Source organism: Parablautia sp. Marseille-Q6255 (assembly GCF_951230155.1).
Lineage (GTDB): Bacteria > Bacillota > Clostridia > Lachnospirales > Lachnospiraceae > Choladousia.
In genome coordinates, this window is sequence record NZ_CATNVD010000009.1 from 115,343 (window position 1) to 167,419 (window position 52,077).

General features: G+C 49.6%; 47 protein-coding genes and 2 tRNA genes (1 of these 49 running past the window's edge). 44 read left to right on the plus strand and 5 right to left on the minus strand.

Annotation, left to right across the window (positions count from 1 at the left end; translation table 11 throughout):
* The 27 genes from QOX44_RS08335 to QOX44_RS08465 all read left to right on the plus strand — a co-directional run.
* Positions 1-1,535 carry the 3' portion of a response regulator transcription factor gene (locus QOX44_RS08335; RefSeq protein ID WP_283682596.1) on the plus strand. Its footprint begins 61 nt before the window's first position, so only the last 1,535 of its 1,596 coding nucleotides appear in the window; the start codon falls outside the window, past its left edge; its stop codon occupies positions 1,533-1,535.
* Positions 1,532-3,352 (plus strand): sensor histidine kinase, encoded by a 1,821-nt coding sequence (locus tag QOX44_RS08340; RefSeq protein WP_283682597.1) that lies wholly within the window; start codon positions 1,532-1,534, stop codon positions 3,350-3,352. The genes QOX44_RS08335 and QOX44_RS08340 overlap by 4 nt, the downstream gene beginning before the upstream one ends.
* Positions 3,349-4,875 carry an ABC transporter substrate-binding protein gene (locus tag QOX44_RS08345; RefSeq protein WP_283682598.1) on the plus strand — a complete coding sequence of 509 codons (1,527 nt, stop codon included), beginning with the start codon at positions 3,349-3,351 and terminating at the stop codon, positions 4,873-4,875. Before QOX44_RS08340 ends, QOX44_RS08345 begins: the two co-directional genes overlap by 4 nt.
* A 170-nt stretch (positions 4,876-5,045) precedes the next feature.
* Entirely contained in the window at positions 5,046-6,110 is a 1,065-nt protein-coding gene (locus tag QOX44_RS08350) for a substrate-binding domain-containing protein (protein WP_283682599.1), read from the plus strand.
* 86 nt (positions 6,111-6,196) lie between these two features.
* Positions 6,197-7,714, plus strand: coding sequence for a sugar ABC transporter ATP-binding protein (locus QOX44_RS08355; RefSeq protein WP_283682601.1), 1,518 nt, complete (start codon positions 6,197-6,199; stop codon positions 7,712-7,714).
* Complete coding sequence (locus QOX44_RS08360) at positions 7,707-8,672, plus strand: ABC transporter permease (RefSeq protein ID WP_283682602.1); 966 nt, start codon at positions 7,707-7,709, stop codon at positions 8,670-8,672. The genes QOX44_RS08355 and QOX44_RS08360 overlap by 8 nt, the downstream gene beginning before the upstream one ends.
* A 79-nt stretch (positions 8,673-8,751) precedes the next feature.
* A complete protein-coding gene (locus QOX44_RS08365) occupies positions 8,752-9,897 on the plus strand; it encodes a Gfo/Idh/MocA family protein (protein WP_283682603.1) in 1,146 nt (381 codons plus the stop codon).
* A gap of 23 nt (positions 9,898-9,920) precedes the next feature.
* Positions 9,921-10,913, plus strand: coding sequence for a sugar phosphate isomerase/epimerase family protein (locus tag QOX44_RS08370; protein ID WP_283682604.1), 993 nt, complete (start codon positions 9,921-9,923; stop codon positions 10,911-10,913).
* A gap of 322 nt (positions 10,914-11,235) precedes the next feature.
* Positions 11,236-12,168 carry an amidohydrolase family protein gene (locus tag QOX44_RS08375; protein ID WP_283682606.1) on the plus strand — a complete coding sequence of 311 codons (933 nt, stop codon included), beginning with the start codon at positions 11,236-11,238 and terminating at the stop codon, positions 12,166-12,168.
* Between the two features lie 179 nt (positions 12,169-12,347).
* The gene (locus QOX44_RS08380; protein ID WP_283682607.1) at positions 12,348-13,739 is read left to right on the plus strand and encodes an MATE family efflux transporter; all 1,392 of its coding nucleotides are present in this window, start codon (positions 12,348-12,350) and stop codon (positions 13,737-13,739) included.
* 225 nt (positions 13,740-13,964) lie between these two features.
* Positions 13,965-15,521 carry an SH3 domain-containing protein gene (locus QOX44_RS08385; protein ID WP_283682608.1) on the plus strand — a complete coding sequence of 519 codons (1,557 nt, stop codon included), beginning with the start codon at positions 13,965-13,967 and terminating at the stop codon, positions 15,519-15,521.
* Positions 15,522-15,687: 166 nt separating this feature from the next.
* Positions 15,688-16,359, plus strand: coding sequence for an HAD family hydrolase (locus QOX44_RS08390; protein ID WP_283682609.1), 672 nt, complete (start codon positions 15,688-15,690; stop codon positions 16,357-16,359).
* A complete protein-coding gene (locus tag QOX44_RS08395) occupies positions 16,356-17,069 on the plus strand; it encodes a lysophospholipid acyltransferase family protein (RefSeq protein WP_283682610.1) in 714 nt (237 codons plus the stop codon). Before QOX44_RS08390 ends, QOX44_RS08395 begins: the two co-directional genes overlap by 4 nt.
* Positions 17,070-17,279: 210 nt before the next feature.
* Positions 17,280-18,296: a stage V sporulation protein AD gene (gene spoVAD / locus QOX44_RS08400; RefSeq protein ID WP_283682611.1), complete on the plus strand. Its 1,017-nt coding sequence runs from the start codon at positions 17,280-17,282 to the stop codon at positions 18,294-18,296.
* Positions 18,297-18,341: 45 nt separating this feature from the next.
* Positions 18,342-18,701 carry a SpoVA/SpoVAEb family sporulation membrane protein gene (locus tag QOX44_RS08405; protein WP_283682657.1) on the plus strand — a complete coding sequence of 120 codons (360 nt, stop codon included), beginning with the start codon at positions 18,342-18,344 and terminating at the stop codon, positions 18,699-18,701.
* A 106-nt stretch (positions 18,702-18,807) separates the two neighbouring features.
* Positions 18,808-20,205 (plus strand): aldehyde dehydrogenase, encoded by a 1,398-nt coding sequence (locus tag QOX44_RS08410; RefSeq protein WP_283682613.1) that lies wholly within the window; start codon positions 18,808-18,810, stop codon positions 20,203-20,205.
* A gap of 97 nt (positions 20,206-20,302) precedes the next feature.
* Positions 20,303-21,625, plus strand: coding sequence for an aspartate kinase (locus tag QOX44_RS08415; protein ID WP_283682614.1), 1,323 nt, complete (start codon positions 20,303-20,305; stop codon positions 21,623-21,625).
* 42 nt (positions 21,626-21,667) lie between these two features.
* Positions 21,668-22,132, plus strand: a complete 465-nt coding sequence (locus QOX44_RS08420; RefSeq protein ID WP_283682616.1) for a Na+/H+ antiporter subunit E — start codon at positions 21,668-21,670, stop codon at positions 22,130-22,132.
* A complete protein-coding gene (locus QOX44_RS08425; protein ID WP_283682617.1) occupies positions 22,129-22,461 on the plus strand; it encodes a monovalent cation/H+ antiporter complex subunit F in 333 nt (110 codons plus the stop codon). Before QOX44_RS08420 ends, QOX44_RS08425 begins: the two co-directional genes overlap by 4 nt.
* Positions 22,448-22,870, plus strand: coding sequence for a cation:proton antiporter (locus tag QOX44_RS08430; protein WP_283682618.1), 423 nt, complete (start codon positions 22,448-22,450; stop codon positions 22,868-22,870). The genes QOX44_RS08425 and QOX44_RS08430 overlap by 14 nt, the downstream gene beginning before the upstream one ends.
* A gap of 1 nt (position 22,871) precedes the next feature.
* Positions 22,872-23,180, plus strand: a complete 309-nt coding sequence (locus QOX44_RS08435) for a hydrogenase subunit MbhD domain-containing protein (protein WP_283682619.1) — start codon at positions 22,872-22,874, stop codon at positions 23,178-23,180.
* Positions 23,149-24,120: a hydrogen gas-evolving membrane-bound hydrogenase subunit E gene (mbhE, locus tag QOX44_RS08440; RefSeq protein ID WP_283682620.1), complete on the plus strand. Its 972-nt coding sequence runs from the start codon at positions 23,149-23,151 to the stop codon at positions 24,118-24,120. The genes QOX44_RS08435 and mbhE overlap by 32 nt, the downstream gene beginning before the upstream one ends.
* Position 24,121: 1 nt before the next feature.
* Complete coding sequence (locus QOX44_RS08445; RefSeq protein ID WP_283682622.1) at positions 24,122-24,499, plus strand: sodium:proton antiporter; 378 nt, start codon at positions 24,122-24,124, stop codon at positions 24,497-24,499.
* The gene (locus QOX44_RS08450) at positions 24,499-26,007 is read left to right on the plus strand and encodes a complex I subunit 5 family protein (RefSeq protein ID WP_283682623.1); all 1,509 of its coding nucleotides are present in this window, start codon (positions 24,499-24,501) and stop codon (positions 26,005-26,007) included. The genes QOX44_RS08445 and QOX44_RS08450 overlap by 1 nt, the downstream gene beginning before the upstream one ends.
* 11 nt (positions 26,008-26,018) lie before the next feature.
* Positions 26,019-27,575, plus strand: coding sequence for a complex I subunit 5 family protein (locus QOX44_RS08455; RefSeq protein ID WP_283682624.1), 1,557 nt, complete (start codon positions 26,019-26,021; stop codon positions 27,573-27,575).
* A 13-nt stretch (positions 27,576-27,588) separates the two neighbouring features.
* Positions 27,589-29,061, plus strand: a complete 1,473-nt coding sequence (locus QOX44_RS08460; RefSeq protein ID WP_283682626.1) for a complex I subunit 5 family protein — start codon at positions 27,589-27,591, stop codon at positions 29,059-29,061.
* Positions 29,062-29,078: 17 nt separating this feature from the next.
* Positions 29,079-31,244: a complex I subunit 5 family protein gene (locus QOX44_RS08465; RefSeq protein WP_283682627.1), complete on the plus strand. Its 2,166-nt coding sequence runs from the start codon at positions 29,079-29,081 to the stop codon at positions 31,242-31,244.
* Between the two features lie 85 nt (positions 31,245-31,329).
* Here QOX44_RS08465 and QOX44_RS08470 read toward each other — a convergent pair whose 3' ends face one another.
* Positions 31,330-32,235: a LysR family transcriptional regulator gene (locus QOX44_RS08470; RefSeq protein ID WP_283682628.1), complete on the minus strand. Its 906-nt coding sequence runs from the start codon at positions 32,233-32,235 to the stop codon at positions 31,330-31,332.
* A gap of 189 nt (positions 32,236-32,424) precedes the next feature.
* Here QOX44_RS08470 and QOX44_RS08475 point away from each other — a divergent pair, with 189 nt between their 5' ends.
* The 6 genes from QOX44_RS08475 to holA all read left to right on the plus strand — a co-directional run bounded on the left by QOX44_RS08475 (position 32,425) and on the right by holA (position 37,267).
* A complete protein-coding gene (locus tag QOX44_RS08475; protein ID WP_283682630.1) occupies positions 32,425-33,693 on the plus strand; it encodes a prolyl oligopeptidase family serine peptidase in 1,269 nt (422 codons plus the stop codon).
* A gap of 251 nt (positions 33,694-33,944) precedes the next feature.
* Positions 33,945-34,280 carry a PadR family transcriptional regulator gene (locus QOX44_RS08480; protein WP_283682631.1) on the plus strand — a complete coding sequence of 112 codons (336 nt, stop codon included), beginning with the start codon at positions 33,945-33,947 and terminating at the stop codon, positions 34,278-34,280.
* On the plus strand, positions 34,277-35,089 hold the full coding sequence (locus QOX44_RS08485; protein ID WP_283682632.1) for an HAAS signaling domain-containing protein: 813 nt from the start codon (positions 34,277-34,279) through the stop codon (positions 35,087-35,089). The genes QOX44_RS08480 and QOX44_RS08485 overlap by 4 nt, the downstream gene beginning before the upstream one ends.
* Positions 35,086-35,916, plus strand: coding sequence for a DUF4097 family beta strand repeat-containing protein (locus tag QOX44_RS08490; protein WP_283682633.1), 831 nt, complete (start codon positions 35,086-35,088; stop codon positions 35,914-35,916). Before QOX44_RS08485 ends, QOX44_RS08490 begins: the two co-directional genes overlap by 4 nt.
* 182 nt (positions 35,917-36,098) lie before the next feature.
* Positions 36,099-36,293 (plus strand): small, acid-soluble spore protein, alpha/beta type, encoded by a 195-nt coding sequence (locus QOX44_RS08495; protein WP_283682635.1) that lies wholly within the window; start codon positions 36,099-36,101, stop codon positions 36,291-36,293.
* Positions 36,290-37,267 carry a DNA polymerase III subunit delta gene (holA, locus tag QOX44_RS08500; protein ID WP_283682636.1) on the plus strand — a complete coding sequence of 326 codons (978 nt, stop codon included), beginning with the start codon at positions 36,290-36,292 and terminating at the stop codon, positions 37,265-37,267. The genes QOX44_RS08495 and holA overlap by 4 nt, the downstream gene beginning before the upstream one ends.
* Before the next feature lie 54 nt (positions 37,268-37,321).
* Here the strand turns inward: holA and trhA are convergent, their stop codons facing one another.
* Positions 37,322-37,972 (minus strand): PAQR family membrane homeostasis protein TrhA, encoded by a 651-nt coding sequence (trhA, locus tag QOX44_RS08505; protein WP_283682637.1) that lies wholly within the window; start codon positions 37,970-37,972, stop codon positions 37,322-37,324.
* Positions 37,973-38,315: 343 nt separating this feature from the next.
* Here trhA and QOX44_RS08510 point away from each other — a divergent pair, with 343 nt between their 5' ends.
* From QOX44_RS08510 to QOX44_RS08550, 9 genes are all read left to right on the plus strand, one after another.
* A complete protein-coding gene (locus tag QOX44_RS08510; protein ID WP_283682638.1) occupies positions 38,316-39,266 on the plus strand; it encodes a hypothetical protein in 951 nt (316 codons plus the stop codon).
* Positions 39,267-39,447: 181 nt separating this feature from the next.
* Positions 39,448-40,632, plus strand: a complete 1,185-nt coding sequence (locus tag QOX44_RS08515) for a BMP family ABC transporter substrate-binding protein (RefSeq protein ID WP_283682639.1) — start codon at positions 39,448-39,450, stop codon at positions 40,630-40,632.
* 142 nt (positions 40,633-40,774) lie between these two features.
* Positions 40,775-42,313, plus strand: coding sequence for an ABC transporter ATP-binding protein (locus QOX44_RS08520; RefSeq protein WP_283682641.1), 1,539 nt, complete (start codon positions 40,775-40,777; stop codon positions 42,311-42,313).
* A 16-nt stretch (positions 42,314-42,329) separates the two neighbouring features.
* Positions 42,330-43,382 (plus strand): ABC transporter permease, encoded by a 1,053-nt coding sequence (locus QOX44_RS08525; RefSeq protein ID WP_283682658.1) that lies wholly within the window; start codon positions 42,330-42,332, stop codon positions 43,380-43,382.
* 12 nt (positions 43,383-43,394) lie between these two features.
* Complete coding sequence (locus tag QOX44_RS08530) at positions 43,395-44,375, plus strand: ABC transporter permease (protein ID WP_283682642.1); 981 nt, start codon at positions 43,395-43,397, stop codon at positions 44,373-44,375.
* Between the two features lie 2 nt (positions 44,376-44,377).
* On the plus strand, positions 44,378-44,794 hold the full coding sequence (locus QOX44_RS08535) for a hypothetical protein (protein WP_283682643.1): 417 nt from the start codon (positions 44,378-44,380) through the stop codon (positions 44,792-44,794).
* 120 nt (positions 44,795-44,914) lie between these two features.
* Positions 44,915-44,987: transfer RNA gene (locus tag QOX44_RS08540), tRNA-Thr, on the plus strand.
* A 181-nt stretch (positions 44,988-45,168) separates the two neighbouring features.
* Positions 45,169-45,393: a helix-turn-helix domain-containing protein gene (locus tag QOX44_RS18215; protein WP_283682645.1), complete on the plus strand. Its 225-nt coding sequence runs from the start codon at positions 45,169-45,171 to the stop codon at positions 45,391-45,393.
* 136 nt (positions 45,394-45,529) lie between these two features.
* Positions 45,530-46,072 (plus strand): Uma2 family endonuclease, encoded by a 543-nt coding sequence (locus tag QOX44_RS08550; protein WP_283682646.1) that lies wholly within the window; start codon positions 45,530-45,532, stop codon positions 46,070-46,072.
* A gap of 210 nt (positions 46,073-46,282) precedes the next feature.
* On the opposite strand, the gene pepF is transcribed toward QOX44_RS08550, so the two are convergent.
* On the minus strand, positions 46,283-48,058 hold the full coding sequence (pepF, locus tag QOX44_RS08555; RefSeq protein ID WP_283682647.1) for an oligoendopeptidase F: 1,776 nt from the start codon (positions 48,056-48,058) through the stop codon (positions 46,283-46,285).
* Between the two features lie 224 nt (positions 48,059-48,282).
* Here pepF and QOX44_RS08560 point away from each other — a divergent pair, with 224 nt between their 5' ends.
* The gene (locus QOX44_RS08560; RefSeq protein ID WP_283682648.1) at positions 48,283-48,978 is read left to right on the plus strand and encodes a trimeric intracellular cation channel family protein; all 696 of its coding nucleotides are present in this window, start codon (positions 48,283-48,285) and stop codon (positions 48,976-48,978) included.
* A 96-nt stretch (positions 48,979-49,074) separates the two neighbouring features.
* On the opposite strand, the gene spoVT is transcribed toward QOX44_RS08560, so the two are convergent.
* Both spoVT and QOX44_RS08570 read right to left on the minus strand, forming a co-directional pair.
* Positions 49,075-49,623, minus strand: coding sequence for a stage V sporulation protein T (gene spoVT, locus QOX44_RS08565; protein WP_283682649.1), 549 nt, complete (start codon positions 49,621-49,623; stop codon positions 49,075-49,077).
* A gap of 165 nt (positions 49,624-49,788) precedes the next feature.
* Positions 49,789-49,860 (minus strand) — tRNA-Gln (locus QOX44_RS08570).
* Between the two features lie 215 nt (positions 49,861-50,075).
* On the opposite strand from QOX44_RS08570, the gene QOX44_RS08575 reads away from it, so the two are divergent.
* The gene (locus QOX44_RS08575) at positions 50,076-51,803 is read left to right on the plus strand and encodes an IS1634 family transposase (protein ID WP_283681748.1); all 1,728 of its coding nucleotides are present in this window, start codon (positions 50,076-50,078) and stop codon (positions 51,801-51,803) included.
* Positions 51,804-52,077: the final 274 nt, after the last annotated feature.

Sequence of the window (52,077 nt, forward strand, 5' to 3'; positions counted from 1 at the left end):
TTGACTGGGAATCAATGGGATTTACGGTGGCGGCCGATTTTGAGGATGGGAAGGAGACCATAGAGTATCTGAAAGAGCATCCGGTGGACGTCGTGCTCACAGATATCGAGATGGCGGAGGTATCCGGGCTTGAGCTGGCGAAATATATAAAAGAAAGTCAGCTTCCGTGCAGGGTGATCATCCTGAGCGGATACAGAGAATTTGAGTATGCCAGAAAAGCGATCGAGTATGATGTGGAGCACTATATCCTCAAGCCGATCCGGATGGATGAGCTGCAGAGTGTGTTTGCAAATGTAAAAGAAAAGCTGGATGAGTCCAGACGGATGCGCGAGCAGCGGATAGGGAAGGAAAAGGAGTTCCAGGAGATCCTGCCGGAGCTTCAGGAGCAGTTCTGGGTCAGTATTCTTGTGGGAGGTCTGCGCGGCAGAGACAGCATCCTGCGCAAGAAGGAGCTTCTGTCTCTTGACTTCAGTATGGATGCGCCGTGCGCGATCGTCAATGTGACGCTGGAGATGAGCCCGGATACGAATGAGCTGTATTACCAGCAGAGGGATAACCGATATAATCTGATGAATAATATTTTTGGGGTGCATAATGAGGGGCTGTCCTATTATCCGGTATATCTTTCTGCAGATATTTTAAAGGTGATCGTCACAGCCCGCAGAGAATGTACGGTGGAGGCTTTTGATGAAAAGCTGCTCGCACAGCTTGCGCGTAAAAAGGAGGCGATCCAGACGCTGCTGACCCTTAATATGGAAGCGACCGTGGAGGCGCGCTTTTCGACGATCACAGATCTGGCGGAGAATAAATATTCGCTTCAGATGCATGCGCAGGAGAGCGGGCACAGCCGTACAGGCAATACCAGAAGCATCCGGCTTGTGCAGGAGGACTACGACAGGCTGCAGCAGAAATACAGACTGCTCATGGAGATGATCAGTGACGGGGATTTTGAAGGTCTGGAAGAGCTGGTGGAGAATCTGATCTATGAATTCCGCAGCTTTCCGCTGGAGCAGGTCAAGCAGTTTATGGTAGATATGTTCTCTATGCTTACCAGTCGGATGATGAAAATGGGCGGGAGCTTCTGGCAGGATGTAAAGGAGATCATGGATTATCAAAGAGTCATGGAGGCAAAGGACAAAAAGCGGATGAAGGAGGTCTGCCTGGAACTGCTCAAACAAGTGATCGCAGTAATGGAAAACAGGCAGAGCGAGGTGTCCAGAAATATCATTGACCGGGCAGCCGAATATATGAGACAGAATTTTGCAGGCTCGATATCGCTGGAATCTCTGGCGGACCAGTATTACCTGAACCCGACCTACTTTAGCAGGATGTTCCGCCAGCATATGGGAGTTACATTTACCGATTATCTAATCGAGCTGCGGATGGAGCGGGCAAAGGAGCTGCTGCGCCAGGGCAGGTATAAGGTCTACGAGGTCAGCAGCAGGGTCGGATATACGAGTGACAAGTATTTCTGCCGCGTGTTTAAACAGTATACGGGACAGTCACCGACAGAATACAGCAGGAGCAGAGCATGAAAGAGAAAAAGACAAATATATTGCTGCGGCTGCTGGGAGATTATCGGTTTAACAGTATTCTGGTAAAAAATTTTTTCAGTATCCTGCTGGTGCTTTTATGCACCTTTGCCGTAGTGATCTGGCAGGTATCCAGAAAGATTGACGATGTGATCGAGTCTGAGGTAAAGACAATGAGCCGCAATGCCTTAAATCAGACAAAGGAGCGGATAGACACTCTGATGAACGAGGTGGTGCAGATTTCAGGACAGATGTCTTTGGATGAGGATATTTTGAGATTCCTGCTTCCGGAGGCAGACGGCAGCCGAAATAAGGAAGCTACACTGGCGGCGAAGGAACAGATCCGGATGTATGCCGGTATTTTTGATTACATTGATTCTATTTATGTATATGCCAATAAGACGCAGTACGTGGTTACGAGTGACGGCGGCGGACCGCTGGAGGAGTTTGACGATCTGACCTGGTACAGCAATCTCACAGAGCGCGTCTATGAGCCGGGCAGGATGATCAGCCGCCAGAAAAAGCCCGGGTTCCCGTATCTGCTGTCGTATATCCAGCCGATCCGGCTGACCCAGATGCAGTTTCTTGGCGGGATCATTGTCAACATCGACGCAGACCGGATGGATGAGCAGATGGCGGTCGACGAGACAGAGGCTCTGTTTGTGGTAGATGACAGAGATAACGTGATCTTCAGCAATCAGCAGGACGATCTGATGAAGAAATGGAACGAGCTGCCTTTTTATCCTCTGCTGGATAAGGAGCTTGCGGTAGGTACGCAGGTCGTAGAGACCCAGGAGGGGGAGCAGATATTTACGGTGCTGCATTCCTCTGATTTTAAGTGGAGATACGTTTCGGTTGTGCCGATGGATAAGTACAAGGAGTATGAGGGAGACTTCCGGCATTTTTATCTGCTGATCACGATGCTGATCCTCGCGCTGTCCGTAGTTGCAGCGGTGCTGATCTCGATCTACAGCTATACGCCGGTTAAAAATATTCTGAACCTTCTGAAAAATCCGGACAGATATGAGCCTCTTGTTGATACGGGACCGGGCTTCCGCCAGGATGAGATCCAGGAGATCACAGGAAATATCGTAAGGAATTTTTATTCAAACAAGCAGATGCAAAAGGAGCTGGAGACGTATCTGAATGTGGTGAATAAGGCGCAGCTTGCGGCGCTTCAGGCGCAGATCAGCCCGCATTTCCTTTTTAATACGCTGGAAAATTTAAGATGGAGAGCGATCGCGATCTGCAAGGGAGACAATGAGGTGTCGCAGATCATCTTAAACCTTTCGGAGATGCTTCGGATCAGTCTGGATAACAGCCGGCAGATCGTGTCTATAGAGGAGGAGATCAAAAATGCGCGGCTGTATATAGAGATCCTGCAGCTTCGCTATGCAGACAAGATCCGCGTGGAATGGGATGTTGCGAAGGAGCTGACGAACTGTCAGATCGTGAAGGTCAGTCTCCAGCCGCTGATCGAAAATGCCGTGTATCACGGGATCAAGCCGATGCGCGGGCAGGGGATCATTTCTATCCGGGTATATCAGGAGGGCAGCCGTGTGAAGATACAGGTCAGTGACAACGGAGTGGGAATGTCACAGGAGGAATGCAGGCTGCTGAATGAGGATCTGAAGGGCGGCTATGAGCTCAAGGAGGGGCATATCGGAGTCAGGAATGTAGCGCAGCGGCTGAAACTGATCCTCGGAGAGGACGCTCAGATGTCTTTGCGCAGCAGTCCCGGGGAGGGAACGACAGTTACGATCGGACTTTCGCTGCGCTTTGTTGACAATCATGTGGAAAAGCAAGGAGAAAACAGATGAAGCGGTGGATAATTGCGGGCATATTGTGTCTTCTGGCAGGAGCGGGGATCTGGAGCCTTTGCGTAAATGGGCGCAGAGTCCGCGAGGAGGATGAGGTACAAGAAGAGGTCACGCTGAAGTGGATGATCTATGGAGAAAAACACAAAGAGACGGACCGGGTGTTTGCCCTGTTTAATAAGGAGCTGCAGAACTACCTCCCCGGTGTGTCTGTGGAATTTGAGCTCGTAGAGAAGGATGACTACAAAGAAAAGTGGGACATGAAGATGGCGACGAACGAGCGCCTTGATCTGGCCTGGTTTGGAAATGAGGTCCTGAACTATACAGAAGAGGTAAAAAAAGGCTCGCTGATGGCGCTTGATTATCTGCTGGAGGCAAATGGAGCCGCGCTTTGGCAGCAGATCCCGCAAGCTCTGTGGCAGCGCGAGAGGCGTGACGGAAATATTTACGGGATACCTGTGCCGGGGCCCCTGTACCGGCAGAATTACGTTGTGGTGGCAAATAAAATGCTGATGGAGCGGTTTGGGGATATGGATGAGATCGTGCGCGTCAATCAGGAAAACCGCCATACGAACCGGGAGTGCTTTGCTGTGTTTGAGGATTTTCTGCGGCAGGCGAAGGAAAATAATGCCATAGGGACGGGAGTTTCTTATGAGAGTATGTGCAGGCTGGCGGATAAGGGCTATGAGGGGATCTATGGTGCGGATTCTCCGTTTGTGATCTCTGTTTTTGATAAAAATCTGACGGTATGTAATAAATATGCGCTGGATTCCTGGCGATCCTGCTTTGAGACGATGGCGCAGTGGTACAGGCTTGGCTATATCCGGGAGGATGTTATGAATCTTCTGGACCCGGACAGCGAGGACGGAAAGCTCAAGGGAAGCATTCTTTTTCTGGATACGTGTGAAGAGAGCGGAACGCAGGCAGATCAGACCCACACAGAGTATGAGGCAGTGCGGGGAGAGCTGGACGGGTATCGCTATATTTCATATGACGGATGCAGAAATTCGCTTGTGATCCCGAAAAGCGCGCTGTATCCGCAGCAGGCAATGGAGCTGGTCAGCCTGCTGAGCACACAGGAAGGGCAGGAGCTGTACCGTCTGCTGGCCAATGGAGTGGAAAAGCAGCACTACATCAAAATAGAGGACTCTGTTATTGCGCGGATGTCGGACAATGATCAATCCTATCTGTACGAGGTGGCTCCGGGGGCGATCGGAAATGTATTTCAAAATTATGAGACGCACAGCGGCGAGTTTGAGGAGATACGCAGATACAATGAGGAAGCGATCCTTTCTCCGCTTGACGGTTTTAATCTGGATACGCGTATGATCGCGCTGGAGCTTGCGAAGGTGGACCTTGTCGTAAAGAAATACAGGGAAGAGCTGTGCCGCGGGACGAGCGGGGACTGGGAGGCCCTGTATGAGGACTTTCTGGACGAGATGAAAGAGGCAGGCTCAGATAAGATCATCGAGGAGATCCAGGAGCAGGTCGACAGCTTTCGCCGGGAAAAAGAAGAGCAGGGATAAAAAAGGATACGAAAAGATACGAAAGTAAAAATCAGATACCTTCTGTGTGCTGCGCAGTTGTCATGAGACAGTACGATAATCATGAAGATATACCTCCGTTTTCAAAAAACAGTGTTATAGTAGAAGTACGAAGAACGTGTGAAACAATAACACAAAAAGGAGGAATTCATATGAAATTTAAGAAGGCTACGACGACGTTACTGGCAGCATCCATGCTCGCTACTTCCCTGATGGCAGGTACGCTTACGGTGCAGGCGGATAACGCGAAGGAGATCGCAGTCATGGTCCCAAGTGCTGACCACGGCTGGACCGGCGCGGTTCTTACATACGCACAGGAGAAGGTCGATGAGATCAATGAGGAAGGAACATATACGGCAAAGGTTTATGCAGCGACGGATGTAGAGAACCAGATCCAGCAGGTCGATGACCTTCTCTCCAACACCGACAGCCTGGCAGGTATTGTTATTCTTCCATATGACAATGGCCTTCAGTCCACATTGGAAAAGATCGCAGCGGCAGATGTACCGTTTGTTCAGTTTGACCGCGTGATCAACAGTGAAGTGATCGATGCGAAGGTTGTTGCAAATGTAAAGGGCGACAATGAGGGAATCGGCTATGAGACGGCAAAACGGTTTATTGAGGATGGCCTGACAAAGGATGATTACGTATATGAGATGATCGGTGACAACTCTTCTGTACCGGAGCTTCGCTCCAAGGGCTTCCGCACCTATCTGCAGGAGCAGGGATGGTCAGACGAGGAAATCGATGCAGTCGTAGTAAAATCAGCAGCAACAGGCTGGAGCCGTGATACAGGTAAGGAGCTCTTTGAGTCCTGGTTTGGTTCTGCACAGTGTGATCCGTCCAAGAATACATGGATCTTCACACATGATGATGAGATCGCAATGGGCGTTCTGGAGTCTCTCAACGGTTCTGCTCTTGATGCAGGAAAGAAAGAGGAGTTCCTTAAGACCTTCAAGAGTTTAAGTGCATCCTCCGGTCTGGCAGAGATCTACGCAGTCCTCAAAGATAAGCATCAGACGATCGCACTTCCGGAGACGTATGATCTGTTCTCTGTAACGTATGATCCGGCTATGATCAAAGAGGCAGTTGACGTTATGATCAAGCATCTCAATGGCGACACAGACATCGAGCAGGATTATGTGATCCCGGTATCTGTAGTGGATTCTGAAAATGTAGAAGAATACCAGCCGTTTGGAACATACGAAGAGAAGTAATTTCCATGAAAAATGAGGAGCTGTTGTAAACAGTATCCTGACGGATACGGCTGCAACAGCTCCGTTGAGATTAAAGGAGAAGCACAGTGGAATTATTGAGAATGGAGCATATACAGAAATCTTTCTTTGGCGTATCGGTGCTAAATGATGTCTCCTTTTGTGTGGAAGCGGGCGAGATCCATGCGCTGCTTGGAGAAAATGGCGCAGGAAAGTCTACTTTGATGAATATTCTTGCGGGAGTATACACAAAGGACTCCGGGAAAGTGGTTTTTGACGGAAAAGAGCTGGCGGATGGTTCCATCTCGGAAGCGGAGCACGCGGGAATTGCTTTTGTGCATCAGGAACTGAACATTTTTAATAATCTGAAGGTATACGAAAATCTTTTCCTGGGAAAGGAAAAGACGAATACGCTTGGAAAGCTGAAAAAGAAGGAAATGATCCAGGAGGCAGCGGCGCTTCTGGAGGAGATGGGGGTGGACATCAGCCCGGTAGCTTTGGCAGGCGGCCTGGATACGGGGAAAAAGCAGCTTTTGGAGATCGCAAAGGCGCTTCACTCCAATGCAAGGCTCATTATTCTTGATGAGCCGACAACAGCGCTGAACAATGCGGAAATTGAGCATCTGTTTGATATTGTGCGAGGGTTAAAGGAAAAAGGGACTTCTTTTATCTTTATTTCCCACAAGATGCCGGAGATCTTCCGGCTTGCGGACCGCTATACGGTCCTGCGCAACAGCCGCTTTATTCACAGCGGAAGGATTTCTGATGTGACGGCGGAGGAAGTCACCAGATATATGGTGGGTGAAAGCTATGTAAATAAAGACATGTATGAGGAGCGTCCGCTTGGTGAGGTCGTATTTGAGGCGAAGGGGATTTGTGGAAACGGTTTCCGGGATGTTGACTTTACGATGAAAAAAGGCGAGATCATAGGCTTCACGGGGCTGGCAGGAGCCGGTGCGTCGGAGGTCATGCAGGCGATTTTCGGAGCAGTACCGCTCGAGTCAGGCAGTATCCGCGTATTCGGAAAGGAGCTTCGCGGCGGCAGCATCCATGAGGCGATGAAGCATAAGGTGGCAATGCTGGCAGCTAACCGGAAGGAAAATTCTGTGCTTGCGGATATGACACTGATGGAGAATACCTACATATCGAGACACACCATAGATGGAAAAAATCCTCATATATATAAGAAGAAAGAGATTGAAAAATTTGAGGCTTACAGGAAATCCCTGAATATAAAGGCAAATTCCTATAAGGATCTTATCACCAGCTTATCCGGCGGGAATCAGCAGAAGGTGATCCTGGCAAGATGGCTGAATACAGAAGCGGAGATACTTCTTTTTGACAATCCGACGCAGGGTATTGATGTCGGGGCAAAGGCAGAGATCTACAGGCTGATCTTAAAACTGGCGCAGGCGGGGAAGACGATCATTGTGAATACGCTGGAGATCCCGGAGATTCAGAAGATCGCAGACCGGTGTATTGTTTTTTATCATGGGGAGATCGCAGCACGCCTTTCCAGAACAGAGATCACAGAAGAAAAGGTAATGCTGTATGCAACGAATGCAGTATATCAAAAGGAAGGAAAGATGGAGGAAGCAAATGGCTAAACGGTTAAAAAATTTCTGGCATAATTATAATTATATTATTGTATTCCTTGGGATTTTTCTCGCGTTTCTGATCATCAACGGTTCTCAGACAACGTGGATGAGTGTGACGAACATCCTTTTGCACAGTGCGATCCTCGGAACGATCGCGCTTGGTATGGGGCTTGTCGTCCTGACTGGAGACATTGACCTGTCTGTCGGCTCCTCTTTTGTATTTGTGGGAGGTCTGACGATCCTGTTTTATAATAAGACGGGTTCCATCCTGCTGACAATCCTTTGCGGCGTGATCCTCGGAGCGCTGTGCGGCTTTGTAAACGGTGTTCTGGTAGGAAAGGTCAAGATGCCTTCGTTTATCGTGACACTGGCAACTATGCTGATCTTCCGCTCAGTATCACAGTATATGATGAATGAGATGGGAGAGACGAGATACCGCATTGACGCAACGAAGGAGAGCTATCAGGCGCTGTTTAATTTCGGAAACGGCTCGTTTTTGACGATCGCCTATATTGTCCTTGTATTTCTGGCAATGGCGGCGCTTATGGTGTATATCACGACATCTACCAAATTTGGAAAGCGCGTGTATGCGATCGGAAGCAATGAACAGGCAGCGAAGCTGGCTGGCGTCAACGTAGTGTGGACACGTATTTCTGTTTTCGTGACCTGCGGAGCGCTCACAGGGCTGGCAGCGTTTTTGAAGATTGCAAAGGATACGTCCTTTGACCCGGCAACCTCCGGAAAGAACTTTGAGCTTTACTCGATCGCGGCAGTCGTGATCGGCGGGATCAGTATGTCAGGCGGAAAAGGAAATCTGACGGGGATTATTTTCGGAACCATGTCCTTTACGCTGATCGACAAGATCATCACAGCGCTTGGTATGAACGCGCTTCTGAACGATACGGTAAAGGGTCTGATCCTGCTGGTGGCAGTAGGAATGCAGATGATACGGAAGCGTTCTGACTGATCGAAGGATAAAAAATCACCGCAGGATCCGAAAAAGGATCCGGGCGGTCAGGAAAATATAAGAAAGGAAGGAAATAGCTATGAGCAGAGAATTGAGATATGGTATGGTAGGCGGCGGGCCGAATGCTTTTATCGGTGACGCGCACAGAAGGTCGATCGCGCTGGACAGCTCCGCGCGCCTTGTGGCAGGCTGCTTCTCCCGGTCGTATGAAAATACGTGTGAGACGGGAAGACAGCTCCATATCGCGCAGGACCGTCTGTACCATACCTATGAGGAGATGGCACAGAAAGAGAGCGAGAGAGAAGACGGGATCGATTTTGTGTGCATCGTAACGCCAAACAATGCGCACTACGAGGCATGCAAGGCATTTCTGGAGGCTGGTATCCATGTATCCTGCGACAAACCGCTTACTACGACTTTAGAGGAAGCGCGTGAGCTGGAGGCGCTTGCACGTGAAAAAGGACTTTTGTTTATGGTGACATACGGGTACTCCGGACACGTTGCCTGCAAGCATATCCGTCAGATGATCGACCGGGGGGATATCGGTGAGATCCGTATGATTGCCGGAGAATATATTCAGGGCTGGCTGGCAGGAGATGATATCACAGGCAACAAGCAGGGCGAATGGCGTACAGATCCGAAGCGATCCGGAAAGAGCAACTGTCTCGGAGATATCGGAACACATATTGAAAATACAGTAGCGCGTATGACGGGGCTGAAGATCAAAAAAGTACTTGCAAATATGGAGATCAAGGTGCCGACAAGAGTACTCGATGACAATGATATGGTCATGGTACAGTATGATAATGGAGCTTCCGGCATGTACTGGTCCTCCCAGATCGCAATTGGCTGTGACAACGGTCTGCGTGTACGCATCTGCGGCAGCAAAGGATCGATCTTCTGGTTCCAGGAAGAACCGGAAAAGATCAAAATCGCAAACGTAAATGGCACGGTAACAGAGATCCACAGAGGACATGACTGTATTTATGAAGAGGCCGCCAGATATGCACGCCTTCCGTCAGGACATCCGGAGGGGTGGTTTGAGGCAATGGGCAACCTGTACCGCAGCTTTACTCAGTGCATTCTCGCAAAGGAAGAAAACCGGTTTACAGAAGATATGATTGATTATCCGACCGTTGCAGACGGAGTAGAGGGGCTGGCATTTGTAGAGGCCTGTCTGGCAAGCTCCGATGCGGGCAACGTATGGACAGAAATGGAAGCATAATCAGAAAGAAAAGGAGGATACTTATGGGACGTTTGGTGACATTGACAACCTGCCAGTGGGCAGATATGGAATTTGAGACACTGTGTAAAACCGCAAAGGAAATGGGATATGACGGCGTGGAGCTTGCGTGCTGGGGCGCGCACCTTGATCCGGTAAAGGCTGCGAATGACGATGAATACTGCAAATATATTCTCGATACACTTGACAAGTACGGGCTGAAAATGGAAGCTCTGGCGGCACATATCATCGGACAGTGTGTTGGTGATTACGATGATCCGCGTCTGGATAACTTTGCACCGTCTGCTCTGGCCGGCAAAAAGGATGAGATCCGCGCATGGGGAATTGAGACTATGAAGGCATGCGCAGTGGCAGCCAGAAAGCTTGGCTGTAAGGTAGTAACCGGATTTACCGGATCTCCGATCTGGAAATATCTCTATTCTTTCCCGCAGACAACAGAGGAAATGGTAGAGGCTGGTTTCCAGCAGATCTATGATCTGTGGTGCCCGATCCTCGATGTATTTAAGGAAAATGGTATTCTGTTTGCGCTTGAGGTACATCCGGGTGAGATCGCCTTTGATTATTATTCAACGAAACGCCTTCTGGAGAAGTTCGCTGACCGTCCGGAATTCGGACTCAACTTTGACCCGAGCCACCTGATCTGGCAGGGGATCACACCGCATCTCTTCCTTCAGGACTTCATGGACAGAGTGTACCACGTACATATGAAGGACGCGGCAGTGACGCTCGACGGCAGAAGCGGTCTGCTCGGATCCCATATTGATTTCGGCGATCTGCGCAGAGGTTGGAATTTCCGCTCCCTTGGACACGGCGATGTAGATTTTGAGAATATTATCCGCGTGCTCAATGCAGCAGATTATCAGGGACCGCTCTCTGTAGAGTGGGAGGACAGCGGCATGGATCGTATTTACGGTGCGACAGAAGCTGCCGAGTTTGTAAGAAGCGTAGACTTCCCGCCATCAGACGTCAAATTTGACGATGCGATCAAGAGCGACTGATGTATGATAAGAAAAAGAGAGTGAAAGTAACCAGGCGCAGAGCTGCGCAGGAAAACAGAAGATAGTGAGACGATAATGAATAGGCCGGCATGCGGGAGAGATCCTGTATGCCGGTTTGACGTATATGGAGATCATACGCGGTAAAACGGGACGTCAGGAATATTGGTTCTCACAAAAAATATGGCAGACAGGTAAAAGATCATTGTAATTTCTGTGAAATCAGACTATACTATGCGTGCTTCGATGTCTGATCACAGGGTGGAGAATGGTATGATATCGTTTGGCAGAGGATAAAACGGAGATAAGGAAAGAAGGCGCTTTTATGTTTGGCGAATGTCATATGCACATATTTATGAATGGAGTAAATTACCGCGAAGCGGTGCAGCTTCACAAAAACGGCGTGCAGGAGTCGGATATCCGGAAAAAGCTGGAGCAGTACCAGGCATGCGGGATTACGTTTCTGCGTGATGGAGGAGACGGACTCGGTGTGTCGGCGCGGGCATCTCGGATCGCGCCGGAGTATGGGATCACGTACCGGACGCCGCTGTTTGCAATTCATAAAAAGGGACATTACGGGGGGATCGTCGGGCAGGAGTTTGAAGACTGGAGGGAGTATCATCGCCTTGTAAAGCAGGTGCGCGAAGAAGGCGGCGATTTTATCAAGGTCATGTTTTCGGGGATCATGGATTTTGCCCGGGAGGGGGCGCTGACGGAGCCCTCGCTCTCGCCGGAGGAGATTCGTGAGATGATACATATCGCTCATGAGGAAGGCTTTGCGGTGATGGCGCACGTAAATGGCGCAGATGCAGTGCGTGCAGCTGTCTGTGCGGGGGTAGATTCGGTTGAGCATGGTAATTTTATGGATGAAGACGCTCTGCAGGCGCTTGCAGACAGCGATGCCGTTTGGGTGCCGACGTATGTGACGATCACAAATCTGATCGGGAGCGGCCGTTTTGATGATGCGGCATTGTACCGGCTGCGCGCACGCCAGGGAGAGATGATCCGAAGGGGCTTTGCGCTTGGGTTGAAGATCGCGCTTGGCAGCGATGCGGGGGCATACCGTGTGATGCACGGCCAGGGGCTTTTGGATGAGTATGAGGAGATGCGCAGGCTGACAGGAGTGCGTCCGTGCGCAGAAGCCGGAATGGCGGCAGACAAAGAGGAATACGCACCACTGTTTTCCGCGCAGGAGCTGGATATGCGTCTTGCACAGGCAGAGGAGGAGATCCGCAGGAAGTTTGTCAGGAGAAAATAATACGGACGGTTTAAAAAGGACGGTATTTTTACCGTATGCTTTTGAGGGACAAGTATGCACCGGCGGAAAAAAGGCATATACTGGATAGGGAGGGGCCTGCAGTATAAAAGCGGAAGAAATACGACGTTTGGAAATAAAAAAATACAGAGAAAAAGTGAAAGAAGAAAGAGGTTGTGATTATGGGATACAAAGAAGAGGGACGGCTGACGGAAGGACCGATCCTTAAGGTACTGACGAGACTGGCGCTGCCGATCATGGCGTCGTCTTTTCTGTCGACTGCCTACAGTATTACAGACATGGCGTGGATCGGCACGCTCGGCGCGAAGGCAGTCGCGGGAGTCGGCGTGGGAGGTATGTATGTCTGGCTTTCTCAGGGGCTTGCTTCCCTGGCAAGGATGGGCGGACAGGTGCATGTGGCGCAGGCGCTCGGCAGAGGAGACCGGGAGCAGGCAAAGAAATATTCAGCGGCTGCGATCCAGCTTGTTATTTTTTTCGGGGTGCTCTTTGGCGCTGTCTGCCTTTTGCTCCCGGATCTGCTGATCGCGTTTTTTGGGATGAAAGATGAAGTGACACTGGCGTATGCAAAAGGGTATCTGATGATCACCTGCGGCCTGATCGTATTTTCCTATGTGAATTTTACACTTACGGGGCTGTTTACCGCGCAGGGAGATGCGACTACACCGTTCCAGGCAAACTTTGTCGGTCTGATCATCAATATGATCCTTGATCCGGTGCTGATCCTTGGGATCGGAATGTTCCCGCGCATGGAAGCAGCCGGGGCAGCGATAGCAACGGTCGCTGCGCAGATGGTCGTGACGGCGGTTTTTGTGCTGAAGCTTGTGCATCGGGGGAAGAAGGACAATATCCTCCGTGAGATCCGGCTGATGCGCCTGCAGGAAAAGAAATACTATACGGATGTCGTCAGGATCGGCGGGCCTACGGCGCTGCAGGGCTCTGTCTACTGTATGATCTCCATGGTGCTTACAAGGATGGTGGCAGCCTTTGGCGCCGGTGCGGTGGCGACACAGCGTGTCGGAGGACAGATCGAATCCGTATCCTGGAATACGGCAGATGGATTTGCCGCCGCCTTAAATGCCTTTATCGGACAGAATTTTGGCGCCGGCAAGATGGAGCGCGTAAGGAAGGGATACCGGGCGGCGTTTTCTACGATCGTCGTGTGGGGACTTGGCATGACGCTTTTGTTTGTGCTGTTCCCAATGCAGATCTCAGGACTTTTCTTCCACGAAGCCGAGGTGCTTCCGGTCGCTGCCAGATATATGGTGATCGTCGGACTTTCTGAGGCATTTATGTGTGTGGAGATGATGGCAGTCGGCGCGATATCAGGACTTGGCAGAACGAAGGTATGCAGCGTCATCAGCGTCTGTCTGACTGCGCTGCGCATTCCGCTCGCACTTGTGTTAAGCCGTACCGGGCTTGGACTTGAGGGGATCTGGTGGGCGCTTACGATTACGAGTGTATTAAAAGGAATCGTGCTGCACCTGACCTTCCTGCATTTGGCAGGCATGCGGAACAGGCCGGGAAAATGGGGGATTTTCCATAAAAAAAGATAGCATTTCCAGTATTTTCATGCTATTAAGAAGAGATTACGAAAATATTAATATTGCGCTTGAGACAGGGAATTGTCAGTATGTGACTTGCAGGAATCGCCAAGGCGTGGTATGATGGCTAAAATGGTATTGATTCAATACCTGTTTTTTGTGTTTTCGTTTCTGGAGGGGAGACGGAGCGCACACAGCAGTTTCACGAAACGGGAGTAATAGAATGGAGGGTGTGACATGTTGAACAGAAGAATGAAATTTACAGCAGCAGCTCTGGCAATGTCACTGGTCATAATGAACCTTGCAACAGGCTGCGGCATGCTGCAGAAGAAGCCGAAGGAGACGGAGGCACAGACAGAGACAGAGAGCGAGACACAGACAGAGACGGAAAGTGAGACAGAGTCCGAAAGCGAGACGGAGCTGCAGACGAATGTTCCGTATGCGTCAAAGGACGGCAGCATCCGTATCACACTGCCGGACAGTACCTGGAAGGTATCGCAGGATGCGGATTCTCTTAGAGTATTCTCCTCCGGTGCAGACGCCATGATCAGTATTGTGCATGCGGCGGATGCGAGCGAGATGAGGAACCTTACGTACTCGGAGTCGGAGGAGGAGCTGAACGAGAGCCTCACGAACCAGTATCCGGATACGAATGCCTTTGAGGTAGTGGAGTTCGAGAAGCAGGAGACTGCCGCGCTGAATACGTATGAGTATGTAGTAAAGTACAATGCCACAAGTATGTGGACGTATTCTGTGACCTACGCGATCGTGGCAGAGGAAGAGGCCTATATGGTGACTGGTACGGTCACAGATGACAATACGGCGCTGCTGACAGCAGTGAAGAAGGCAGTTGAGAGCTTTTCTGTACTGCGCAATGCTACCTTCAGCGCGATCCCGGGCAAGGTTGTGAACCAGACCGGACAAAGCGAGACGACACAGTCAGAGAGCAGTGAGTCGTTGGATGTACAGGCAGAGCTTAAGACACTGACAGAGTATGGCACGAGCACGACACTGTATGCGTCAGATGTCGTAAATATCCGCCTGGAGCCGAGCACAGATTCCGATGCGAATATCATCGGTTCTCTTGCGAAGGGCGACCAGGTTACAGTAGTAGGAGAGACGTCTCAGTGGTTCAAGGTCAATGTAAATGGAAATATCGGCTACATCAATAAGGCGTTTCTCGTCAATACACAGCCGCAGTCTGAGACGACACAGCAGACGGACGGCGAGGTATCTGATTCCACAAAGGTGGACGCAGAGCTCAACAGCTATGTAGACTATGGTACAGGATATCAGTATTATGCGACTACCGGGACGAATCTGCGCGACCAGCCGGGGACACAGAGCAATATCATCGGCGGTCTGTCAGCAGGGCAGCAGGTTTCTGTCATCGGGGAGACAGATAACTGGTTTGTGGTCATGGTCAATGGCTCCAAGGCATACGTGTCAAAATCCTATATCAGCTCCACGAATCCGGGCGGATCAGGTAACGGCGATACGAGCGGGAACACAGGTGGAAACAGCGGAGACAATAACGGCGGAAGTACCGGAGGCAATACCGGTGGCAGCGGAAACACCGGCACTGGCACAGTGAGCGGTACGATCCTCAGTACTACACCGTCGACGATCACGATCCAGGGGGATGACGGCAATACGTATACGATCAATTACTCTGATGCCAGCGTAAGTACGAATGACGGGCTTCAGGAGGGACTGTACGTTTCTGCCACAGTGGATTATTCCGGCACAGCTCCAAATGGAGATCTGCATGCCACAAATGTGACCGGCTATTAAAATGGATAACTGAGAAGATGCAGGAGGCTGTTGCTATGATCAGGCAGCAGCCTCCTCTTGTAGTATGAAGCTTGCTGCAACATGCTTATCCGGGCAGCCGTTGCAGGGATCTTTGACAGAACGCGTGCCGCGTACAGGACGCGCACGGATACAAAAGGAGGAACGTATGCTGACTGGAACGATTGATGGAGTGATATTGGATGTGGATGGTACCTTGTGGGATTCCACGCAGCTTGTCGCGCGTGCGTGGACGCAGGCGGTAAGAGACGGCGGGATCGCAGAGTATCTGGTTACTGGAGAGCGGCTGAAGCAGCTTTTTGGAAAAACGATGGAAGTGATCGCGCAGGAGCTGCTGCCGGGTGTGTCAAAGGAGCAAAGAGACCGGATCATGGAGCTTTGCTGTGATTATGAGCACCGGACACTGTGCGAGGATGAATGTGCGATCTGTTATCCCGGCGTGACAGACGGGATCAGGAGACTGTCCCGGATGCTCCCGGTCTTTATTGTGAGCAACTGTCAGTCCGGGTATATCGAGCTGTTTCTGGAAAAGACAGGACTGGCGCCGTACGTAAAGGATATTGAATGCTATGGAAACACGCGAAGGAGCAAGGGAGAAAATATCCGTATGGTCATCGATCGGAACCATCTGGAGCATGCCGTTTATGTCGGAGATACGCAGGGGGACTGCGAGGCCTCTGATGAGGCAGGGATACCGTTTATCTTCGCCTCCTATGGCTTCGGAAACCCAGATCACATGGCCGGGCGGATCGACTGTTTTTCTCAGCTTGTGGAGCTGATCGAAAAGGGCAGGGCAGCTGGCCGGGAGGCGGAAAGATGAGACGTATTTTGTGGATGATCCTGATGAACTGGTGGTATGTGCCGTGTGGATTATACCGGCTTTTGCGCATATCCTCCCATCCGGAGCGGTATTCGGAGGAAGAGCGTTTTGCGATAGTCAAACAGATCGACAACCGGGCGATCCGGGGAGGCCGTGTGACGATCGACGGGCACGGACTGGAGAATCTTCCGAAGGAGGATGGTTATATCCTGTATCCGAACCATCAGGGGATGTTTGACGTGCTTGCGATCCTGCAGCTTCTGGAGAGGCCGACTTCTGTCGTATTAAAAAAGGAGCTGGCAGATATCCCGTTTTTAAAACAGGTATTTGCCTGCCTGGACGCGATCCCGCTTGATCGCAGCGATGTGCGGCAGGGGCTCCAGGTGATCATGCAGGTGGCAGAGGAGGTCAAAAAGGGCCGTAACTTTATTATTTTTCCGGAAGGAACGAGGAGCAAAAACGGCAATCACCTGCTCGACTTTAAGGGCGGCAGCTTTAAAAGCGCGATAAAGGCAAAATGTCCTGTTGTGCCGGTGGCGCTGATCGACTCATACAAGGCATTTGATACAAAATCAATTGCAAAGCAGACCGTGCAGGTACATTTCCTTGAGCCGATCCGGTATGAGGAGTATCAGGGAATGAAAACAACGCAGCTGGCTGCGCTCGTGAAAGAACGAATTGAAAAAAAGATCAGCGATATGACAGAGTAATACAGAAAAAACAGAAGAAAGCCAGTATAATGAAAAGATTTCTGGACAGGAGACGATCCGACAGAGCCGGCAGCTTGGAAAAGCCAGACGGTTCTGTCGGATCGTCTCTTTTTTCTTTCTGTGTGAAATAAAAAGCGCCGGTCAGATGCATAAAACAGGAAAAACAGGGGACATTAGGATTAAAGAAGGCAGTTGGACAGGAGGCAGGTTATGGCAGTCAATCAGCAGGCAGGACAGCAGAGCATTGAATTTCAGGAAGCGCCGCATATCATCAGCAGCGCGTCAGTCGTAGGACCAAAGGAGGGAGAGGGACCGCTTGGAGAGTGGTTTGATCTGGTCGCTCCCGATGCGGGGCTGGGTGAGGAGACGTGGGAAGAGGCGGAAAGTACGATGCAAAAGGAAGCGCTTCAGACGGCGATCGGAAAGGCGCAGCTTATGACGCAGCAGGTGCGGTATCTGTTTGGCGGTGATCTGCTGGCGCAGCTCATCGCGACCTCATTTGGAAATGGGGACGCGCAGATCCCTCTGTTTGGGCTGTACGGAGCCTGCTCTACATGCGGAGAGTCGCTTGCGCTTGCAGCTATGACGGTAGCTGCCGGGTATGCGGATTATGCCGCGGCGCTTACCTCCAGTCATTTCGGCAGTGCCGAGAAAGAGTTTCGGTTTCCCCTGGGATATGGGAATCAGCGTCCCCTGTCAGCTACCTGGACGGTCACGGGCAGCGGAGCGTTTGTACTTGCCCCCAAGGGCGGACATGTGAAGCTTTCCGGTGTGACGCCGGGGCGGATCATCGATATGGGGATCAAGGATAATATGAATATGGGGGCCTGCATGGCGCCGGCAGCCTGTGATACGATTTATCAGAATCTGATGGATTTTAACCGGCAGCCGGAGGACTATGACCGGATCATAACAGGTGATCTCGGCAGCGTGGGGCAGCGGATCGTGATCGACCTGCTCAGGGAAAAGGGCTTTGATATTTCTGCGCAGCATATGGACTGCGGGATCGAGATCTATGATCCGAAGCGGCAGGATACGCATGCAGGCGGGAGCGGCTGCGGCTGCAGCGCAGTCGTGCTGGCTGCAATGATACTGCCGAAGCTGCGAAAAGGGATCTGGAAGCGGGTGCTTTTTGTGCCGACCGGCGCTCTTTTGTCAAAGGTCAGCTTTAATGAGGGGCAGACGATACCGGGGATCGCGCATGCGGTTGTACTGGAGCACTGCTGAAAAGGGAAGCTGTTAAGACAAAGGAAGTGCGATGGAGGGATTATGATGGATTATATACATGCTTTTTGGGTAGGAGGGCTGATCTGCGCGCTCGTGCAGATCTTACTGGAAAAGACAAAGCTGCTGCCGGGCCGTGTGATGGTGATCCTGGTATGTCTGGGAGCAGTGCTGGGAGCAGTGGGGATTTACGGGCCTTTGATCGAGTTTGCCGGGGCAGGCGCATCCGTACCTCTGCTCGGATTTGGAAATACGCTCTGGAAGGGCGTGAAGGAAGCGGTCGATGCCAAAGGCGTCCTGGGGCTTTTTCTCGGAGGCTTTCAGGCGAGCGCGGCGGGGATCAGCGGCGCGCTCATCTTTTCTTATCTGGCCAGCTGGATCTTTGAGCCGCGGATGAAGGACGAATAGTCTGTACTGCTCTGTGGCGGGGCTTTCGAAGCTGATCGCAGAAAAAGAATTTGCAATTTTCCTCATATGTGTTAGAGTGGAAGACAGAAGACCGGGAAGCCGGAGGATGAGGAAGGATTCAGATACGATGAAAACAGGATTGGAGCAGCTCTTAAAAGAGCAGCGGGAATATTTTGCGCAGGGGAAGACAAAGGAGCTTCCCCTGCGACTTGCCGTTTTAAAAGCATTGAAACGGACCGTTCAGAAATATGAAAAGGAGATCGGGCAGGCCCTGCAAAAGGATCTGGGAAAATCTGCGACGGAGACCTATATGTGTGAGACAGGGATGGTGCTCTCGGAGCTTTCTCATATGATCCGTCATCTGCACCGCTATGCGAAGGAGCAGCGGGTGAGGACTCCGCTCGCCCAGTTTCATGCGCGAAGCTTTACATCGCCGGAGCCGTACGGAGTGGTACTTGTGATGGCTCCCTGGAATTATCCGTTTATGCTGGCAATGGAACCGCTGATCGGGGCAGTCGCGGCAGGCAACTGTGTCGTTGTCAAGCCGAGCGCGTATGCGCCTGCGACTGCGGATGTGATAGAAAGGATCGTGGGAGAATGCTTTTTGCCGCAGGCAGTATCTGTCGTAAAGGGAGGCAGAGAAGAAAATACGGCTCTCCTTGCCCAGAGATTTGATTTTATTTTCTTTACCGGCAGTACCACTGTCGGAAGACTGGTGATGGAAAAAGCGGCAGAGCATCTGACGCCGGTCTGTCTGGAGCTTGGCGGAAAGAGCCCGTGTATTGTCGATGCGACCGCAAATATCCCGCTTGCTGCAAAGCGCATTGTATTTGGAAAGTATCTGAATCTCGGGCAGACGTGTGTTGCGCCGGACTATGTGTTCGTGCAGGAGGAGGTAAAGGATGCGCTTCTGAGCGAAATAGAGCGCTGCATCCGCCGCCAGTTCACCCAAAAGCCTCTTGAGAATCCGGATTATGGGAGGATTGTCAGTCAGAAGCATTATGACCGTTTAAGGGGACTGATGGAGGGTGTGACCATATATACGGGGGGCGCCTGCCGGGCAGAGACGCTCCAGATAGAACCGACGGTGCTTACGGATGTGACGCCGGAGAGCCCTGTGATGCGCGAGGAGATTTTCGGACCGCTCCTTCCGGTCCTGACGTACCGCAGTCTGTCTGAGGTGACGCAGTATGTGACGGCGCATGAAAAACCGCTGGCGCTGTATCTGTTTACAGAAAGCAGGCAGACACAGCGGGAGATCCTTAAAGCGTGCAGCTTTGGCGGCGGCTGTATCAACGATACCGTGATCCATCTGGCAACGAGTCAGATGGGCTTTGGCGGAGTCGGGGCAAGCGGCATCGGGAGCTATCATGGAAAACAGAGCTTTGAGCTGTTTTCTCACCGCAGGAGCATCGTAAAAAAATCTGTGTGGATGGATCTTCCAGTCCGCTATCAGCCGTATGACAGATGGAAGCAGCGGGTGCTGCGCATATTTTTGCGGTAGAGGAAGGGAAGGCCTGGTTTTTGTAAAAAACAGTTGGATATTTGCCAAAGTGATGGTATGATTTAGGGTGGAATATTTAGAAAACAGGAGAGAAAGAATGGGAAAAGAGCAGACAATCGTGGCAAAATTCGGGGGAAGCTCTCTTGCAGATGCGGGACAGTTCAAAAAGGTGAAGGACATCCTGCGCAGGAACCCGGACAGAAGATACATAGTCCCGTCAGCACCGGGAAAGCGGGACCGCAGCGATGAGAAAGTAACAGATCTTTTATATGAATGCTATGGCAGGGCGAGCCGCAAAGAGGAGTACCGCCCGGTGCTTGATAAGATCAAAGCGAGATATCAGGAGATCATTGATGAACTGGAGCTGTCTGTTTCACTGGATAAGGAGTTTCAGATGATGGAGCAGGCATTTATCAGCGGGGCGGGGGAGAAATACGCCGCCTCACGCGGAGAATATCTCAATGGGATCCTTCTGGCAGCCTTTCTGGGATATGAGTTTGTAGATGCGGCGGAGGTGATCCGTTTTGACCGCAATGGAAACTTTGAGGATGAGCGGACGAACTTTTTCCTCGCCGACCGGCTTGTCAATATTGAGAGGGCAGTGATCCCGGGCTTTTACGGGGCGGATGATGCGGGAAATATCCATACGTTTTCCCGCGGCGGGTCTGATGTGACGGGAGCGCTCGTGGCGCGGGCCGTATGTGCCGACCTGTATGAGAACTGGACGGATGTGTCCGGTTTTTTGCTGACGGATCCGGGGATCGTTGATCATCCGAAAAAGATTGATATTATGACGTACTCAGAGCTTCGTGAGCTGTCCTACCGCGGCGCGACGGTCCTGCATGAGGAAGCCGTCTTTCCGGTACGCCGGGAAGGGATCTCCATACATATCCGCAATACAAATCATCCGGAGGAGAAGGGGACGCTGATCTGCAGCAGGATCGATCCGGAGGATGAGGTGCCGATCACCGGGATTGCGGGAAAACGGAATTTCGTAGCGGTCAGCATCGCCAAGAACAGGATGAACGCCCAGGTGGGCTTCTGCAAACGCCTGCTGGAGGCGTTTGATGAGAATCATATCGTATTTGAGCATATGCCGTCGGGGATTGACACGATCTGCGTGATCCTGCCAAGGGATGTCTATCAGGAGAAGCGCGAAGCAGTCATGGCGTCGCTGGAGCGTCTTCTGGCCCCGGATAAGATCAGTGTAGATGAGGATATGGCGCTTGTCACAGTCGTGGGGAAGGGAATGCGTTCCGTCAGCGGTATTGCGGCAAAATTTTTTACGGCGCTTGGCGAGGCCGGCGTCAATATCAAGATGATCGACATGGGATCAAATGAGATCAACTGTACGGTCGGCGTGTCAAATCAGGATTTTGAAAAAGCGATCCGTGCGCTGTATGATGCGCTGGCGGTGTAAAAGAGCGGGAGCGGTTCCTGCTTTGTATTTGGAGGTGTAAAAATGTTTCTTTTGTTTTTTGCGCTGTGGGTGATCTTTAACGGAACGATCACGCTGGAGATCTGTCTGTTTGGCGTGGCGATCTCAGCAGCCATGTTTGCATTTATATGTAAGTTTATGGACTACAGCATTGCGAAGGAAAAACAGGTTTTGAAGCGGAGCCTTCCGTTTATCCGCTACTGTCTGGTACTTGTAAAGGAGATCGTCAAAGCGAATTTTGCAGTCATGCATATGATCCTCTCTGAGCGTGAGGAGATCGAGCCTGCACTTGTGAGCTTTCGCTCTGATATGAAAACAGCGACAGGAAGAGCGTTTTTGGCCAATGCGATCACTCTTACGCCGGGAACGATCACAGTCAGCCTGGAAGGGGAAGAGTATCTGGTGCATTGTCTGGATGAAAGTCTGGCAGTCGGCATTGACGATTCTGTTTTCACACAGCTGTTAAAGGATATGGAGGAAGAGCTATGAGCAAAGGGATACCAGGGCTTTCACAGGCGTATGAGATACTGTTTACAGCAGCGCTTATTTTTCTGGCGGTGATGATGATCCTGTGTCTGATCCGGGCAATCATCGGGCCGCGGATCGCGGACCGCATTGTCGCGGTCAATATGATGGGTACGATGGTCATGGTTATTATCGCGATCCTCGCGCTGATGCTGGAAGAAGGATATCTGGCGGATATCTGTCTGATTTATGCAATGATCAGCTTTCTGGCTGTCATTGTCCTGACAAAGGTATATATGGGGGTATACCGGCGCAAAAAGATGGAGGAGGAGCATACAGATGACAGTAATTGAATGGATTCGTTTTTTTGCGGGAGCTTTTCTGCTCCTTTTCGGTCTGGTGATATTTGCGATTGAAATGATCGGCGTATTCCGCTTTAAATATGTATTAAACCGGATGCACGCGGCAGCGATGGGAGACACGCTTGGCATCGGGTTTTCTCTGATGGGATTGATCGTGATGAACGGCTTTAATTTCACTTCCCTGAAGCTGTTTCTCGTCATTGTGTTTTTGTGGTTTGCATCTCCGGTTTCTTCTCATCTGATCGCACGTCTCGAGGTGACGACCGATGAAGAGCCTCATGAGCATTACATGAATATGACGATCAGAGAAGCACATGCGCATGCCGCATCACAGGAGCGCACGCAGGGCGATGAGAGCGCTTTTGGTGATACAGACAGCGAGAAGGAAGAGGAGGCGTGACATGCAGGTATTTACATATATTTTGCTGGGATTTCTGGTTATCTGTGCAGTTTCTGTAAGCCTTTCTAAAAATCTGCTGAATTCAGTCCTGATCTTTATGTCATACAGTCTGATCATGTCGATCATCTGGATCCTGCTTGAGTCGCCTGATCTGGCGATCACAGAGGCGGCGGTAGGAGCAGGCATCACGAGCCTGCTGTTTTTCCTGACGCTGAAAAAGATCCATGCGATGATAAAAACAGATAAGCGGGAAGAGAAAGAGGAGGAAGAGGAGAAGGATGAGCAGAAAGATTCCACAGGAACAGTATGAGAAGACGCGTTCCTATCGATTAAAGCAGTGGCTTGACGGCTCAAAGGATCTGTATCTGGGCGAAGTCGAGATGAAACCTCAAAAACCGTATGAGGAAACTCATAAGCAGCGCAAAAAGCGGGAAAAGGAGAAGGCGCGTGCCGTTGAGCGTGTCTATGATACCGAACGCAATGCGGAGATCCGTATTTTCCGGAAAATATACCGGGTATTTTCGATCCTGTTTTGCGTATTTCTTGTGCTGATGCTCCTGATCGCTGTCTCATATCTTCCGACGATCGGCAGTGCGGACAAGCCGGCGAACAATGAAGTCTCTGCACGTTATATTGAAAGCGGGCTTCAGGAGACGGGGGCGGTAAATATCGTTACAGGCATGATCCTGGATTACCGCGCGTTTGATACGCTGGGAGAATCTCATGTACTCTTTGTAGCGACCTGTACGGTGCTGATCCTTCTGCGGCGCGATGAGAAAAAGCGAAAGGACGGGGAACCGGCAGAGGAGGAGCAGGATTTTCTGTATGAGCCGAAGGATGATGTGATCCTGCAGACAGTCGCAAAGATCCTTGTGCCGCCGATCGTGATCTTTGGTATTTATGTGATCCTTTGCGGGCATCTGGGACCTGGAGGTGGATTTTCAGGAGGTGCGATCATCGGCGCGGGTCTGATCCTGTACCTCAATGCGTTCGGATTTGAGAAGACGGAGCGCTTTTTCCGGGCATCTACCTACAAAAAGCTCAGTTTCACAGCGCTTGCATGCTATACATTTTCCAAATGCTATTCCTTTTACACTGGTGCGAACCACATCGAAAGCGTGATACCGCTGGGGACGCCGGGAGCGATCCTGAGCAGCGGCCTGATCCTTGTGCTGAACATCTGTGTCGGTGTTGTTGTGGCAGGGACTATGTATACGTTTTATGCTATGTTCAGAAAGGGAGGATATTGAGATGGATTTTGCGAATCTGATGAATAATTATGAAGAGGCTGTCGCGATGATCCTGTTCGGGATCGGATTTTCCAATCTGCTTCTCCAGAAAAACCTGATCAAGAAGATCATCGGATTTAATATTATGGATACAGCGATGTATCTGTTCCTTGCATTAAAGGGGTACATAGCGGGGCGGAAGGCTCCGATCGTTGTGGACGGCATACAGAGTGTGGAGGCATATATCAATCCGATCCCAAGCGGTCTCGTTCTGACCGGCATCGTGGTATCGGTCTCTGTAACAGCGCTGATGCTTTCTCTGACTGTCCGCCTGTACCGCCGCTATCACACGCTGGATCTTGACAAGATCACAACGCAGCTGAAGAAGGAGGGACTGTGATGGCGTTTGTACAGAACCTTCCCTTTATTTCCATTTTGCTGTCTCTGTTTGCAGGGCCGCTTTCCTCTATTTTAAGCGGGAAAAAAGCAAAATGGGTAAATCTCGCTGTGATCGGGGCAGTCGGAGCCATGTCTGCTGCAGTGCTTGCGTTTGTGCTCTCTACCGGAGAGCCGTATGTATATATGATGGGACATTTCCCTGCTCCCTGGGGAAATGAGATCCGGGTCGGCGTACTGGAAGCGTCTATGGCAGTGTTTTTCTGCGTGATCATGTTTCTCTGTATGATCGGAGGAAGCCGGGAACGTGAGCTTGAGATCGAGGAGTCCAAGATGAACCTGTATTATGTCATGGTGAATCTGCTGCTGTGCTCTTTGCTTGCCCTGATCTATACGAACGACCTGTTTACGGCATATGTGTTTGTGGAGATCAATACAATCGCGGCGTGCGGACTGATCATGATCCGTCAGAATGGACGGACGATCGAGGCAGCGACGCGGTATATGATCATGAGCCTTTTGGGCTCCGGCCTTTTTCTGCTCGGACTGTGCTTTTTATATGATCTGACCGGGCATCTGCTGATGAGCAATATACAGGAATCTGTCCGGGTCCTGAAGCAGACCGGAGAGTACCATGTCCCGCTGCTTGTCTCTATCTGTCTGATCTCTGTCGGCCTTGCGATCAAGAGCGCGCTGTATCCGTTCCATGCATGGCTGCCGGACGCATACGGTTATTCGACGCTGTCCTCGGCGGCGATCCTCTCTTCACTCGTGTCAAAGGGATACGTATTTCTTCTGGTGAAGATCTTCTACCGTGTGGTCGGCTTTGATGTGATCATGGACAGCAAAGTCATCAACGTACTGTTTGTATTCGGTATTATCGGTATGATCATGGGATCTGTTGCGGCGATCAAGGAAAATAACATCAGGAGGATGATCGCGTTCTCCTCTGTGGCTCAGATCGGCTACATTTACATGGGTCTGGGACTGGGCTCCCAGATTGGTTCGATCGCAAGCGTTTACCATATTGTTGCTCATGCGGCAACGAAGTCTCTTCTGTTTGTTGCGGCGTCCGGGCTTACGCAGGCGTCCGGGGACAGCACGGATTTCTTTGACCTGACGGGCGCGGGATTCCGAAATAAGCTTGCCGGTATCGCATTCACAGTCGGCTCGCTGTCGATGGTCGGTTTTCCGATGTTTTCCGGCTTTACCTCAAAGCTGCTCTTTGCGCAGGCAGGCGTGGAAAGCGGAAATAAGATGCTGCTGACGCTGGTAGCCCTGGCGCTGAGTACGATCCTCAATGCAGTCTACTTCATGAAGACTGTGATCCGTATCTATACACCGGAGAAGAAGAAGGTGCTGGTACAGAAGGATTTCCACAGTGTGACAATGGCGGATCAGCCTGCAAAGTCGGCTGCGCTGGTCTGCTTTATCGTGCTGAACCTGTTCCTGGGACTGTGGTCTGAGCCGATGGTAAGACTGTTTGGCGACGGGCTCGCCATGTTTGCATAGGAGGAGAAGGTATGAGTGGTTGGATATTGCTTCCGGTATTGCTGCCGGTGCTTGCTGGGGCCTGTATGCTTGGCTCCTCTGCCGTATCAAAATGGAAGGGCAGACCGCAGCCGGACGCTGCTTCGCTTCGCCGTCTGCATCTGGCTGTATGCGGCGTGCTGAGTGTGTCAGCCGTTCTGGCGCTTTTGGCTGCGTGGAGCGGAGAGCATGAGGTGACGTTGTTTTATCTGATGAAGGATATTCCGGTCTATTTCCGCATTGATGAGATCGGCCGTCTGTTTGTGACAGTGATCAGCATCGTGTGGGTGGCGGTAGGGATCTATTCCTGCGTATATATGCGCCATGAGGGAGAAGAAAAACGGTTTTTTGGATTTTATCTGATCGTGTACAGTGTGCTCATCGCGCTGTCATTTGCCGGAAATCTTGTGACGATGTATCTGTTCTATGAGCTGATGACGCTTGCGTCTATGCCGATGGTGCTTCACAATGGCTCGCGTGAGGCGATCATGGCAGCGCTCAAATATTTATTTTATTCTATGTGCGGGGCATATATGGGACTGTTCGGGATCTATTTCCTGTATCAGTATACGGATACGCTGACCTTTACGGCGGGCGGGACGCTTGATATGACGCGCGCAGCCGGACATGAGGGAGTACTGCTTGTCGCAGTGTTCGTGATGCTGCTTGGATTCGGCGCAAAGGCAGGCATGTTTCCGCTGCACGCGTGGCTTCCGACTGCGCATCCGGTAGCTCCGTCTCCGGCGTCCGCCGTATTTTCGGGAGTGATCGTAAAATGCGGCGTGCTCGCTGCGATACGTACAGTTTACTACGTCGTAGGACCGGATTTTCTGCGCGGGACATGGGTGCAGACCGTGTGGATGACGCTTGCGCTGCTGACGGTATTTATGGGCTCCATGCTCGCGTACCGGGAGCCGGTTCTCAAAAAGCGGCTTGCTTATTCTACGGTCAGCCAGATCTCGTATATTTTGTTCGGCCTTGCGCTGCTGACGCCGACGGCGATGTCAGGGGCGCTCCTGCATGTCGTATTTCATGCATTTATCAAGGCAGCCCTGTTTTTAACTGCCGGTATCTTTATTTTTGGCTGCGGCAAGACAAGGGCAGATGAGCTTACCGGGATCGGAAAGCAGATGCCGGGAACGCTGTGGTGCTATACGTTTGCATCGCTTGCGCTGATCGGTATCCCGCCTGCCAGCGGATTTATCAGCAAATGGTATCTTGCGCAGGGAGCGCTGGAAGCGCCGGTCGGAGCATTTCGCTGGATCGGTCCTGTGGTGCTGCTTGTATCAGCGCTGCTTACCGCGGGGTATCTGCTTCCGGTGGTGATGCGGGGATTTTTCCCGGGTGCATCCTGGCGCGGTATGAGCGCAGAGGATACGGCAGTACGCACGGAGCGGGATGGCGGAAACTGTGTGGCGCAGACATCCGGCGACGCTCCGGCAGGTATGCTGGTGCCGCTCGCAGTGCTGGCAGCGCTTACATTGTTACTCGGTGTGTTTCCAAATCCGCTGATCTCATTTGTGAGTAAGATAGCGGAAGCAGTCATGTAAAGGAGGAGAAGCGATGCAACCATATTTTCTGGCAGTAGCTGTTCTGTTCCCGATCGTGATGGGAGGCGTACTTCCACTGCTTCCGTTTCGGAACAGACGGCAGATGATGATTTATATTGAGGCAGTCGTACTGCTTAATTCGGCGCTCGTGCTGGGGCTTTTATTTACGCAGCCGCAGGAGGCGTGCGTGCTGCTGCGTTTTACCGGGAATCTTTCCCTGAGCTTCCAGCTGGACGGGCTGGGAACGGTGTTTGCGGGGATTGTTTCTCTGCTGTGGCCTTTGGCTTCGCTGTATGCGTTTGAATATATGAAGCATGAAGGACATGAGAAGATCTTTTTTATGTTTTATACGATGACGTATGGCGTGACGCTGGGCATTGCATTTGCAGAGGATATTGTGACGATGTACTGCTTCTATGAGATGCTTACGCTGATGACACTCCCGCTGATCATGCATACTTTAAGCCGTGAGGCGATACTGGCGAGCCGGTCTTACCTGTACTATTCTCTGGGAGGCGCTGCCTTTGCGTTTATCGGGCTGGTATTTATCTTAAGCTACGGCACGACAGCAAACTTCGTCCCCGGAGGCGTGCTTGATATTGCCAAGCTTGGAGACCGCGCAAACCGTCTGCTTGTTGTATATGTGCTGTGCTTTTGCGGCTTCAGTGTGAAGGCGGCGATGTTTCCTTTTTCCGGATGGCTGCCCAGGGCAGGTGTGGCGCCGACTCCGGTCACAGCTCTGCTCCATGCAGTAGCTGTCGTAAAGTCAGGAGCTTTCACCGTGATGCGCGTGACGTACTACAGCTTTGGTACAGAATTCCTGCGCGGCACGTGGGCGCAGTATGTGGTCATGGCGCTTGTGATCTTTACGATCCTGTATGGATGCAGCCGGGCGCTCAAAGAGACGCATCTGAAGCGAAGACTTGCATGGTCAACCGTCAGCAATCTTTCCTACATCCTGTTTGGCGTTGTGCTGATGACGCCGCTCGGACTGATCGGAGCGCTTGCGCATATGATCTTCCATGCAGTGATGAAGATCTGCTCATTCTTCTGCGCAGGCGCAGTAATCTACAAGACCGGGCGAAATTATATTTATGAGCTGGATGGTCTGGGGAGAAAGATGCCGCGTACCTTTGGGATCTTTACTGTCTCTGCACTGGCGCTCATGGGTGTGCCGGGGCTGTGCGGCTTTATCAGCAAATGGAATCTGGCAAAGGCGGCGATCGCCAGCGAAAATGTGCTTGCCTATGTCGGCGTGGGGGCGCTCCTTGTTTCTGCTCTGCTGACGGCAGTCTATATGCTGACGATTTCTGTCCGGGCATTTTTCCCGGGAAAGGATTTTGACTATAGTACAGTAAGTGATGCCGAAGATCCGAACTGGATGATGCTTCTGCCGCTTACGATATTTGTGGTTGTGATGTTCGTATTCGGACTCCACAGCGCTCCGGTCATCTCAGCGCTGGGATCGATCGCAGCCCTGATGTAGAAAGGGGAGGAGAGAAGATGAAAGAAATGGTTCTTGCAATACTTGTGTTTTATCCGTTTCTCGGCGGGCTCCTCGTCTGGGCGGTCGGACAAAAAAACGAGAAGGCGCGCAATATACTGGCGAATGTCATCGTGATCAGTGAGTTTGCGCTTACCGCCCTTCTGTTTGTAAAATACGGCGCAGCGGCAGGAGAAGCAGCGGGAAAGGGACTTTCGGATGGAGGCTCCCTCCTTGCAGGCAGTGTGCCTGGTATCTGCGGCTTTGGACTTCATTTTACCATGGACGGGTTCCGTCTGATCTATGTGGTGATCGCGTCCTTTATGTGGATGATGGCGACAGTGCTGTCTGGTGAATATATGGCGCATCACAGGAACAGCAGCAGATTTTATGGATTTTTGCTGCTGACACTCTCGGCAACCATGGGCGTGTTCCTGTCTGCTGACCTGTATACGACCTTTATTTTCTTTGAGATCATGTCCTTTACCTCTTATGTATGGGTCGCGCAGGAGGAGAGCCATGCGGCGCTTCGCGCGGCGGCAACATATCTGACTGTGGCAGTATTTGGCGGACTCGTCATGCTGATGGGGATTTTTATTCTGTATCATGAGCTGGGGACGGTCACGATCAGCGGGCTGTGGCAGGCGGCGTCCGGATACCCGGACAAAACGGTGCTCTATGCGGCAGGCGGCTGTCTGCTCGTAGGGTTTGGAGCAAAGGCGGGAGCGTTCCCGCTGCATATCTGGCTGCCGAAGGCGCATCCGGTAGCTCCGGCTCCGGCGTCAGCGCTGCTTTCCGGCATCCTGACAAAGACCGGTATTTTCGGCATCCTTGTGACATGCAGCGATCTGTTTTTGCATGATGTGGCATGGGGGCGTGTGATTCTTGCGCTGGGAGTAGTGACGATGCTTGGCGGCGCTTTGCTTGCAGTATTTTCTGTTGACCTGAAACGAACACTTGCCTGCTCTTCCATGTCACAGATTGGTTTTATCATGGTCGGCGCAGGTATGCAGGGGCTGCTCGGCGCAGAAAATGCACTGGCTGTCCACGGCACGTTCCTGCACATGGTGAATCACTCCCTGATCAAGCTCGTGCTTTTTATGGCGGCAGGTGTGATCTTTATGAATGTACATGCGCTCGATCTGAACAAGATCCGGGGCTTCGGACGGAAAAAGCCGCTCCTGAAGGTCATCTTTTTGATCGGAGCGCTTGCGATCGGCGGGATTCCTCTGCTTGGCGGATATATCAGCAAAACACTGCTGCATGAGAGTATTGTGGAGTTTGGCGGAGGCTGGGCAATGCGGACCGTCGAATATATCTTCCTGTTTTCCGGCGGGCTTACCATCGCATATATGACAAAGCTGTTTGTCGCGATCTTTGTAGAGCAAAATGAAGATGTGAAAAGGCAGGAGCAGTATGATGCGATGAAGCATTATATGAATCCACAGAGCACACTTGCACTGGGGGGCAGCGCACTGGTACTGCTCGTCTGGGGAGCAGCGCCGTATGGCATTATGGACCGCGCGGCACAGATGGCGCAGGGCTTTATGCACCTTGAGGAGGCAGGACATGCAGTACATTATTTCAGCATGACGAATCTTTCCGGGGCGGTCATTTCTATTGTCATCGGAGCGGTTGTGTATCTGCTGTTTATCCGCAGGGTGCTGATGCGTCCGGCAGAGGTTATCTGTACCGATGCAGCTGCAGCGCAGACCGGGACACGCGGTACCGGAAAACAGGCTGCGGGCGATGTGCAGACGGTGTACCGATATGCAGACCGCTGGCCGTCCTGGCTCGATCTTGAGAACACAATTTATCGACCGGTATTTTTTAAGTATATTCCGGCAGTGCTCGAGGTGGTATGCAGGATTGCAGATACATGTGTGGATCTGCTTGTCGTGGGACTGCGCAAAACGATCTACCGCGACAGCCCGATCCCTCACGAGCGCCCGGAAGGAAATCTGGTGACTGAGATGGCGGGCCGCCTGATGAATCTGTGGCAGGAGCTGGCAAACCGGACCTGGCGCAGAAAGGATCCGCTGCACCGTGATTATGTGCACATCCTGGCGCTGAAAAACGATGCGATCAAGGAAAATCACATGATCATCGGCCGGAGCCTGTCATTTGGACTGCTGCTCGTGTGTATCGGAATCTGTCTGACGCTGATTTATATTATACTTTGGTGAGAAAGAGGATGCTGTAAAATACTGATCCGCAAAAGGGCGGGCAGATTTTGCAGCATCCTCTTTTAATACGCGCATCCGGCAGCATTTATTGTGATGCCTGATATTTAGCAACAGCCATGCGCACAAATTCTTCCGCATGATTGCACTCCTCGGTTTTTCTCCACATGACTGCGTAGTTCAGATCACTTGGATTACGGTTGATAGAGGGATCTAAAAAGGGAATCTGAATAAATTGTTTGTTAGGGATAAAAGAGTACTGTACCGAAAGCACGACTCCGATTCCGGCAGAAAGATATACTTCCTGTTCTTCTACATTGGAGCAGTAGAAAAATTGACTGTTCGGGCATTTTTCCTTAATTAAATTCATAATATAAGACAGCTCTGCCTGAACGGAGGAGCGATCCAGAATGAGAATATCGTGACCATTCAAATCAGAAAATGACAGCATTGTTCTGTCAGCTAACGGGTGACAGACCGGGACGCAGACACACAAATATCCTCTGTATAATTCCTGTATCCTACTGTTTTTGCAAGGGGTAAAGGCATTTTTCATTCCAAATACCACATCAAGATATTCGGAGGCAAACAAGGCGTTGAGTTGATTCAGATTGCCCTGATGCAGTTCTGGCTGCACGCTGGGATACAGTTTGTGAAATTCCTTTAAAACTTCAGGAATTTTCAGAATGCTGGCTCTGTGGTAAAAGCCGATGCGCAGGCAGCTGGTGTAGCAGGAGTGCGGCTGTTGAATACAGGACAGCGTATTTTTAATCGAATTTAATAAAGGCAAAAGGCTGACACTTAGCTGTTGTCCTTTGGGAGTAAGCTTTACATATTTCGGATTGCGGTCAAATAAAGAAAGACCTAATTCTTTTTCCAGCAATTGTATTTCACGGCTGACGGTTGACTGAGTCATGTACATTTCGCTTGCTGTTTTAGCAAAATTGAGATTTCGGGATAGTCTCAAAAAAATTTCCAACTGCCTGCTTGTCATATCTGTCCTCCTGTATTCCCTGAGTATGGAAAATATGTATAGAGTATACCATACTCTTCGTCAAAATATGATGATAAATATAGGATTGTCAATACCGGATTTGCATTATGAAAATCCAATCGTATATGGTAGAATGAAGTTACTGAACGAGGCCTCAGAACAGAAATCTGAAGATTGGAGCGAAATAAAATGAAAAAAATGTATTTATCCGCCCTTGGTATGGCGGCAGCTCTCTCGTTGTGCGCTTCTGCTGCTTTCGCAGAGGAAGGAGGCGGCACGTATTCTCTGATCCAGAATGTGTATGGCTGGGGATCAAGCTACAGTAAAGCGATTATTCCGGTCGATTTCAGCACAGAAGCGGACTACATGGATACGGACAGCTACATAGTTTCGGTAGAACGCTACGATACACGGGAAACGCTTCTGGGAGCTGGAGAGCGTGCTGTTACAGCGGCATACCGTTCTGATGCGGAAGGGAAATGTGATGTCGCAGGAGACTATGTTACTTTAGACATGGCTGTAACTGCAGATCTGGCTCTGGCATCGCCGTATTATACAGATCCGGATTCTTTTAGTTCAGCATTGAAATCATGGGCAGACTGTCAGTACACTATCACAAATACTCAGACGGGTGAGAGCTGGGATGAGCTGAATACGGTATATCATCCGGATGAGGCATTGTTCCAGGATGCTGTATTTACTGAAGGAGAGACGGATGTGCCATACGCATTTTATGAACCAGAAGATGATGGGGAAGCTCATCCGTTAGTTGTATGGCTGCATGGTGCAGGCAGTGGCGGAACGGATATTGGTTTTGTCACAGGCGGGATGAAGGTGACAAATTTCGTGACAGATGAGGTTCAGGATATTTTTGGCGGTGCATATATTTTGATGCCGCAGTGTGAAACGGTGTGGATGGATAATGGAAATGGAGAAATGACAACAGATGGAAACAGCATGTATACGACTACTCTGAAAGCGCTGATCGATTCTTTTACAGCAGAACGCGCTGTTATTGATCCGAACCGTATTTATCTTGGAGGATGCTCCAATGGCGGATATATGACAGTGAAGCTGGCAATTGAATATCCAGATACGTTTGCAGCTATTTTCCCGGTATGTGAAGCTTATAAGAGTGAATGGATCACTGATGAAGAGGTTGCGGCAATCGCCTCTGTTCCCACATGGTTTGTACATTGTACGGCTGATCCGTTAGTTGACATTAATGAAACAGCAATCCCGCTATATGAGAGACTGCAGGCGGCAGGCGCTGACAATGTCCACTTTACTAAGTACGAAGAAATTTTTGATCCGGAGTATGGCAATCCTTATGGTGGCCATTTTGCATGGATTTATTCTCTGGAAAATATGTGCACGACAGATTATGATGGCAAACCGGTAACAGTAGATGGAAGTGAAGTAAATCTTTATCAGTGGGTAGCGGCACAAAGCAGATAAGAAAAACAGATACAGGGCGTTGTACTGACCAGGAGGGTCAGGGCAGTTTACGACAGGTATGTCGGCAGAGGCATCCGTTTGTGGGAAGAAGTACAGCCACAAATGGGTGCTTCTTATTGTTTCGATATGCCTATGATGTTATAGTATCTTCTGCAGAGGCATAAAAGATATTGACAAATTAGTCATAGAATAATATTATATAGAATATAATATAAAAGAATAAATAATATTATAAATGCAGGAGAGAAGTCATGGTATTTAATACAGGAGCAGCGCTGCTTGATGCAGTTGTTCTGTCAGTTGTATCGCGGGAACCGGAAGGGACGTACGGCTACAAGATCACGCAGGAGGTGCGCAGCGTGCTGGAGGTCTCAGAATCAACGCTGTATCCGGTGCTGCGCAGACTGCAAAAGGATGATTGCCTGACCGTATACGACCAGGAATATGGGGGGAGAAATCGCAGATATTATAAGGTGACACAAAAGGGCAGAGCACAGCTTTTGCTGTACCAGGAAGAGTGGAAGCGTTATTGTACAAAAATATCTGCGATACTTGAGGGTAAAAGTGTGTCGGAGGGAGACAGATGAGTAAAGACTATTTTTTAAAAGAGCTGGAGTTTCTGCTTCTGGATATACCGGAGGAAGAAAGGGAGGAAGCGCTTGCCTACTATCGCGGCTGTTTTGAGGAGGCGGGAGCAGAGCACGAACAGGAAGTGCTGGAGAGTATAGGAAGTCTGGAAAAGGCTGCGGCGGAACTGAAAAGCAGTCTGAATGGAAGTATGGAAGGCGGAGAATACACAGACAGAGGCTATTATGACCGGCGTTTTGATGAGAAAAACCGGGTTCCGGATCTTTATACAGGACTTGTCAGGCGGTGTGTACGGGGACAGGGACAAAGGAAACAGAAAAACAGGTCGGAAGAAAGGAAGGCAGAGCACACACAGAAGGAGAGTGAGAACAGGCACAACGGACTGCTTTTCCTCCTTCTATTTATCTTTTTCGGACTTCCGGCAGCAGGGACGCTCCTTTCTGCGGGATTTTCTGTCATTGCAGGTGTGGCAGGGGCGATATTTGGAGTGTTTGCAGGACTGCTCGGACTGGTGGCGGGAGGCGCGGCTGCAGCGGTGGCGCTGGTCATTCTCGGAATCAGTCTGATCGTTACCGGTGTAGCGAATCTGTCTCTGACGCCAGTAGCTCTGATGAGCATCTGCTTCGGATTTTTTGCTCTGGCAGGGGCAATGCTTGCGGTGATATTGCTGAAGTGGGGGTGTACGACAGCAGTCCCCGGACTGCTTGGATTTGGAACAAGCTTCATACGGGGATGCTGTGGATGGATCCTGGGGCTGGTTCGCAGTATGACTCGCAGGCTGCCTGGCAGAGGAGGTGAGGGGAGATGAAAAAGTCAACCAGAGTACTGCTTGTGCTGGCTTTCGTGTTTACGATTTTTGGTGCGGCATTTGGCATTGTGAGCGTTTGTATTGGCTTTGAGATGTCAGACTTTCAGGAGGTATATAAAAGCGGGAGGATCCGTCTGGTCGCTCCCGGGCACTGGAAAGCGGAAATAGAGGAGATCGCAAATGTGACCGGATCCGAAGGGAAAGATTTTGACAGCAGGTATGCTCAGATTGAATCGCTGAAGCTGGATATGGGAAAAGCAGACTGTGTGATCCTTCCGTCTGAATCGGATGAATGGCGTGTGACCGGGTATGATCTGCCGCCTTATTTTTCCTGCCAGCAGAGAGGGGATACACTCAAAATTGGTTTTCGGCAGGGGTTTTGGTCTTTTTTACAGATGATCGTTCCCCATACCCGGACTGCAAGGCTGGAAATACGGATTCCCCGGGATCAGCTGACAGAACGGATACAGCTTGATCTGGGGACGGGGGATCTGACCATGCGAGAGGGAATGATCCGGTGCGAGCGTATGGAGATCGACTGTGGCGTCGGTGATATTCAGCTGCGGGCAGATATTACGGAGCGGCTGGAAATAGATGGAGGAGTAGGGAGCGCACAGGTCATGCTTTACGGTGAGGAAAGCGATTTTGATTATGATATCGACAATGGAGTAGGGACGGTGTGTATTGGCACGCAGGAATATTATGAGCTTGGCAGTGATGCCAGAGTAGATAATAATGCCGGGAAAGAAGTAAGGATTGACAGTGGAGTCGGTGACGTTACGCTGCAATTTACAGAAGAAGAGCAGGAGGAAGAAAAGACGGGGTGAGACGTGACTTTTGCATGTTGGCGTGGCATTCTGCGTTCTTGCTGCGGTATGGATGCCGCAGCGGCTCTATGATCAGGGAAATCTGCTTGACAGATGTTCTTTTCATATGAATAATTGTAAGAAAAGAGGTCATACTCCGAATGTGAGGCGGGCAGGAGCCCGCCGTGTGAAAGGAGTATGATATGTCAGAAAAGAAAAACCTGCAATGGGAACAGCTAAGTCCGGATGATCAGATGAAGTATGAGATCGCAGAAGAGCTGGGGCTTCTTGAAAAGGTGCGGGAATCGGGATGGAAATCGCTCTCGGCGAAGGAGACGGGGCGTATTGGCGGACTGATGACAAAAAAGAAACGGGAACGAAAGGATTCGCAGAAATGAAAAATCTGAATGAAGACATCAAAACCGGGAGCTTTAAACCGGTCTATCTTTTGTTCGGTGAGGAAGACTATCTGAAAAACCAGTATAAAAACAGACTCCGGCAGGCGATCCTGCCGGATGGAGATACGATGAATTTTTCTGTATTTGAGGGGAAAGGGCTGGATGTGCGTCAGGTGATCGATCAGGCAGAGACACTGCCTTTTTTTGCTGATCACCGGGTGATTCTTGTGGAGCAGAGCGGATGCTTCAAAAACGCCAGTCCGGAGCTTGCGCAGTATATACCGCAGATCCCGGAAGAGACTGTCCTGATTTTTGTGGAAAAAGAGGTAGATAAGAGAGGAAAGCTTTTTAAGGCAGTTCAGAAGAAGGGGAGAGCTGTGGAGCTTGGACGTCAGGATGAGCGGACGTTGCAGACCTGGGTGCTCGGGATGCTGAAAAAGGAAAAACGGAGTATTTCGCGGGATGCGCTTGCTGTGTTTCTCGAAAAGGCAGGAAACGATATGGAAAATATCGGAAACGAGATGGAAAAGCTGCTGACGTATACATATGGACAGGAGACGATAGACCGGGAGGATGTCGAAGCGATCTGCACGGTGACGACAGAGAGCCGTGTGTTTGACATGATCCGTGCCGTGGCAGAAAAAAAACAAAAGCAGGCACTCGATCTTTACTATGACCTGCTTTCTCTGAAGGAGCCGCCGATGCGGATTTTGTTCCTGATCGCCCGCCAGTTTAACCAGATGCTGCAGATAAAGGACCTGAGGGAGAGAGGATATCAGGCGCAGGAGATTGCTTCTAAGGCAGGCATTGCGCCGTTTATCGTAAAGAAGAGCCTTTCTCAGGCAGCGCATTTTGAGATGAAAGAGCTGGTCCGGGCAGTAAAGGACTGCGTGGAGGCGGAGGAGGCAGTCAAGACCGGCCGCCTGACAGACAGTCTGGCAGTGGAGCTGGTGATCGTGAAATACAGTCAGTAAAACAGAGACGGTACATCAAAAAGCTGCCGGGAGAAGCAGTTTGCAGCAGCCGGTTTATATTACATACTGATACATGCAGATAAAGTGGCAGATGCTTCCTCCCATCACGAACAGATGAAAGATCTCATGCGAGCCAAAATTTTTATGGATCGCATTAAATACCGGAAGCTTTAATGCATAGATGACGCCTCCGACAGTATACAGGATACCGCCTGCGAGCAGCCAGAAAAAGGCAGGCCCGGCCAGCGTATGGATCAGCTCACCAAAGACGGACAGACAGGCCCATCCGAGCGCAATATATAAAATAGAAGAAAACCATTTCGGACAGGTGATCCAGAGGGCTTTTACGAGGATGCCGATAGCGGCGATGGCCCACACGGCGATCAGCAGCGCATGCCCGGACTGCGGTTCCAGAACGAGCAGGCAGACAGGCGTATAGGATCCGGCGATCAGCACAAAGATCATCATATGGTCGATTTTGCGAAACACTTTGAGTCTGCGCCCGCTTACGTTGACAGAGTGGTATAAGGTACTTGCGCCATACAGCAGGATCATGCTTGTCATAAAGACAGACATGGCAAAAATCCCTGTGCTCCCGTAGTCGACTGCTGCTTTTGCCAGCAGTGGAGCAGAAGCGATGAGTGCGAGCATCATACCGATAAAATGTGTGATCGCACTGCCGGGTTCACGAATTGTAATTGTCATAAATCTTGCACCTCCCAAGCTCGAAATACATATAAAACGATATGTAGTTTTTAAAACTACATTAAGTATATGCAGATACTATCACTTATATTCCTGAAAGTCAATAGCCATTGGGAAGTATATGAAAAAGACAGGATTTTGCAGGTTCGCGTATAACTGAGCTGCTAGAAAAGATAAAAAAAGATAAGAAAAAAGGCCGTTTGTACAGATGGATTTTATTTACGGATCAGGGAAAAAATGGTATAATAAACAGACCTGAAAAGCCCGGAAAATATCAGGCAGATCGGGGAAGGTGTAAGGAATGATCACCCTACCAAAATTGACCAGGAAAAGGAGAAAGGCTATGAAAAAAAGTTTGAAACGGTTTCTTTTAAGCTTTCTGATGGTAGCATTTGCATTTGTAGCAGTGCCGGGGGTAAAGGCATCAGCGAGCGTAAGCCAGACAGGGGCGACACAGAACTCAATCACGATCCAGTGGACACCGGGAAGCAAAGCACTTCGTTACCGTGTGTACGTAGGTGAGAGCTATTCCACAGCAAAGCTGTACGCGACGCTTCCGGCATCTGCCACGAGCGCAACGATCAGCGGGCTTCCGGCCGGCAGTGAAAAGTATGTAAAGGTAGAGTACGATTACCAGGGGTACAGCAAGGTATATACCAGCACAGCAGGCACCAAGTATGATGCCAAGACGCTTCCGGGCAAAGTGACAGGGCTTCGGCAGAAATCATGGTGGTATTTCACTAAGAGCTTTGACGCGATATGGGACAGACAGGCCGGCGCTGATGGATATGAGTGGATCGTTTACAAGAGCAATGGCAAGAAGTTCAGACAGGGAAAGACCACGTATAACAGCATGCAGCCTCAGTTCCAGGCGCAGAAGATATCCAACAATATGGTATATTCTGCAAAGGTGCGCGCTTATACAACGATCAATGGCAAGCAGTATGTGGGAGCATGGTCAGATCCGGCATACTTCTTTACACAGCCGCGTATGACGAAGGCATCTGTTTCCGGAAATAAGCTTACGGTCAAGTGGAAGAAGGTATCCGGCGCGACAGGATATACAGTATACGTCTCCACGAAGCCGAAGAAGGGCTACAAGAAAGTAAAGACAGTAGGAAAGAACACTTCTTCTGTTACGATCAGCAAGCTGAAGGGCAAGAAATTCTCTCCGAAGAAGAAATACTACGTATATGTGGCAACGAACAAGAAGGTAGGAAAGAGAAGATACGACAGCGGCAAGCTGTATTACTGGGATACGAAGTCCCCGACTTCCAGATTCAATTATTTTTAGAAAAGAGCAGGGGTTGACAAAAGAGGAGAGATTTTGAGAAATTTCGGTCAAAATCTCCCGAAAACACCCCGGAAGGAATTGACACATTCCAGAAAATATTATACATTGGTAGGGTAGCTTTATGCGGAGTCCGTGAGGGCTCCGCGTAAATCATCTGAAGACAAATAGGAGGAAGAAGGAAATGAAAATCAGGAAGTTACTGGCTTTGTCAATGACAGCAGCGATGGCGGTTTCTATGGCGGCAGTCGGCGTAAGTGCAAAGGAAGGCACACCCGTTGCAGTTGAGGATCTGAAGGTGGGTGCGATCTATATCGGCGATGAGAACGAAGGTTACACAGCGGCTCATATGGCAGGTATTGACGAGATGCAGGAAGCGCTCGGACTGGACGATTCCCAGATCATCGAGAAGACGCTGATCGGCGAGGATGAGGCGTGTGCGGACGCAGCGTACGACCTTGCAGACCAGGGCTGCCAGATTATTTTTGCAAACAGCTTTGGACACGAGACATACGTACTGGAAGCTGCGGCTGAGTATCCGGATGTAGAGTTCTGCCATGCTACTGGTTATCAGGCAAGCACGAGCGGCCTTGCAAATATGCACAATTATTTCACCTCTATCTATGAGTCACGTTATGTATCCGGTGTGGTAGCAGGCATGAAGCTCAATGAGATGGTGGAAGAGGGTACGCTTACGAAGGATCAGCTGAAGGTTGGTTATGTCGGCGCATTCCCGTATGCAGAGGTGATTTCCGGTTACACATCCTTTTTCCTTGGTGTAAGAAGCGTATGCCCGGAAGCAACGATGGAAGTAAAGTATACAAACAGCTGGGCAAGCTTTGACCTCGAAAAAGAGTGTGCAGAGGCTCTGATCGCGGATGGCTGTGTCCTGATCAGCCAGCACGCAGATACAACAGGCGCTCCGACTGCATGTGAGGCAGCAGGCGTACCGTGCGTGGGCTACAATATCTCCATGATCGAGACAGCTCCGACACAGGCACTTACATCCGCATCCATCAACTGGGGTCCGTACTATACTTATGCAGTGCAGTCTGTGATTGACGGAACAGCGATCGAGACAGACTGGTGCCGTGGCTTTGCAGAGGGCGCAGACAGGATCACAGAGCTGAACGAGGGTGTCGTAGCAGAGGGCACAGCAGAGAAGGTTGCAGAGGTAGAGGCTGCGATCATCGATGGTTCTCTGAAGGTATTTGACACTTCTACATGGACTGTGGATGGCGAGACGCTTGATACATATGTAAAGAATGACATTGAGTATATCTCTGACGGATATTTCCATGAGTCAGAGTTTGCTTCCGCTCCGGCATTTGATATCGCTATTGACGGAATTACCTCTATCGTAGAGTAAGGACAACAGAAATACAAAGACAGACGAGGGTGTTGGGACCGGAGGCTTTCATCACAGCTGTGTGAAAATCCGATACAGCACCCTTGTATCATGTTGCGGTCTGCCGTCTGGGATTATTTTACAGGGAAGAGAGGAAAAGGCTATGGAACAGACGTATGCAATAGAATTGCAGAACATTACGAAGCGGTTTGGCAGTGTCGTTGCGAACGATAAGATAAATCTGTCCGTGCGAAAGGGAGAGATCCTCTGCGTGCTTGGAGAGAACGGGAGCGGAAAGACCACGCTGATGAATATGATCTCCGGTATCTATTATCCGGAGGAGGGAAGGATCACAGTTGACGGACGGGAGGTAAAGATCCGTTCGCCAAAGGATTCTTTTGATCTTGGTATCGGCATGGTGCATCAGCATTTCAAACTGGTCGATATTCTGACAGCAGCGGAAAATATCGTACTCGGTCTTCCGGGAAAACAGGTGATCGATATGAAGAAGGTCGTTGCGGACATCAATGCGCTTGCTGCAAAATACGGATTTGATATTGATCCGACACAGAAGATTTATAAAATGTCAGTCTCACAGAAACAGACAGTGGAGATCGTCAAAATGCTCTACAGAGGAGCGCGTATCCTGATACTGGATGAGCCGACGGCAGTGCTGACGCCGCAGGAGTCGGAGCGTCTGTTTGAGGTGCTGCGCAATATGAAAGAGGATGGCTGCTCCATCCTGCTGATCACACATAAGCTGCAGGAGGTGCTGGCAGTTTCTGACCGTGTATCAATTTTGCGCAAGGGACATTACATTGATACAGTAGAGACGAAGGATGCGACGGTAGCGTCTCTGACCGAGATGATGGTCGGTGCAAAGGTGGATCTGAATATTGAGCGTCCCGAGCCGCAGAACCGTAAAAAACGTCTGGATCTTCGCGGCGTGACGTGCACAACGAAGGACGGGATCAGGAAGCTGGAAGCTGCGACGCTCTCGATCTATGGAGGAGAGATCCTCGGTATCGCAGGAATCGCCGGAAGCGGACAGAAAGAGCTGCTTGAGGCGATTGCGGGCCTGGAGCCGGTATCGGAAGGTTCGATCACGTTTTATCCGGATGACAAGGATCCCAAAAATATCACGAATCTGGATGTGGCGAAGATCCGCAAGCTGGGTGTACGCCTTGCCTTCGTGCCGGAGGACCGGCTCGGTATGGGACTCGTCAGCTCGATGAATATGACGGATAATATGATGCTGAGGAGCTATCGGAGAGGAAAATCAGAATTTCTGGATCGAAAGACGCCGGGTAAGCTCGCAGCGAAGATCAAAAATCAGCTGGAGATCGTGACCCCGAGTATCTCAGCGCCGGTCGGAAGGATGTCAGGCGGCAACGTTCAGAAGGTACTTGTCGGGCGCGAGATCGCACAGAAGCCAAAGGTGCTGATGGTTGCCTATCCGACGCGCGGGATTGACATTAATTCCTCTTATACGATCTACCATCTGCTCAATGAACAGAAAAAGAAGGGGATCGCGGTAATCTGTGTGATCGAGGATCTTGATGTACTGATGGAGCTGTGCGACAGGATCGTAGTGCTGTGCGGCGGAAAGATCACAGGCGTTGTGGATGGACGCACGGCAAAGAAGGAGGAACTGGGCGTGCTGATGACGCAGCAGGCAGAAGGAGGTACGGACGGTGAATAAGGAACCATTTTTCCGAATGTCAAAAAGAGAATCCATCGGGATCGGAAAGAGGATACTGATCTATACAGCAGCGATCCTGCTGTCGCTTGTCGCATGTGCAGGTGTGATCTATCTGCTGGTCCGCATGAACCCGATCGACGTATATAAGGCGATCTTTGACGGAGCGCTTGGCAGCAAACGGCGTATCTGGATCACTGTGCGCGATATGCTGACGCTTCTTTGTATCGCAGTCGGTCTGGCGCCGGCATTTAAAATGCGCTTCTGGAATATCGGAGCAGAAGGACAGATCCTGATCGGGGGACTGGCATCAGCGGCTTTGATGATCAATCTTGCAGATAAGGTGCCAAATGTCGTTTTGATCCTCCTGATGATCGCGGCAAGTGCCATCGGAGGACTGGTATGGGGACTGATCCCGACGTTCTTTAAAGCAAAATGGAAGACGAATGAGACGCTCTTTACGCTGATGCTGAACTACGTAGCCATGCAGGTGGTGACATTTTGTATTGTGTTCTGGGAAAATCCGAAGGGATCCAATACGGTCGGCATCATCAATCAGCAGACACGTGCGGGCTGGCTGCCGGAGATGTTCGGAAATGATTATTTCTGGAATATCGTGATCGTAGGATCACTTGTTATCTTTATGTTTATTTATCTGAAATTTTCCAAGCACGGCTATGAGGTGGCTGTTGTCGGTGAGAGTGAGCGGACAGCACGCTATGCCGGGATCAATGTAAAGAAGGTCATGCTTTCTACCATGGCGCTGTCCGGCGCGATCTGCGGCGTAGCAGGGTTTATCCTTGTCAGTGGTTCCGGGCATACGATCTCCACTTCTACAGCAGGAGGACGCGGCTTTACGGCGATCATTGTTGCCTGGCTGGCAAAGTTCAATACACTGGCAATGGTGCTGATCGCTTTCGGGATCGTATTTATGGAAAAGGGAGCGATCCAGATCGCTTCTCAGTACAGCCTGAATGAGAACGCATCAGACGTTTTGCTTGGCATCATCCTGTTTTTCATTTTGGGAGCGGAGTTTTTTGTCAATTATAAAGTAGAGAGAAATCGGAAATAGGAGGAAAATGCAATGAGCGTACTTATTATTTTTATACAAAAAGCAATTGTTCAGGGCATGGGAATCCTGTTTGGAGCTCTCGGCGAAATCCTGACAGAAAAATCCGGAAACCTGAACCTTGGTATTCCTGGTATCATGTATATGGGCGGTATTGCCGGTCTGATGGGCGCCTTTTTTTATGAGAAGAGCGCACAGACGCCAAATCCTGTAGTCGGCATGCTCATATCGCTTTTGTGTGCTTTTGCCTGTGCACTGATCGGCGGACTGATCTACAGCGTCCTGACGATCACCCTTCGTGCGAACCAGAACGTGACGGGACTCGCGCTGACGATTTTCGGTACAGGTTTTGGAAACTTTTTCGGCGGTTCTATCTCCAAGCTGGCAGGCGGTGTCGGACAGATCTCTGTCAGTACGACAGCGGGAGCCTATACGGCGAAGATCCCGGTGCTCTCAGATATCCCGGTCCTTGGTCCTGTCCTGTTTTCTTATGGATTTTTGACGTACGTGGGCATTATCGCAGCAGTGATCCTTTCCTTCTTCCTCTTTAAGACACGCTGCGGTCTGAATCTGCGCGCAGTAGGAGAAAATCCGGGGACAGCGGACGCGGCAGGCATCAATGTCACAAAGTATAAATATTTGTCCACCTGTATCGGAGCAGGGATCGCAGGACTGGGCGGTCTGTACTTTGTCATGGAATATTCCGGCGGAACATGGACTGACAATGGGTTTGGAGACAGAGGCTGGCTGGCAGTCGCACTCGTTATCTTTGCGATGTGGAAGCCGCTCAATGCGATCTGGGGCGCGATCCTCTTTGGAGCGCTGTATATTCTCTATCTGTATATTCCGGGGCTTGGGAGAAGCATGCAGGAGGTATTTAAAGCGCTTCCGTATCTCGTAACGATCATCGTGCTTGTAATCACGAGCTTTAGAAAGAAAAAAGAAAATCAGCCTCCGGCAGGATTGGGATTGCCGTACTTCAGAGAGGAGCGGTAGATATGAAGTTATTGCTTAAGCTTCTGTCCTTATTTAAGATTCTTGGAAGTGTCTCAGGTCTGGGGCTTGTGGGGATGATCCTTCTTAGCCTGGCTCAGGGCGGTTTTTCAGGCGCCGATGCGGCGCCTCTGACCGGGCTGGATATTTACACGATCATTGCGACTTTCCTTCTCGGACTTTGTAATCTGGCAGGCGGGATCTTTGGATTAAAGGGTGCGGCGCCAAACAGACAAAGCCTTATGCGGGCTGTCCTTCTGGGATGGGCAGGGCTGATCTTGGCTATGGCAGACGCAGCGATCGTCGTATTCCTGTTTGAAAGTCCGGTCGATATGGTCACTGTGGCGACGTCGCTGGTCAGCAGCGGACTGTTCGTGTTCGCGGCAAGCCGGATAGGGGCGCAGACACAGCTGGAAAAATAAGCATTCTTCTGCGGCGCGGAAAAAACGTGCCGCAGGTAATATGCCGCAGATAATATGTACTTTTTGTTTGACATTCCAGAGGACTTATGCTAGAATTATAAACCGTAGTAAATCTGTTTTGCTGATGTGGCACAGTCGGTAGCGCACCTCATTGGTAGTGAGGAGGTCACGGGTTCGATTCCCGTCATCAGCTTCATATTTTATGTATAGAAATGTCCTGATTACGCAGTTTTCAGGGCATTTTTATTTTGCATTTTTTGTAGCATTTTGGTGTTACTCGGTGTTACTTGCCCATTTAATGCCCCTTCTATTGCGATAGCAGTCTCCGATCTGCTGCTTATATCTCGCCCTGTAATGCTTTTCTTCTCACGATCATGTCTGCGCAAAGTAAACTGGAGCGCGATCTTATCAGCCAGAGGACGAAAGAAGGTTTGGCAGGCACAAAAGCCCGTAGCAGATCAGGAGGCAGACATTCCAAGCAAAAGGAATATACAAAAAACGTAAGACTGCTTTATCAAGGCGGAATGAAGGTCGCTGACATCGTACGCAGTACAGGCTTATCACGCAGTACGGTAAACCGGGTTATCCGGGTAATTTAAGGATTGGAGCGTTGCGGAATCATTCACAGATATGGTAAAATAAGAAAAAAGACAATTTTTTGACCGTGTTACAAGTAACAACACAGTTGCTCTTTAAAAGCTGACAATTTTATCATAAATGCAGGGAGGTATTTGCATGGCATTACCACAGGAAAAAAACTGTACGATAGAGGATATTCTGGCCTTACCGGAAAACGTCAGAGCCGAACTGATTGACGGTCAGATTTACTATCAGGCAGCACCGTCTGACTCGCATCAGGCTATTCTGGGCGACTTATATTTAAAAATCGGGAACTATATTAACTCAAAAGGTGGAAAATGCAAAGTCCGCTTTGCTCCATACGCCGTATTTTTGAGTGAAAACAATAAAAACTATTTAGAACCTGATCTTATGGTTGTCTGTGACGGATCTAAGCTCGCAGAGGAAGGCTGCAAAGGCGCGCCTGATCTGATAATTGAGATTGTATCACCGTCCACACGTAACATGGATTACGGCAAAAAACTGTTTTTGTATTGTACAGCAGGCGTACGCGAATACTGGATTGTGGATAAGAGTAAAAATATGATTATGGTTTACGAGTTTGAAAAAGACCTTTACGAAAACTATACCTTTTCCGATACCGTCAAGGTCGGAATTTTCGATGATCTTGAAATTAACTTTTCAGAATTAAATATTTGATAACCATTTATTAAAATGGGTAAAAGTCCCTGATCTGCCTTAGTAGTGGGAAGGATACAGCCAATGACAAGGGTGTCCATCGTAAGGTGGAATCTGAAGGAAGTCGGGCAAATTAACTTTTCAAAAATAAATACAGGAATAAAAATAAATCCATCGGGCGCTCTGGGAACGTCTGCCAATGGATTTATTTTTTTGGTGCTTAAAAAATTTTTATTCTGCTTCCAGTTTATCGAGGTATTCAGAAAATACCTGAAGGGCTGCTTCTACCGGTTCCGGTGCGGACATATCTACACCGCAGATCTTCAGCAGGTCGATCGGATCCTTGGAACATCCTCCGCTTAAGAACTGTTTGTATTTTTCTACGATGCCTGGTTCGCCGGCCAGGATCTTGCTGCTGATCGCGATGGCGGCGGCAAAGCCGGTTGCGTACTGATATACGTAAAACGGTGTGTAAAAATGCGGAATGCGCGCCCACTCATAGGCGATCTCCGGATCTGAGATCATGTCTTCGCCAAAGTATTTTTTATTCAGATCCAGATAGATGCTGCAAAGCTGCTCGGCAGTGAGCATACCGCCCTTTTCTACGATGCCGTGTGTAAGCATTTCAAATTCTGCAAACATCGTCTGGCGGAACATGGTTGACTTAAACTGATCCAGAAAATAATTGATCAGGTATTTTTTCTCTGTTTCATCCTGCGTCCGGTTCATCAGGTCATGGATCAAAAGCGCTTCGTTGCAGGTGGAAGCGACCTCTGCCACGAAGATGCGGTATCCGGCGTTCAGATAATTCTGCGCATGGTCAGAGTACCAGGAATGCAGCGCATGTCCCATTTCATGAGCCAGTGTAAATACGTTTTTCAGTGTACTGTTGTAGTTCAGCAGTACGTAAGGATGTGTACCGTATGCGCCCCAGGAATAAGCGCCGGTGCGCTTGCCTTCGTTTTCGTACACATCGATCCAGCGATTGTCAAAGCCTTCCTGGAGAAGGGCAAGATAATCCTCTCCAAGTGGAGCAAGCCCGCGCTTAACGGTCTGCTTGGCTTCCTCAAAAGAGTACGCTTTGTCCGGGCGGTCTACCATGGGCGCGTATACGTCATACATATGCAGCTCCGGCACGCGAAGGAACTTTTTACGCAGCCGGACATAACGGTGCATCTCGGGAAGCGCGCGGTGGATCGTGTGGATCAGATTGTGGTAAACGCTGACCGGGATCGCACTGGCATCGAGAGCTGCTTCCATTGCATTCTCATAATGGCGTTCTTTTGCAAAAAAGTCTGCCTGCTTTGCATTTGCATAGTAGATAGAAGCCAGCGTATTCTGAAACTGCCGATAGGAGGAGTGCAGCGCGTCAAACGCATGTTTGCGCAGCGTCCGATCCTTGCTTTCCATATAGGAAATATACATTCCGTGTGTCAGAGGATGTGTTTTTCCTTCGCTGTCCTCTATATCCGGGAAACGCAGATCTGCGTTATTAAACATAGAATAAATATTGGAGGGAGCCTGTCCGAGCTCTCCGATACGTGACATCAGTGCTTCTGCCCGGGCATCGAGCACGTGTACCCGTTTGCGTGCGATCCGGGAGAGAAAACGGCGGTACGCCAGAAGCTTCGGAGCGTCGATGTAGGTGTTCAGGAGCTCTTCCGGCAAGGATAAAAGCTCCGGTTCCAGCCATGAAGTGGACTGGCCGAGGCGTGTTTCTAGGATCTGCATTTCTCCGCTCATTTTCTGGTATTTTGCGTTGGCAGTATCTTCATGGTATTTCTGATTTGCGTATACATGCAGCTTTTCATACAGAAAACTCATGTCTTCGTACAGCTTCATGGCAGCGGCAGCCTGCGTGACGCCCTGTGCAAGCGTGCCCTCCAGGCTGGAGAATTCCTCCATCATTTGTTCAAGCTTGTCCGCATCCTGTGCAAACAGCTCCTCTGTTTCGTACAAATCCTGCATATTCCAGGTATCTTCTGTTTTTTGGTCCTGTCTTTTCATTTTTTATCAGGTTTCCCCGCTCCTTTCTGCTATTTTGGCATATGGCATCACAATGCTCTGACGCCTGTATAACCAAAATTATTTTAGCAGATTTTGGGATCTGTGGCAAGGCGGGCAGCGCTTTGCGCTGATGCAGAAGGAAAGAAAAAAATCTTGTTCGTCGACTGTAAATGGTGTAAGATACATAAATATAGTTTAAAAGAATTGGGAATCGGGGAGCGGGAATGGAATATTCAGATGTTATCATTTATTTAATGGAAATCGTAGGAACAGTGGCGTTTGCTATATCAGGAGCGATGACAGCGATCCAGAAGAGGATGGATCTTTTTGGAGTAAATGTGCTCGGTGTGACAACTGCAGTCGGGGGCGGGCTGATCAGAGATCTGATCCTTGGCGCGAATCCTCCGGCGATGTTTCGAAATTATACGTACGCTCTTACTGCAGTGATCGCATCTACCTTGCTGTTTGTGATTGTTTTTCTTCGTGAGCGGGCGCGGCTGCGCGGGCAGGGGCATATCGTATGGCGGACGCTGACGCGCACCATAGAGAGGGGACATGGGGTACATGAGGCGTATGACCGTCTGCTTCTGATAGGAGATACGATCGGTCTTGGGATCTTTACTGTAGTCGGAAGCCATAATGCAGTCAATGCCGGATTTGCAGATAACCGGTTTCTGATGGTATTTGTCGGTGTGCTTACGGGAGTTGGCGGCGGTATGCTGCGTGATGTTATGGCGGGAAATATGCCGTATATTTTGGTAAAGCATGTTTATGCCGTCGCTTCGCTTGCCGGAGCAATGATTTATGTACTGCTGCTTCCGTATATGCCGGATCTGCACTGCATGATCCTGGGCGGAGGCGCAGTGATGCTGATCCGTTTTCTGGCGGCGCGGTATCGCTGGAACCTTCCGAAGATCTGAAATGGTGAAAAAATACGGCGAAGGTATCCGCTGTGATGGAAAACGGAATGGGCGTAGCGTGCAAAAGAGACTGTGCACGCTGCGCCTGCACCAGAATCACTGCTCCATCTGCCGTCCCATAAAGCCCGCAGCGCATTTTGCCAGTACCTGTTCGGTTTCCCCCATTTTATGTGAGGTATCTTTGCCGCGCAGAATGACAGAGCCAATGACGTCTCCTTCGCACAGGATGGGCGTGATGACCTGGGGAAACGCTTCCTGAGCGTCCTCACTGGTGATCCGGACATGAGTCCCTGACTGCGCATCAGATATGATGTTCTCCCGTTCGTTCATGACTGCTTCGAGCTGTCCTGTGACTGGAGTGCCTACCGCATCCTTGCGGGTACCGCCTGCAGCGGCGATCACCTGATCCCGGTCTGTGATATACACACTGTGCCCGGAGGCGGCAGCCAGAGCTTCGGCATATTCTTTGGCAAAGCTTCCAAGCTCCCCGATCGGGGAGTATTTTTTTAATATGATCTCACCTTCGCGGTCCGTAAAGATCTCAAGCGGGTCACTTTCCCGGATGCGCAGGGTTCTTCGTATTTCCTTAGGGATGACGACGCGGCCAAGGTCATCAATCCTTCTCACAATTCCAGTAGCTTTCATAATAAAAATTCCTCCATCAGTTCCGGTTTGGTACTTTCCATTTCTGGAAATAGTATCTGTAGACAGAGGGATTTTTATACAATGATTGATGTATGTTGCAGTTTTGCAATATAAGAAAGTCTTTCTGATATCAAAAAAAGGAGTATCCTTCTGGATACTCCCAAGCAGGGCTACAAGGATTCGAACCTTGAAATGACGGAGTCAGAGTCCGTTGCCTTACCGTTTGGCGATAGCCCTTCGTTCAACGCAAGAAGAATGATACCATATCTTTTTCAGGAATGCAAGTACTTTTTTTGATTTTTTGAAAAAAATTTTTCGGGAGTTTGACAGTTGAATATCGGAAAAAGTACTCACAGGTCGCATAAAACCTGCTTTTTTTATGTCAATTTTTTTGATTTTATATCTGTTATTTTATGTTATTGTATGATATAATAAGGGAGGAGGGATGACAGATGAATCTTCATATAACAAAATCAAAAAATGCAGAGTCCTTTTATATCTGCAAATCTTATACAAAAGCAAATGGCAGCACTACTTCAGCTATTGTCCGCAAGCTGGGAACCTTAGAACAACTTTTGCCTGAACATGGACCTACAAGAGATGATGTCATTGCATGGGCGAAAAATGAAGTGAAAATAGAAACTGAAAAATATAAAAAGGAAAAAGAAGCACAGACAGTATTGATACCATTCCATGCGGATAGACACTTAGATTATGGCAAGCAGGCCTTCTTCCGTGGTGGCTATCTGTTTCTCCAATCCATTTATTATCAACTACAAATGAATAAAATCTGTCGGAAATTGAAACATAAATATAAATTCAAGTATGATATCAATGCGATCCTTTCGGATCTGATTTATGCAAGAATCTTAGAACCTTGCAGCAAACGTTCTTCTTACAAAGTTGCATCTGAATTCTTAGAAAAACCATCCTACGAGCTTCATGATGTTTACCGGGCATTGGATGTACTTGGTACGGAATGTGATCTTATTCAGTCTGAGGTTTATAAAAACTCCCACTTCCTTGGAAAAAGAAATGATAAGATCCTTTATTATGACTGCTCGAATTATTACTTTGAAATTGAACAAGAAGATGAAAATAAAAAGTACGGCAAAAGTAAAGAACACAGGCCAAACCCAATCATCCAAATGGGATTGTTTATGGATGGAGATGGGATCCCCCTGGCTTTTTCTCTTTTTCCGGGAAATGCAAACGAGCAGACCTCTCTCAAACCGTTAGAAAAGAAAGTCCTTGGAGATTTTGGTTGTCAGAAATTTATTTATTGTAGCGATGCCGGGCTCGGCTCTGAATCAATCCGAGAGTACAATCACATGGGAGAACGGGCTTATATCGTAACCCAGTCCATCAAAAAGCTGAAGAAAGAAGAAAAGGAATGGGCATTAAATTTACAGGGATTTAAAAAAGTATCAGACGGAACCCCTGTTGATATCACAAAACTACCCGAAGATGACAAAGGACTTTATTATAAAGACGAGCCCTACACCACAAAGAAGCTGCATCAGCGCCTGATCATTACCTATTCTCCTAAATATGCCCTTTACCAAAAATCTATTCGAGACAAACAGATCGAGCGGGCACAAAAGATGCTGGATTCAGGAAGCACAAAAAAGAACCGCAAAAATCCAAATGATCCAGCACGTTACATCGGAACGATCGCTGTAACAGAAGAAGGAGAAGCTGCTGATGTAAAGCATTATCTGGATGAAGCCAAGATTTCCGAAGAATCCCAGTATGATGGCTTTTACGCAGTATGCACAGATCTTTTGGATGACGAAGTCAATGATATTTTAAAGGTAAGTGAAGGAAGATGGCAGATAGAAGAATGTTTCCGGATTATGAAAACAGATTTTTCTGCAAGACCTGTCTATTTACAGGATGAAAACCGGATCAAAGCACATTTTCTAATCTGTTTTCTTGCATTGACCATATACCGTTTCCTTGAGAAAAAACTGAATGCTAAATATACATGTGAAGAATTATTAGATGCTCTAAAAGAAATGAATTTCGCCGGAATACAGGAACAGGGATTTATTCCTTTATACAAACGGGAAAGAATTACGGATGCTCTTCATGATGTCTGCGGTTTCCGAACAGATTATCAGTTCATAACAAAAAGTAAGATGAGAAATATCCAGAAAAAAAGTAAAGGGAAAGAATAAAATACTAAAGTCCGTAACAACGGAAAAAATCGCTATACCCCAGTAAACATGAGGGATACAGCGATTTTTTCTTTTTCTAACTGTCAAAGATGGGATCTTTTTCAGGAATGCAAGTACTTTTTTTGATTTTTTGAAAAAAATTTTTCACGAGAAATGTAAAAGTAACTTCCGGTTCTTCTTCGCACTTCCGGAAGCTTGTTTTTCATTAAGGCTTTATGAAAGACTTATTTCCGGTTATCCTCTTCCTGTGATGTTCATGGGAGAAAGGATGTAC

What these genes read in the sequence shown, in the direction of transcription:
- QOX44_RS08340 (WP_283682597.1), top strand. Translation starts at nt 1,532, where the DNA reads ATGAAAGAGAAAAAGACAAATATATTGCTGCGGCTGCTGGGAGATTAT.
- QOX44_RS08345 (WP_283682598.1), top strand. Translation starts at nt 3,349, where the DNA reads ATGAAGCGGTGGATAATTGCGGGCATATTGTGTCTTCTGGCAGGAGCG.
- QOX44_RS08350 (WP_283682599.1), top strand. Translation starts at nt 5,046, where the DNA reads ATGAAATTTAAGAAGGCTACGACGACGTTACTGGCAGCATCCATGCTC.
- QOX44_RS08360 (WP_283682602.1), top strand. Translation starts at nt 7,707, where the DNA reads ATGGCTAAACGGTTAAAAAATTTCTGGCATAATTATAATTATATTATT.
- QOX44_RS08365 (WP_283682603.1), top strand. Translation starts at nt 8,752, where the DNA reads ATGAGCAGAGAATTGAGATATGGTATGGTAGGCGGCGGGCCGAATGCT.
- QOX44_RS08370 (WP_283682604.1), top strand. Translation starts at nt 9,921, where the DNA reads ATGGGACGTTTGGTGACATTGACAACCTGCCAGTGGGCAGATATGGAA.
- QOX44_RS08375 (WP_283682606.1), top strand. Translation starts at nt 11,236, where the DNA reads ATGTTTGGCGAATGTCATATGCACATATTTATGAATGGAGTAAATTAC.
- QOX44_RS08380 (WP_283682607.1), top strand. Translation starts at nt 12,348, where the DNA reads ATGGGATACAAAGAAGAGGGACGGCTGACGGAAGGACCGATCCTTAAG.
- QOX44_RS08385 (WP_283682608.1), top strand. Translation starts at nt 13,965, where the DNA reads ATGTTGAACAGAAGAATGAAATTTACAGCAGCAGCTCTGGCAATGTCA.
- QOX44_RS08390 (WP_283682609.1), top strand. Translation starts at nt 15,688, where the DNA reads ATGCTGACTGGAACGATTGATGGAGTGATATTGGATGTGGATGGTACC.
- QOX44_RS08395 (WP_283682610.1), top strand. Translation starts at nt 16,356, where the DNA reads ATGAGACGTATTTTGTGGATGATCCTGATGAACTGGTGGTATGTGCCG.
- spoVAD (WP_283682611.1), top strand. Translation starts at nt 17,280, where the DNA reads ATGGCAGTCAATCAGCAGGCAGGACAGCAGAGCATTGAATTTCAGGAA.
- QOX44_RS08405 (WP_283682657.1), top strand. Translation starts at nt 18,342, where the DNA reads ATGGATTATATACATGCTTTTTGGGTAGGAGGGCTGATCTGCGCGCTC.
- QOX44_RS08410 (WP_283682613.1), top strand. Translation starts at nt 18,808, where the DNA reads ATGAGGAAGGATTCAGATACGATGAAAACAGGATTGGAGCAGCTCTTA.
- QOX44_RS08415 (WP_283682614.1), top strand. Translation starts at nt 20,303, where the DNA reads ATGGGAAAAGAGCAGACAATCGTGGCAAAATTCGGGGGAAGCTCTCTT.
- QOX44_RS08420 (WP_283682616.1), top strand. Translation starts at nt 21,668, where the DNA reads ATGTTTCTTTTGTTTTTTGCGCTGTGGGTGATCTTTAACGGAACGATC.
- QOX44_RS08425 (WP_283682617.1), top strand. Translation starts at nt 22,129, where the DNA reads ATGAGCAAAGGGATACCAGGGCTTTCACAGGCGTATGAGATACTGTTT.
- QOX44_RS08430 (WP_283682618.1), top strand. Translation starts at nt 22,448, where the DNA reads ATGACAGTAATTGAATGGATTCGTTTTTTTGCGGGAGCTTTTCTGCTC.
- QOX44_RS08435 (WP_283682619.1), top strand. Translation starts at nt 22,872, where the DNA reads ATGCAGGTATTTACATATATTTTGCTGGGATTTCTGGTTATCTGTGCA.
- mbhE (WP_283682620.1), top strand. Translation starts at nt 23,149, where the DNA reads ATGAGCAGAAAGATTCCACAGGAACAGTATGAGAAGACGCGTTCCTAT.
- QOX44_RS08445 (WP_283682622.1), top strand. Translation starts at nt 24,122, where the DNA reads ATGGATTTTGCGAATCTGATGAATAATTATGAAGAGGCTGTCGCGATG.
- QOX44_RS08450 (WP_283682623.1), top strand. Translation starts at nt 24,499, where the DNA reads ATGGCGTTTGTACAGAACCTTCCCTTTATTTCCATTTTGCTGTCTCTG.
- QOX44_RS08455 (WP_283682624.1), top strand. Translation starts at nt 26,019, where the DNA reads ATGAGTGGTTGGATATTGCTTCCGGTATTGCTGCCGGTGCTTGCTGGG.
- QOX44_RS08460 (WP_283682626.1), top strand. Translation starts at nt 27,589, where the DNA reads ATGCAACCATATTTTCTGGCAGTAGCTGTTCTGTTCCCGATCGTGATG.
- QOX44_RS08465 (WP_283682627.1), top strand. Translation starts at nt 29,079, where the DNA reads ATGAAAGAAATGGTTCTTGCAATACTTGTGTTTTATCCGTTTCTCGGC.
- QOX44_RS08470 (WP_283682628.1), bottom strand. Translation starts at nt 32,235, where the DNA reads ATGACAAGCAGGCAGTTGGAAATTTTTTTGAGACTATCCCGAAATCTC.
- QOX44_RS08475 (WP_283682630.1), top strand. Translation starts at nt 32,425, where the DNA reads ATGAAAAAAATGTATTTATCCGCCCTTGGTATGGCGGCAGCTCTCTCG.
- QOX44_RS08480 (WP_283682631.1), top strand. Translation starts at nt 33,945, where the DNA reads ATGGTATTTAATACAGGAGCAGCGCTGCTTGATGCAGTTGTTCTGTCA.
- QOX44_RS08485 (WP_283682632.1), top strand. Translation starts at nt 34,277, where the DNA reads ATGAGTAAAGACTATTTTTTAAAAGAGCTGGAGTTTCTGCTTCTGGAT.
- QOX44_RS08490 (WP_283682633.1), top strand. Translation starts at nt 35,086, where the DNA reads ATGAAAAAGTCAACCAGAGTACTGCTTGTGCTGGCTTTCGTGTTTACG.
- QOX44_RS08495 (WP_283682635.1), top strand. Translation starts at nt 36,099, where the DNA reads ATGTCAGAAAAGAAAAACCTGCAATGGGAACAGCTAAGTCCGGATGAT.
- holA (WP_283682636.1), top strand. Translation starts at nt 36,290, where the DNA reads ATGAAAAATCTGAATGAAGACATCAAAACCGGGAGCTTTAAACCGGTC.
- trhA (WP_283682637.1), bottom strand. Translation starts at nt 37,972, where the DNA reads ATGACAATTACAATTCGTGAACCCGGCAGTGCGATCACACATTTTATC.
- QOX44_RS08510 (WP_283682638.1), top strand. Translation starts at nt 38,316, where the DNA reads ATGAAAAAAAGTTTGAAACGGTTTCTTTTAAGCTTTCTGATGGTAGCA.
- QOX44_RS08515 (WP_283682639.1), top strand. Translation starts at nt 39,448, where the DNA reads ATGAAAATCAGGAAGTTACTGGCTTTGTCAATGACAGCAGCGATGGCG.
- QOX44_RS08520 (WP_283682641.1), top strand. Translation starts at nt 40,775, where the DNA reads ATGGAACAGACGTATGCAATAGAATTGCAGAACATTACGAAGCGGTTT.
- QOX44_RS08525 (WP_283682658.1), top strand. Translation starts at nt 42,330, where the DNA reads ATGTCAAAAAGAGAATCCATCGGGATCGGAAAGAGGATACTGATCTAT.
- QOX44_RS08530 (WP_283682642.1), top strand. Translation starts at nt 43,395, where the DNA reads ATGAGCGTACTTATTATTTTTATACAAAAAGCAATTGTTCAGGGCATG.
- QOX44_RS08535 (WP_283682643.1), top strand. Translation starts at nt 44,378, where the DNA reads ATGAAGTTATTGCTTAAGCTTCTGTCCTTATTTAAGATTCTTGGAAGT.
- QOX44_RS18215 (WP_283682645.1), top strand. Translation starts at nt 45,169, where the DNA reads ATGTCTGCGCAAAGTAAACTGGAGCGCGATCTTATCAGCCAGAGGACG.
- QOX44_RS08550 (WP_283682646.1), top strand. Translation starts at nt 45,530, where the DNA reads ATGGCATTACCACAGGAAAAAAACTGTACGATAGAGGATATTCTGGCC.
- pepF (WP_283682647.1), bottom strand. Translation starts at nt 48,058, where the DNA reads ATGAAAAGACAGGACCAAAAAACAGAAGATACCTGGAATATGCAGGAT.
- QOX44_RS08560 (WP_283682648.1), top strand. Translation starts at nt 48,283, where the DNA reads ATGGAATATTCAGATGTTATCATTTATTTAATGGAAATCGTAGGAACA.
- spoVT (WP_283682649.1), bottom strand. Translation starts at nt 49,623, where the DNA reads ATGAAAGCTACTGGAATTGTGAGAAGGATTGATGACCTTGGCCGCGTC.
- QOX44_RS08575 (WP_283681748.1), top strand. Translation starts at nt 50,076, where the DNA reads ATGAATCTTCATATAACAAAATCAAAAAATGCAGAGTCCTTTTATATC.